The following is a 54,032-nucleotide window of genomic DNA, read 5'->3' on the forward strand; positions in this document are numbered from 1 at the left end:
GGCGGCGGGGGCGGCGGCGGCGAAGCGAAGCTGTACCGGATGCCGACCGTCACCGACTGGTCGTTGAACTTGCCCGACATCGGACCGGCGGTGCCGGCGTTGGTGAAGTCGAACTCGTCGGTCTGGAAGTAGCGGTAGGTCAGATCGACGTTGATCCGGTCGGTCGCCTTGGCGGTGACGCCGGCGATCGCCTGCCAGGCCCACACCGCGTCGCTGTCGTCGACGATGAAGCGCGGGGCGGTGGTGGTGTCGAACTGGGCGGCCGCGATACCGGCGCCGACGCCGACGAAGGGGCTGATGTCGCCGTCGGGGATGAAATCGACAATGACGTTACCCATCAGCGACCAGACTTCGAAGTTGCCGCCGGTCGGGAACTGGGCGATTTCCGGAATCTCACCCGGGCGGTAGGCGCCTTCGAGTTCGACGCGCCAGTGGGGCGACAGCCGGTAGCCGAGGCGGGCCGCGCCGATCCACTCATCGTCCGGATCGACGTTCGGCTCGGCGCCGACGGCGACCGAGTAGTTTTCGTCGTCAGACCAGTGGTAGCCGAGGTCGATAGCACCGTACCAACCGGAGTCTTGCGCCGCAGCACCAGACGCCACGAGCGTCGCGGCGATAGCCGCACCCGCCAGAAGCTTCAATTTCATCGAAAGAGCCCTCTCTTGCCCGCGATGCGACGTCTCGTCGCTTCAAACTCAGTTATAGCAATGCAGTAGGCCACGCAAAGTGCCCGCGAAGCCACACCGGAGTTCATTTTTCTGCCATCATCCTCTTTCGAGTGAATTAATCGGCTCACGGTTGCAGTTTCGGATCACCGTCTGTCGCGTAGCCGACGCCTGCCCCCAAGGGACTCGGGCCGGTTCAGCTCCTTTCGGAATTCATCGCGCCGCTCGTGAATCGAGGCGATCACCAGGCCCATCGGGATACCGATGTCGACCAGGGCGGCCTCGGACAGCTGCAGCGATGCCTCGATGGTCTCCGGCACAGCGTCGGTGGCGCCCAGGTCATAAAGCCGCTTGGCGTGGCGGGCGTCACGGGCCCGGGCGACGATGGTCAGGTCCGGCTTCAGCTCGCGGGCGGTCGCGACCACTGCCTCGGCGCCTTCCGGGCTATCCATGGTCACAATCAAGGCGCGGGCGGACTCCAGGCCACAGAGGCGCAGGAAATCGGCCCGCGAGGCATCCCCGAAGAAGATGTGGGCCCCGACCCGCCGCCCCGATTCGACCAGCCGGGGATCGCGCTCGATGCCGACCCACGGAACCTCGTGTCGGCTCAGCATGTCGCTGACCAGCTTGCCGACCCGGCCGTAGCCGATGACCAGAACGGCGCCGCTGTCGGGAACCTCACCCTCGGGTTCGGTGGCGATGCTCTCGGGCTTGGCGGCGGCCCGCCCCCCGGCCCGGGCGCCGAACAGGGCCAGCACCGGGATGCAGATCATCGAAAGGGTGGAGGCCACCAGGATGGTCTGACCGACCGCCTGGTCGACGACCCCGACATTCATGGCGCTGTCGAGGATGACGAAGGCGAACTCCCCGCCCGCCGACAGCAGCAGGGCCGCCTCCAGCGCCACCTTCGACTTCAGGCCGAACAGCCGGCCCAGGCCATAGACCACCGAGCCGGTCAGCAGCATCAGCCCCAGCGCCATGCCGAGAATCGGCAACGGGTCGGCGATCAGCCGCGACAGGTCCAGCCCGATGCCGATGGAGACGAAGAACAGGCCCAGCAACAGGCCCTTGAACGGCTCGATCGTCCGCTCGACCTCATGCCGGTACTCGGTTTCGGCCAGCAGCAGGCCGGCGACGAAGGCCCCCAGCGCCATGGACACCCCGGTGAAGGCGGCCAGCAAGCCCGCCCCGATGACCACCAGCAGGCTGGCGGCCATGAACAGCTCCTCGCTCTTGGCCTTGGCCACAGAGCGCAGCATCGGCCGAAGCGCCAGCCGCCCGACGATGAACAGGGCCAACAGGCCGAGCACCGCTGGCGCAAAGGCCAGTAGGTCCCTGGCGTCGAAATCGCTCCCATCCTGACGGCCCAGCACGGCCAGGGTGATCAGGATCGGGGCCACGGCCAGATCCTGGAACAGCAGCACGGCGAAGGTGGCCCGGCCGGCCTGGCTGTGCTGGCGCTTGCTCTCGGCCAGCAGCGGCATGACGATCGCGGTGGAGGACAGGGCCAGCGCCGCCCCGATGGCCGCCGCCGCCGGGGCCGGCTGACCCAGCATCATGGCCGCCCCGGCGATGGCCGCCGTGGACAGGGCCACCTGAAGACCCCCAAGTCCGAAGACGTATTTGCGCATCAGACGGAGCCGCTCCCAGGAGAGCTCAAGCCCGATCATGAACAGGAGGAAGACGACACCGAACTCGGCGAGCTGGGCGATGTCATCGGGGTTGTCGACCGTGACGGCGGCGAGCCATGGGAACTGACTGGTCAGGGCGCCCAGGCCGAACGGCCCCAGCACCACCCCGGCGCCGAGGAAGCCCAGGATCGGGCTGATGTTCCAGCGCCGGAACAGCGGCACAACGATCCCGGCCGTGGCCAGGAACAACACGACATCCTTGTACTCGCCTGGAGAAACTTCTCCCGCCATCCCGCCTCCTTGTTCGCAAGGTCGGCAATATGACCCGGCCCGCCACGGTTGCGGAACCCCGGCAATGGGAATAAGGCGCATTCCATGTCACTGGGCGGGCAATTTCGACAGCATCGCGGTCCCGGCGCCCTGCCGGCGATCCTGGCCGTGCTCGCCCTGCTGATGCAGACGCTGGTTCCGGCCATCGCCATGGCCAGTGGGCCCGGCGAATCACGCACGGTCGTGCTGTGCACCCCTCAGGGCGAGAAGATCGTCACGGTGCACGATGAGGCGCCGAAGGCGCCTTTCGCCGGCTACAAATGCCATGACTGCGTGATTGCGGCAGTCACGGCGGTCAACCCGCCCTCGCCTGAGGTCCTGCCGGTGCGCTACGCCGCCGTCGTGCGCCACGAGCGCTCGCGGCTCCAGACCGCGGTGCAGCCCGCTCGGCTCCCGCCGCGCCCGCCGTCACAAGGCCCCCCTCTCTCCGTCTGACCTGAGCCCCTCCCGGCGCGTCCGCGCCCTCATGTCTTCGAGAGAAACTCCATGTCTTCGACCGGCGCGCCGCTGCGCGCTCTTCTGCTGGCCGGCGCCTGCGCGCCCGCCTTTTTCGCCACCGCCGCCCTCGCCCAGGACGACGGGATGACGGTCGACAGCGTGATCGTCACGTCTCGCCCCGATCCGGAAGATCCCCCGGTGGTCGGCGACGCCCGCAAGCGGCTTTCCGAGACGCCCGGCGCGGTGTCGGTCATCTCTCAGGAGTCGTTCGCGGGCCGCCAGGCGCTGGCGCTGGACGACATGCTGCGCGACGCGCCCGGCGTCTACGCCCAGAAGAAGTGGGGCGGCGATATCCGCATCTCCATCCGGGGGTCTGGCATCGGCAACGCCAACCACAACCGCGGCCTGATGATCGCCCAGGACGGCGTGCCGCTGAACGAGGCCGACGGCTATGGCGACAGCCAGCTCGCCGACCCGCTGAACACCCGCTACGTCGAGGTCTATCGCGGCGGCAACGCCCTGCGGTTTGGCGGCTCGCTGCTGGGCGGGGCGGTCAACATGGTCACCCCCACCGGCCGCGACGCCGGATTCGACGCCCGCCTGCGCATCGACGGCGGAAGCTTCGGCCTGCTGCGCCAGAATGTGGCGGTCGCCCGGACATTCGGCGATGCCGACGTCTACGCCTCGGTGACCAACCAGACCGGCCAGGGCTGGCGCTCGCAGAGCCAGCAGAAGATCCAGTTCGTCTCCCTGAACCTGGGCTACAGCCTTGGCCAGGACCGCGAGGTGCTGCTGACCATCACCGGCTCGAACATCAACCAGGAAATCCCCGGCGCCCTGACCGAGGATCAGTTCGAGGCCAACCCGCGCCAGACTGCCGCCGGCAACTATAACCTCGACTATCAGCGCAACGCCCGCGGCCTGCGGGGCGTGCTGCGCACGACCTGGGCGTTCAACGACAATCTGTCGTTCGACGGCGCGGTCTATGGTGTCTGGAAGGACCTGGACCATCCGATTTTCCAGGTCATCGACCAGCAGAGCCGCAACTGGGGCAGCTTCGGCCGGTTGAACTGGCGGGGCCAGATCGGCGGGCTGAAGGCGGACGCCTATGCCGGCTACTGGCTGCGGACGGGTGACCTGGACAGCAACTTCTATGTCAACCTGGGCACCGCCCGGGGCGCGCCGCGCTCGCGCACCCTGCAGAACGCCGATGCGGCCGACCTCTTCGCCGAGGGCCGCCTGTTCGTCACCGACGAGCTGGCCATCGTGGCCGGCGGGACCTGGGGCTGGGCGAACCGCGACTACGAGAGCTTCGCCATCCCCGGCGTCGGCTCGACCTTCAACCTGAAAGCCAGCAAGGACTATGAGTGGTTCGCCCCGCGCATCGGCCTGCTGTGGGAAAACCAGGACGGCATCCAGCTGTTCACCAACCTGACCAAGTCGGTGGAGCCGCCGAACTCCGGCTCGATGTCGCCGACCGGCACGGGCTTCGCGCCCGTCGAGGCCCAGGAGGCCTGGACCTTGGAAGCCGGCGCGCGCGGCCGCACCGGCCCGGTGGTCTGGGACATAACCCTGTACCGCGCCGAGCTGGACGGCGAGATGCTGCAGTTCACGGTCGGCGCCGGCATCCCGGCCTCGACCTTCAACGCCGACGAGACGACCCACCAGGGCATCGAGGCGGGGATGGACTGGACCTTCGCGCCCGGCTGGCGGCTGCGCCAGAGCTACATGTACTCGGACTTCCACTTCGAGGGCGACGTCCAGTACGGCGACAACCAACTGCCGATCGTGCCCAAGCACTTTTACCGGTCCGAGCTTCGCTATGAGAACGCGGCCGGGTGGTTCATCGCGCCGTCGCTGGAATGGTCGGCCTCCGACATCTGGATCGACTACGCCAACACCCAGAAGGCGCCGTCCTACGCGGTCCTAAACCTCGGGGCCGGCTGGAAGATCAAGGACCGGGTCAGCCTGTTCCTCGATGTTCGCAACCTGACGGACGAGGCCTACGTCTCCAACGTCCAGGCGGTCACCGTCTATCCGGCGCCGGGCCTGCCGCAGCCGGCCGTCCTTTGGCCGGGCGACGGCCGGGGGATCTTCGGCGGCGTGACCGTGGCCCTTTGACCCGCTGGAGAGACGCGATGTCCGGCGACACGCCAAGACCGGCCGGCGACGGCCTCTATCAGGCCTTCTGGCGCTGGCACTTTCATGCCGGCCTGCTGGTTCTGCCGTTCCTGATGCTGCTGGCGCTGACCGGCGGCGTCTATCTGTTCCACCAGGAGATCGACAGCGCCCTGCGCCGTGACCTTGAGACGGTGGCGGCCCGGCCCATCGCCACCGCCCCGTCCGACTGGGCGGTCGCCGCCGAATCGGTGGCCTCCGGCCGGCTGGTTCAGGTCATCCCGCCCGCCGCGCCTGGCCAGTCGGCGCGCATGGTGATGGAGGATGGGGTGCGGACCACCGTCTATGTCGATCCGGCGGATGGCTCGGTGCTGGGCCTGGTGCGGGACGGCGGCTTCACCGAATGGATCAGGCGGCTGCACAGCCTCGAACACTTCGGCTCGGTGGCCAACCTGCTGGTCGAGGTCGTGGCCGGCTGGGCCATCGTGCTGGTCGCCACGGGTGTCTTTCTCTGGCGGCCGCGCGGCCGCAAGGGCGGGGTCGTCACCGTGCGCGGTCAGCCGCGCCAGCGGCTGTTCTGGCGCGACCTGCATGCGGTGACCGGGCTGTTCGCCGGGGCGGTGATCGTGTTCCTGGCGGTGACCGGCATGCCCTGGTCGGCCGTCTGGGGCGACAAGGTGCGCGAGATGACCAACGCCGCCGGGCTGGGACGTCCAAAGCCGCCCGCGGCGGCCACGAGCTGGACGGCTGGTGACGCCGGCAAGGGCCTGCCCTGGGCCCTGCAGGATGGTCAGATGGCCGCGGCCGGTGGGGGCCTGTCCCTCGACCAGGCCGTGGCGCGGGTCCAGGCCAGTGACCTCGGCCGCCCCTTCGTGCTGTCCATCCCCCGCGAGCCCGGCAAGACCTGGGCCGCCTCGCACATGCCGGGGAAGGTGGAGGGCACGCGCACCCTCTATCTGTCGCCGGCCGACGGCCGCATCCTTGCCGACATCGGTTACGACCGCTTTGGCCCGGCGGCCAAGGCCATCGAATGGGGCATCGCCGTCCACCAGGGTGAACAGTACGGCTGGATCAACCGCTACCTGATGCTGGCCGGCTGCGTGGCGGTCTGGCTGCTGGGGATTTCCGCTGTCGTCATGTGGTGGAAGCGGCGGCCGAAGGGCCGGCTGGCGGCGCCCCGCCGCCCGGCCAACGCCCGCGCCTACCTCGGGCTCGTTGCGGTGGTGGCGCCGCTGGCCCTGCTGTATCCCCTGGTCGGCGTCTCGCTGGTCCTGGCCCTCGCCCTCGATCTTGTCCTGCGCCGGTTCATCCCGGCCTTCCGCACCGCTTGAAGGAGCTCCCCATGAACCGCCTCGCCCTCATCGCCCTGCCGACCCTGATCCTTGCCGCCTGCGGCCCGTCGTCCGGCCCCTCCACGGTGACCGCCGCCGACGCCTGGTGCCGGGCCGCCCCAGCCAGCGCCCCGGCCGCCGGCTGCTACGTCACCCTGACCGCCAGCGCCAAGGACCGGCTGGTCTCGGTCGCCACCCCGGCCGCCGCCGAGGGGCAGATCCACACCATGAGCGTCGATGGCGGCGTCATGCGCATGCGCCAGCTGGAGGACGGCCTGGCCCTGCCGAAGGATACGGCGGTGGCCCTGAAGCCCGGCGGGCTGCACATCATGCTGATCGGTCCCAAGGCGGCGCTGGTCGAGGGCGCGACCCTGCCCATGACCCTGACCTTCGAGAAGGCTCCGCCGCTGACGCTCGAGGTTCCGATACGCGCCCGCGTCGCCGCGCCCAAGGCCGGCGACGCCAAGGCGTCGGACGCGGCGGCCCATGACATGGGCGACCACCATTGATGCGCCGTTGGATCCTGCTGGGCATGGTGCTGGTCGGCCTGGCGGTGGCCGTGGCGCTGGGCTGGCGGCTTCACGCCAATTCCGGACCGGCGCCGTCGAGCCTCGGCGGACCCTTCACCCTGGTCGATCTCGAAGGCCGGCCGGTGACGGAAAAGACCTTGCGCGGCAAGCCGACAGCCATCTTCTTCGGCTTCACCTTCTGCCCGGAGGTCTGCCCGACCACCCTGACCGAACTGACGGCGGCCATGAAGCCGCTGGGGCCGGACGCGGACCGGCTCAACGTGGTGTTCGTCTCGGTCGATCCGGAACGGGATGGACCTGAGCAGATGAAGACCTACCTGGCCAACTTCGACCCTCGAATCCAGGGCTTCACCGGCACGGTCGACCAGGTCGCCGCAACGGCCAAGGCCTATAAGGTCTACTACCGCAAGGTCCCCCTGGAGGGCGGCGACTACACCATCGACCATTCCTCGGCCGTCTATCTGTTCGACGCCAAGGGCCGGTTCGTGGCGCCGATCGGCTATGGCGAGGATCACGACCGAGTGGTCAGCGCCCTGCGGGCTGTGGCCCGAGGGCGCGCGCCGAGTTAGCGGACCGCGATGGCCTCGATCTCGATCAAGAGGTTGGGGGCGGCCAGGGCCTTGACCACCAGCAGGGTGGCGGCGGCCGGCGGGTTGGTCAGCAGGCTCGCGGCGCCGGGGGCGAAGGTCGCCAGCGAGGCTTCCTCGGTCAGGTAGATGGTCAGCTTGGCGATGTCCCCGGTGTCCATGCCGGCGGCGGCCAGCACGCCCTTGAGGTTGTCGGCGGCGATGGCGGCCTGTTCGGCGACGTCCGTCCCGACGCTGCCGTCGGCGCGGACGCCGACCTGGCCGGAGATGAACAGCATGCGTCCGGCGGCCGAGGCCTCTACGCCGTGGCTGTAGAAGGGCGGGGCGGCGACGCCCTCGGGGTTGAACTTGCGCAGCATGGTTGGCTCCTTTTCGATGGAGCCACCCTGCGCCGGCCCTGCTGACAGCCTGCTGTCAACATGAGGCGGCCGGGCGCCGCCACGTCATCTTCAGCGCGCGTTGACAGCGGCGGTGCGAACGCCGCCTAATCCCGCAAAACAAATGTTTGAGGGAGCGCGGTCATGAGCGGTTGGACCTTTGCCGAGGTCTGGGAGTCCATTGCCCAGGCCGTTCCCGACCGCCCCGCCCAGATCCAGGGCGACCGCGTCCACAGCTGGCGCGACTTCGACCGGCGGGCCAACGCCCTGGCGGCCCATTTCGTGGCCTCGGGCCTGGGGCATCAGGCCAAGGTGGCGGCCTTCCTCTACAACGCTCCGGAATACCTCGAGACCTACTACGCGGCGTTCAAGGCGGGCCTGGCGCCGGTCAACACCAACTACCGCTATGAGCCCGAAGAGCTCTTCTATCTGTTCGACAACGCCGACGCCGAAGCCATCGTCTTCCACGCCGGCTTCGCGGCCAAGCTGGCGCAGATCAAGGACCGGCTGCCGGGGGTGAAGGCCTGGGTGGCGGTGGCCGAGCCGGGGGCGGACATCCCCGACTGGGCGGTAGAGTACGAAAGCGTCGCGGCGGTGGGGGCGGATACCTTCGTCGCGCCGTGGGGCCGGTCGGGCGATGACCTGCTGCTGCTTTACACCGGCGGCACCACCGGCATGCCCAAGGGGGTGATGTGGCGCCAGGACGACCTGTTCCAGGTGCTGGGCGCCGGGGGCAATGTCGCGGCCATGATCCCACCGCTCGAAAATGCCGCCGAGGCCGGGGTGAGGGCGGTGACCCGCAAGGTCGGCGACATAGATTTGCCGGCGCCGACGGTGCTGATCGCCGCCTGTCCGCTGATGCACGGCACCGCACAGTTCGGCAGTTTCGGCGCCCTGACCGGCGGCGGGACTATCGTCTGCCTGCCGTCCCGGCGGTTCGACGCCATCGAGCTGTGGAACGAGGTCGAGCGCACCGGGGCCAACAGCGTGTCGATTGTCGGTATGGCTTTCGCCGCCCCGATGCTGGATGCGCTCGAGGCCAACCCCGGCCGCTGGGACCTGTCGAAGGTGGTGCGGCTGGGCTCGTCGGGCACGGTCTGGGGCTATGAGAACAAGCAGGGCCTGCTCAAGCACCTGCCGGAAGGCTGCGTGATCTTCGATTCGCTGGGGAGTTCCGAGGCGGTGGGCCTGGGCGGCTCGCAGTCGACGCGCGGGGCTGAGGCCGGGACGGCCCAGTTCCTGGTCGGGCCGAACGCGGCGGTGTTCGCCGAGGACGGCCGCCGTGTCGAGCCGGGATCGGGCGAGCGGGGCATGGTGGCGGTCGGGGGCTTTATCCCGGTGGGCTACTACAAGGATCCGGAGAAGAGCGCCAAGACCTTCAAGGAATTCGAGGGCCGCCGCTGGTCGCTGCCGGGCGACTTCGCGGAGGTGAACGCCGACGGGACGATGAAGCTGCTGGGGCGCGGATCGCAGGTGATCAACACCGGCGGCGAGAAGGTCTTCCCCGAGGAGGTGGAGGAGGCGCTGAAGCTGCATCCGGACGTGCGGGATGCGGTGGTGGTGGGCATCCCCGACGCGCGCTTCGGCGAGAAGATCTGCGCGGTGGTCGATGTGCGGGGCGGGGTTTCGCTGGAGCTGGCGGATTTTGTCGCGCACCTGAAGGGCCGGCTGGCGGACTACAAGACGCCGAGGGCGCTGGTGCTTGCCCCCCTGGTCCGGGCTCCGAACGGCAAGGTGGACTACAAGGGCGTGCGGGCCCAGGCGCTGGAGGCGCTGGGGGCGAAGGCTTAGGCGTTTGAAGGTTTCGCCTCGGGGCGTCCTTCTCCCCTTGCGGGAGAAGGTGGCGCGAAGCGCCGGATGAGGGGTCGATAGGCCTTCAAGCTGCGATGTGTCGGTGGTGACGGGCTGTGTCGGGGGCCGGTGCGACCCCTCATCCGTCGCCTACGGCGACACCTTCTCCCGCAAGGGGAGAAGGAAACCTCTAGCGGCTACTCGCCAATCGACAGAGGCTCCGCAGGGAGATCACCGTTGAGCAACCGCGCCAGATGCCCGGCCAACCCGCCCGGAAAGATCGGCTCCTCGCTGGCCGCGATTTCCTCCACCGACCACCAGCGCATGGCCTTGACCACCCGCCGTTCCTCCTCGGTCCACCCCTGGTTCGACAGATCCTCGTGCGCTGTCCTGACCAGGAAGTAGTGCTCGACCAGCCGCCGCTCCTCGCCGGCAACGATCATGTCGTGCCGCCGCCGCCAGACCACCGGGCCGATGTCGGCCTGAGCGTGGCCGGTTTCCTCCAGCAGCTCGCGCCGCGCGGCGTCGATCAGGCTCTCGCCGTCCTCGACCCCGCCGCCGACGGTACACCAGCCGCGATACCGCCCATCGTCGAAGTTCAGCAGTAACAGCCGGTCGGCCGGCGACAGCAGCACCAGCCGGACCGTCAGCCGCTCCCGGGGGGTCAGACCGTGCGCTTGGCCCGGTCCTTCTCGTTGGTCGCCCGGATGGCGGCTGTCGCCTGAGCCCATTGCTCGTCACCCCATTCGGTCATGCGGGCGAAGTTGCCGCCCGAGGCGTTGTAAGCGGCCCCGTCGATCGCGATGGTCTGGCCGTTCACATAGGTGGACAGCGGGTGCAACAGATACACGGCCAGGTTGGCCAGTTCGCGCATCTCCCCGACCCGGCCGAGCGGATTGCCCTTCATGTCGCCATAGGCGCTTTCGCCGGGGTTCAGCCGGGCGCTCATCCCCTCGGTCGGGAAGGGGCCGGGGGCAATGGCGTTGAAGCGGATGCCTTTCGGCCCCCATTCGACGGCCAGCGACTGGGTCATCACATTGAGGCCGGCCTTGGACATGGCGCTGGGCACGGTGAACGGCCCGCCGTTCCACACCCAGGTGGTCAGGATGGAGATCACCGAGGCGCTGAGGCCCTCCTTGATCCACCGCTTGCCGCAGGCCTGGGTCACGAAGAAGCTGCCCCGGAAAACGATATTGGAGATGGCGTCGAAGCCGCGCGGCGAGAGGTCCTCGGTGCGGCTGATGAAGTTGCCGGCGGCGTTGTTGACCAGCCCGGTCAGCGGCCCGTCGGCCCAGATGGTCTCGACCATCTCCTCGATGGCTTCCGGCACCCGGATGTCGCAGGCGATCCCGGTCACCTTGCCGCCGTCCGGATGGGCGGCCATCAGTTCCTTGGCGGTCTCTTCGAGGATGCCGCCGCGCCGGCCGCAGATGTAGACGTCGGCGCCCAGCATCATGCAGCCCTCGGCCATCACCTTGCCGAGGCCGGTGCCGCCCCCGGTGATCAGAATCCTCTGGCCCTTCATCAGGCCGGGGCGGAACATCAGGTCGTCTGAGGCGAAGGACATGGCGGCTCTCCCAAATTTGTTGGGGGAGAGGGGAGGGGGTGACCCAAGGTTGGTCAAGCCTTGGCGTTCACGGACTGTCGTGATTGCGAGCCCCCCCCCCTCCCTGAGGGAGGGGGTAGGGGGAGGGTTTACGGTGCTGGCCGCGTAAACCCTCTCCCTCGCACCGCTTCGCGGCGGGTCCCTCCCTCTCCCTCAGGGAGAGGGCAAGAGAGGGGTGGTCGTCCCCGCTTAGACTATCCGCCGTAGGAACGCCCGCCGCTGCTGTAGGACCGCCCGCCGCCGCCGAAGCCGCCTCGGGAGACCACGGTGCTCCGGGTCTGGACCTTGGCCGGAGCCTGGCGCACGGCGGCCGGCGGGTCGATGCCCTGGCGGCCGACCGAGGTGCGGCCGGTGGCGTAGTTGTGGTTCACCGCCCCGCCCCAGCCGGTGTAGTAGCCGCCGTCCCGGCGGTAGAGGCTGGTGCCGCGGTAATAGCCGCGACCACCGCCGTCGAGCATCTGGCCGATCACGAAGCCGGCCAGCAGGGGGGTGAAGAAGCTGCCGCCGCCCGCTTGCTGCCGGGGCACGCACTGGCCGGCGCCGTAGACTTCCTCGCAGGTGGCCTGCTGGTCGTAGCGGGGGGCGTTGGTGGCGTCGTCCTTGAGCGCCGCCTGGTAGGCGGTGTCGCACTCGGCGTCGCTGACCTTGTCGGCCGCCTTGCACTGCTCGAGGCTGGCGTAGGCGAAGGCCTCGACCGGGTCCTTGTTGGCCGCCGCTTCCTGGCTGGGAATCTGCGGAGTGTTGTCGCAGGCGCCGATGCTGAGGCTGGCGCCGCACATCAGACCGGTCAGGGTCAGGGATTTGGAACGCATCATGGCGGGGCGCTCCCTTACGAGGTCATGCAGGCGGCGTTGATCAGGCCGACGCCGATGGAGATGCTGGCCAGGTAGACGCCGGAGGCCACTTCGCCGGCCTCGATGCGCGCCTTGACGTCCTTCAGCATGATGATCCGCACCAGGGTGAAGGCGACGATCTGGATGACGCCGGCCAGCACGCCCCAGGCCAGCAGTTCCGGCAGGCTGGTTGTGTGGGCAAGAGCCGAGGCCAGGGCGAGGATGTAGCCGACCAGGGCCCCGCCGAGCGCGATGGCGGCGGCCACGTTGCCCTGCTTGATCAGGTCGGATTCCTTGTAGGGGGTCATCCACTGGTAGACGAGCTTGAAGACCAGGGCGAGCACCCCCGACGCCGCGAAGGCGACCAGGAAGTAGACCGCCTGGGTCTGGAACATGATGAAGTCGAAGCCCATTGCGGGTCCCTCCCGTTAAAGCGCGTGTGGCCGTTCAGGCCGAGAATTCGCCGACCGACAGCGGCACCCCGACCATGATCTCATGGGTCAGTTCGCCGCCCTCCGGCTCCATGGAGATGGCCAGAAGCAGTTCGCGGCCCTCGTCGCCGAGGTCGCGGTTGTAGAGCATACAGGTCTGGAAGATGCGGCTGACCGGGCGGACCGCCGCGCGGTCGTCCCAGATGTCTTCCCAGAAAGCGACAGGCGGCTGGCGGCCCTCGTCCTCGCTGAACCAGTAACGCTGGAAGGGGGGCAGGTCGTCTTCCAACCAGACAGGGTCCTGCAGGCGGTCGTTCCAGATGCGCTTGTCCTGGCCGCTGGTCGGATAGAGGCTGCGCCAGGGTACGAACAGGGTGAAGTCGTTGGCCTCGAAGCCCTCGCGGTCGTCGCTGACGGCCTGAAACATCAGGTGGTCGTCTGTATAGAAGCGGTGGACCCAGCCGCCGGCGTCGAGCTTCACCAGCCCCTGGGCGGTGATCTCCATCACGTCGCGGTCCATCTTGAAGCTGGCCTCGGTCCCCAGGCGCCGCCAGGCCAGCGGATCGAGCACGATGGATCGGCCGATGGTGATGTTGCGCACCACCGCCAGGCGGTTGGTGGGGGCCGCCTCTTCCTTGCGGCCAAACAGTTTGCCGAACATCAGCGGGACCTCGACGCGAAAACAACCGACCGCAGTCTCGCCTCCAGGGCGGCCGGACGCAATCTCGCAAGCGTGTACGGAAACCGTCGCGACGGTCTGCTAGCCAAGCGGCAGCGCCTCCTTAGCGCCGAGGTCCATACGACGATGTTCGGGACCCCTTGTCAAGCGTTCATGGTACGCATAACATGAACACATGCCCGAGACTTCCACCCGAGCGGACAAGGCGGTCAGCCGCACCCGTGAATGGCGCGAGGCCCGCAAGCGCGCGGGGTTCGTGAAACTGGAAATCTGGGCTCCGATGGCCTGCAAGGCGGATATCCTGTCCGCCGCCCGGTCCATCGTGATCGACAGCAACCGCGGCCCGGGATCAACCGGCGCCGCCCCGAAAGGCAGGCCCATGGATCAGGTGATTGACACGGCTTGGACCATCCACGCCCTGAAACGAGAGCTGGACTACAGCACCCTCGTTCGAGACGGCGAGATGAAGTTCCAGGTCATCGAGGGCGCCGATCCGGTGCTGCTGGTCACCATGTGCGAGTACGGCGACCTGCCGATCTACGTCAGCACCGGGCCCGAGCAGATCGTGGTGTCGGTGGTGCTTTGGCCGGTGGACGAGCAGGAGGACCAGGCGGAGTTCAACGTCTTCCTTCTGAAGGCCCAGAAGCTGGTGCCGCTGTCCAACTTCGGCATCACCACCGTCAACGACCGCGACTATTACGAACTGTTCGGCGAGCTGGCCAACAAGACCAGCCTGCAAACCATCCTCATCGAGCTTCGCACCCTGGCCGAGAACGCGATCGACGCGGCCAGCGACCTGCGCACCTCGTTCAAAGCCGCGAAATAGGAGAAGCGACAATGTCCATCTGGAGCAAATTCTCCGCCCTGTTCCGCGGGACCGCCCATGAGGGCGCGCAGAAGGTGATCGACGCCAACGCCCTGCGTATCCTCGACCAGGAAATCCGCGACGCCGACACCGCCCAGGCCAAGGCCCGGGACGACATGGCCGGCCTGGTCGCCCGCCGCCGCATGCTGGAAAACGAGGGAAACCAGCTGGCCCAGCAGGCTCAGAAGTACGAGGCCTCGGCCCGTGCCGCCCTGGCCAAGGGTGACGAAGCCCTGGCCCTGGAAGTGGCCCAGCGGATCGCCGACCTGGAGCGCGACTCGACCCAGAAGATCGAGCAGGTCGCCCAGCTGAAGGAAGCCGAAGCCAAGCTGCGCACCATCATCGCCCAGACCGACACCAAGATCGAGGCCCTGCGCCGCGAGATCGAGGTGGTGAAGGTCAACGACAGCGTCCAGCGCGCCCAGTCGGCCATCGTCGCCCGCAGCGGCAGCGCCAGCTCCACCGTGGGATCGGCCGCCGATAGCTTGAAGCGCATCAAGGAGCGCCAGGCGATCAACGAGGAGAAGTTCCGCGCCGCCGGCGAACTGGAAGACCGCCGCACCGGCGCCGACCTGGACGCCAAGCTGCGGGACGCCGGCATCCTGCCCGGCCACATCGGCGCCCATGAGGTGCTGGCCCGGCTGAACGCCCCCAAGGCCGAGGCCATGCCGGCCCTGGAGGCGCCGCGCCTGGCGATCGAGGGACCTGAGAAGGTCCCGGTCAAGAAGGACGAAGCTTGATCCGTCATCAGGTCCAGCCGCGCTGGAACTGGAAGGAGGAGGCCGACCGCGTCGGCTTCACCTTCCACCATATGGACGGCCAGCAGTACTGGGACGAAAGCGCCTGGTACGGCTTCACCCTCGCCCAGGCGGAGGAGATCGAGACCGCCGCCGAGGGCATCCACGCGCTCTGCCTCGACTTCGTCGCCGAGGCGGTGAAGAGCGAACGGATCATGGAGCGGCTGGCCATCCCGGTGGAGCAGCGCGACTACGTGGCCGAGACCTGGACGCGGGGCGATCCCAGTCTCTATGGCCGGTTCGACTTCGCCTATGACGGCAAGGGCCCGCCCAAGCTCTACGAGTACAACGCCGACACTCCGACCAGCATCTTCGAGACGGCGGTGTTCCAGTGGCTGTGGCTGGAGGGGCGGATCAAGGACGGGACGCTGCCGGCCAATGCCGACCAGTTCAATAGCCTGTTCGAGAAGCTGCGCGACCGGTTCAGAGCCATCTTTCCCAATGGCGGCTACGTGCATTTCTCCAGCGACCCCGACCATGTCGAGGACCGCCAGACGGTGAGGTTCCTGGAGGACCTGGCCGTTCAGGCCGGGCTGGAGCCGAAGTTCGTCTCCATCCACGACATCGGGCTGGACGGCGATGGCCGGTTCGTTGACGAGCAGAGCGACATCATCCAGGCGATCTTCAAGCTCTATCCCTGGGAGTTCATGTTCCGCGAGGACTACGCGCCGAACATCGCCGCCTCCAAGACCCAGTTCCTGGAGCCGGCCTGGAAGAGCCTGCTGTCGAACAAGGGCCTGCTGCCGATGCTTTGGGAGCGGCATGCGGGGCATCCCAACCTAGTGGAAGCCTGGTTCGAGGATGAACCGGGCGCGGCGGGGCTGGGCGACAACTACGTCCGCAAGCCGCTGTTCAGCCGCGAGGGCGCCAATATCGAGCTGGTCGAGAACGGCAAGGCCGAGCCGGTGCTGGACCAGGGCTACGGCGCCGAGGGCTGGATCCGCCAGGCGGTGTGCAAGCCGCCGAACATCGACGGCAACTACCCGATCATCGGCGCCTGGATCGTCGGCGAAGAAGCCGCCGGCATGGGCATCCGCGAGGACAACGGGCCGGTGACCAAGAACATGAGCCGGTACCTGCCCCACGCGATCGTGGACTAGGCGGTGCTTCGCTCTCCGCCCCCGCGAGGGGGCGGAGGACGGTTCGGAGCGTGAGCGACGGACCAGGAGGCGGGGCAGCGCCGGCGTTTGGAGCTTCCTCCTGAACCGGCGGTAGGGACCCCCTCGGTCTGGCTCGCTTGCAGCGCTCGCCAGAGCCACTCCCCCATCTTCGATGGGGGAGAGCGAAGTGGTCTCGGACGCCCCTATCGCGCCAGCTCTTCCTCGACCTGCCCTAGCCGTTCCTTGCCGAAGAAAATCTCGTCGCCGACGAAAAACGTCGGGATCCCGAAGGCGCCGCGATCGGCCGCCGCCTGGGTGTTGTTCATCAGGATCGACTTGACCTCATGGCTCTGGGCCCGCTCCAGCAGGGTGGCGGCGTCGAGGCCGGCTTCGGTCAGGACGGCGGCCACCACCTCGGCATCGCCCATGTTCTTGCCGTCCTCCCACATGGCCTTGAGCACCACCTCCATGTAGCGCTCGCCAACCCCTTCCAGCCCGGCGGCGACGAAGGCGCGCATGACGATCAGGGTGTTGATCGGGAAGTGCGGGTTCATCCTGAACTTCGTCAGGCCGTGTTTTGCCACGAACCGCCGGCTTTCCAGCATCTCGTAGTCCATCTTGCCCTTGATCCCACCGAAGGCGGTGAAGGGGGCCTGGTTGCCAGTGGCCTTGAACAGGCCGCCGAGAAGGCAGGGGATGACGTTCAGGGTCGCGCCGGTCCGCTCCAGGATACCGGGGATCACCATCGAGGCCATGTAGGCGTTCGGGCTGGCGAAATCGAAAATGAAGTCGAGCCTTTTGGTCATCACCAGGTCTCCGTCCAGGGCCGTAAATCCATCTCGAAGGTCCAGGCCGAGCGGCCCTGGTTGTGCAGCCACACATAGTTGCGGGCGATCTCGTCCGGATCGAGGATCTCGCCCTTGGCCAGCCGGTCATCGGCGCCGGCGTCGCCCATTCGCTCGCGGGTGAAGACGCCGTCGATGGCCCCGTCGCAGATCACATGGGCCACGTGGATGCCCTGAGGCCCGAGCTCACGGGCCATGCTCTGGGCCAGGGCGCGCAGGGCGTGCTTGGCGCCGGAAAAGGCGGAGAAGCCCTCGCGGCCGCGCACGCTGGCGGTGGCGCCGGTGAACAGGATGGTTCCCCGTCCGCGGGGCGTCATCACCCGCGCGGCCTCGCGCCCGGTCAGGAAGCCGGCCAGGGCGGCCATCTCCCACACCTTGGAATAGACCCGGGTCGTGGTCTCGCGAATGTTGAAGTGGACGTTGGCCCCGATGTTGAAGACCACCACCTCCAGCGGGCCGATCTCGCGCTCGACGCGATCGAACAGGGCGGTCATCTCCGCCTCGTCGCGGGCGTCGACCCCCAGGGCGTGGGCCTCGCCGCCGTCGGCGCGGATTTCGGCGGCCATGGCCTCCAGCTGATCCAGGTTTCGCGGTCGGCGGGTCATGACCACGGCCAACCCCTCTGCCGCGAAGGCGCGGGCGACCGCCCCGCCCACCCCCGCGCCGGCCCCGATCACCAGACAAACGCCGCGCTCGGACATGCCGATCTCCCGCTGAAACGGCGGGTAAGTTCTGATTAAAGACTTACGCTGTCAACCACCGCTGTGGGGCAGGGTTCAGGGTTCGACATAACCCTTGGCGCGGAGGGCCAGTTCACCTGCGGCCGGGTCGGCGGTGAAGAACAGCCCGCCCTCCCGGCTCGACCCCGGGGGCACATAGTCGAAGGTCGCCTCACCGGTCTCCGGCTCGGCGCCCTGCCGGGTCAGCTCGCCCTCGACCACCACCTGGGCGGCCGAACGGCCGCCGTCGTTGCGGACCTTGATCCGGACCAGATAGCCGCCGGGGACGGCTTGAGCGCCGACCTGTTCGACCAAAACCGCCGGCGGCGATCGGTCGCCGAACAGCGCCTCCCGGCCGATCACGCCGACCACCAGCAGCAGGAGCAGAAGGCCGATACCGCCGGCGATCCATTCCAGCACGGAGGTGGTGTCGGCGGTAGCCTTCGATTTCTGGGCCGGCTTGGCGGCGGGCTTGCGGGCCATCTAGATCACCAACCGCGCGGTGGCGGCTCCCAAGGCGGCCGGCAGGCCCAGCACCACCGTCATCTGCGCGATCTCGTTCAGGGACGTCCCCTGGGTCCGGCCGAAAACCCACAGGCAGAACAGGCTTACCAGCAGGGCCAGCGCGTAGGCGGGGATGGAGGACGCCACCAGGCTGTGGAGCAGGTTTCGATCCCCACGCCGCTCGTCCTGTCCCGGAAAGCCCAGGGTGTAGAGGAAACTGTGCAACAGCAGCAGGCTGACCGCCATCAGCGCCAGCCCATGCCAGGGCGTCATCATGTAGGCGATCAGCACCATCTCCTCGGTCGGGGCGACGTTGAAGGCCAGGAAGACGGCGCCAACCACGGCCACGAACATTCGTCCGGCGATGCCCATATGCGCCTTCCGATGCCGGCCCGTGTCGGCCTTCTCGCCGCCGAACTGCTTGCCGGCCACCAGGGCCCCGATGCTGGCGGGGATGGCGCAGACGGTCACCTTGCCGACGATCTCGCCCAGGGTCATGCCGGGCCCAAGCTGTCCCAGCAGACCCAGCGCCACGACCGACAGGATGATCCCCACCGCGAACGCCGCCAGGGCGTCCAGCAGCTCATCGGTCAGCCGGAAGGTCGGCTCGAACCCGGCGTAGTATGACAGGCCCAGCAACATCGGCAGCGCGGCCAGCAGGAAGACCAGCAGCCGCCAGCGCTCCATCGAATGGCCCAGCCACCACATCTCCATCGTCATGAGCAGCGGAAAAGCGAACAGCAGCGCGCCGCCGAAGGCCAGCGCCAAGCTGGCGGCGTAGCGAAGGTTGGCCTCACCGGCCAGCGATGCGTTCATGTCGGTGTTGTCCCGCTCCGGCGGATCAAAGCCGCCGGCGGTGGTTAGTTCCCTTGCGCGCCCGGCGGCGGGCCGCGCCATTCCGCGATCATCGCCTCGACCGAGCGGCGCCAGCGGGCCCGCAGGATGGGAGGGCGTTCCGGATAGCGCTCATCGAGGAACTGCGCCTCGACGATCCGGTCGGTGCGGAAATTGCGGAAATCGGCGCGCAGCTCGCACCAGGCGACGAGGTTTCGGGTGGTGTCGCGGTAGCCGATGGCGATCGGCCAGACCAGGCGGCGGGTCTGGCGGCCCTGCTCGTCGGCGTAGCTCAGCTCCACCTTGCGGCCGGCGTGGATGGCGGCGCGCAGCTGGGCCATGTCCAGGCCATCGGCGGCGTTCTGCCAGGCGCCCGGGGCGCGGCTGGCCGGGTCGAGCAGCATGGGGCGCAGGTGGTCCGGCACGGTAGCGGCGATCTTGGCCACCAGGTCGCGGGCCGCCCGCGCCAGGGCCGGATCGCCTCGGCTGGCCACCCACTGGGCGCCCAGCACCGCCGCCTCGACCTCGTCGGCGGTCAGCATCAGCGGCGGCATGTCGAGGCCGGCGTCCAGCACATAGCCGACCCCGGCCTCGCCCCGGATGGGCGTGCGCTGGCCGATCAGGGCGGCGATGTCGCGATAGACGCTGCGCTTGGAGGTCTCCAGTTCCTCCGCCATCGCCTGGGCGGTCACCGGCTGAGAAGCGCGGCGCAGAATCTGGATGATCTGGAACAGACGGTCGGCGCGGCGCATGGGGACTCTCCGTTGCTGACAGCAGGCTGTCAGCAGGGGGCGACTATCCCTGAAGCCGTCGAACAAGCCAACAGGACAGCCGCCATGATCACCCTCTTCAGCGCCGGCGAAGGCTTCGGCCTCCCCGAATACAGCCCCTACGGCATGAAGACAGAGGTCCAGCTCCAGCTGGCCGACCTGCCTTATGTCAAGGTCAGCGCCCCGCCGCAGGGCTCGCCCAAGGGCCAGCTGCCCTGGATCGAGGACGAGGGCGAACTGATCGCCGACTCGACCTTCATCCGCGCCCATATCGAGGGCAAGTACGGGGTCGATATCGACGCGGGCCTGACGCTGGAACAGCGGGCCGTCGCCTGGGCCTTCGAGCGGATGGTCGAAAACCACCTGGGCTGGGCCAGCGCCTGCGCCCGGTTCCTGATCCCCGAGAACTTCGAGAAGGGCCCCGGCCGCTGGTTTGACGCCGCGCCCGAGCCGATGCGCGAGACGATGCGGAGCGGGCTTATGCAGGCGGTCCGCACCAACCTGACCGCCGTCGGGATACTGCGGCACAGCGATGAGGAAATCCTCTGGCTGGCCGAGCGGTCGCTGACCGCCATTGCCGTGCAGCTGGGGGACAAGCCGTTCCTCTATGGCGACCGGCCGGCCGGGTCGGAGGCCGTGGTCTATTCGATGCTGGCCGGCATCCTCACCCCCTTCTTCGACTCCCCGCTGCGACGGAAGGCCGAGGCCATGCCGAGCCTGGTGGCCTACGTCGGGCGGATGAACCAGCGGTTCTACCCGGATCAGGGCGCGATGGCCGCCTGAGGCTTTGCTTGCGGAGGGGCGGCGCGCTATCAGCCGCCGATGATCACCGCCGTCTACGGATCGCCGCCGCTGGCCCTGGCCGATGTCCCGGCCGGGGCGGCGCAGGTTTCGCCCCTGGTTCCCGGTTCGACCGCGCTGGAAGCCCTCACAGACGCCTCGCTGGACGAGGCAGTTGCCCTGGCCCCGCCGGGCACGGTCGAACGGCGCGGCGTGATCGCCCAGCTGCTGCGGGCCCTCAAGCCCGAGGGGCGGCTGATCGTGATGGCCCCGAAGGACAAGGGCGGCTCGCGGCTGGCCGGGGACCTGGAGGGCTTATCCGCCCCCTTCGCCGAAAACGCCAAGCGCCACCACCGCATCTGCCACGTCCGCCGCCCGGCGGACCTGGCGGCCGTGTCGCAGGCGATCGCCGCCGCCGCGCCCCGTGAAGCCGAGGGCCTGGGCTGGACCCAACCGGGCGTGTTCAGCTGGGACCGGATCGACGCCGGCACCGCGCTGCTGATGCAGACCCTGCCGGCCCAGTCCGGCCGGGGCGCCGATCTCGGGGCCGGAACCGGCCTGCTGGCGAACAAGGTGCTGGAAAGCCCGGCGGTCGCGGCCCTGGACCTGGTCGAGCTGGACCGCCGCGCCATCGACTGCGCCCGGCGCAATGTCGCCGACCCGCGCGCCGCCTTCCACTGGGCCGACCTGCGCGGGACCGAGCCGGCGCTGGCCGACCTCGACTTCGTGGTCATGAACCCGCCCTTTCATGACGCCGGGGCCGAGGACCGGGCGCTCGGCCAGGTCTTCATCCGCCGTGCGGCCGGGGCGCTGCGCAAGAGCGGGACCTGCTGGCTGGTGGCCAACCGCCACCTTCCCTACGAGGCGGTGCTGGGCGAACATTTCGCCCGGGTGACGCCGCATGGCGAGGCCGGCGGCTACAAGGTGTTCGAGGCCCGCAAGTGACCGCGCTGCGGCTGGACCGGCTGCTCTCGAACCTGGGCTATGGCAGCCGCAAGGAGATCGCCGCCCTTGCCGCCCACGGCCAGGTGGTGCTGGACGGAGAGGCAATCCGCAAGGGCGACCAGAAGATCACCCTGACCCGCGACCTGCCCGCCCGGATGACCGTGCGCGGCGCCCCGGTCGATCCGCCGCCGGGCTTGGCGCTGATGCTGCACAAGCCGCTGGGCGTCACCTGTTCGCACAAGGAGGCGGGGGCGCTGGTCTATGAGCTGCTGCCGACCCGCTGGCGGGCTCGCGATCCGGCCATCTCCACCGTCGGCCGCCTGGACAAGGACACCAGCGGCCTGCTGCTGATGACCGATGACGGCGGCCTGCTGCACCGGATCATCTCGCCCCGCGCCAACTTGGCCAAGCGCTACCACGTCACCCTGGCCCGGCCGATGGCTGGAACCGAAGCCGCCATCTTCGCCGAAGGGACCCTGATGCTGGAGGGGGAGGAAAAGCCGCTGCTTCCCGCCGAGCTCGAGGTGCTGTCCCCGACCACCGCCCATCTGACCATCCACGAAGGACGCTACCACCAGGTCCGCCGGATGTTCGCCGCCGTGGGCAACCATGTCGCGGCCCTGCACCGCGACCAAGTCGGCGGACTGGCCCTGCCGGAGGATCTGGAACCCGGCTCCTGGCGCCTGATGGGGGAGGCGGAGATCGCGGCGGTGTTTACCCCTCGCTAACCTTCCGGAACAACGCGGGAACGAAATTCCGCCCGGTGCGCTTGACCCCTATAGCAGTCCGGGGCGTATCGCCGTGTCCAGTATCGCCAAAGCCGTCATCGCTTTCACCGCCCTCGCGGGCGCCGGCTTTTTACTCGGCCATGCCGGCGCAGCCCAGGCGGCTGAACGCGTCTGCACCGCCCAGGTCCCGGCCAGCGGCGTGCTGCACGGCCCGGTTCTGCATGTCGAGGACGCCGACACCCTCTGTGTGGCGCTCGGCGCCACCCCCGACCAGTGGGTCCGGCTGACCCTGGCCGACGCACCCTCCACCAGCATGATCCAGCGCGCCTCGCTGACCGACGCCGAGGCCAATCCGCGCGGAACCTTGATGGCCGTCGCCTTCAGCCAGAACGTCGACTGCACCATCGAGCAAGGCGACCGCGCCGTCTGCACCCTGGCCGACGGCCGCTCGGTCGGCGCCCTGCTGCGCCAGCCGGTCGCCCGCGTCGTCGGCAAGGACTGGCGCTAACCGCGTCGTTCGCAGAAGGGCCCGTGCTCGTCGAAGGCCCGCTTCCAGATGCGATCCTCATAATTCACGGGAACCGCGGGTTGAGCTGTGACGTCAAGGATCGTCGCCACGCAGGTCCGTGAAAAGGCAATCTGGTAGCGGTGGTTCTCGATGGGGGTGAAGCTGAAGGTTCCGATGCAGCCGCTGTTCAGGCTCGTATCCTGTGACAGGGTGATGGTCGCCTCGGTTCCCGCCACCATCTTCAGGTCGCGGACCTGGCCGGAGCCGACGACCGGCATCAGATTGTGTCGCTCCCTGCATTCGACCGAGTCGTCATAGAAGCTGACCGCGACGTAACGGCCGGACTGGTTGTCGATGCGGATATCGGCCATCGCTCCCGAGGTCGGCGGCTCGTAGGGCATGACCAGACAGCCCCAGAGCGGCAGCGCGAGCGCGGACATCGCCGCGATCCGGCCGAAATGCTTGATCATCGATCCCCCACCCGAGACTGCAACGCCGCCGCCCCGTGCGGCGCCCGCACCTTGCCCTCGTGGATGATGAAAGCAAAGACGTCGCGCGGCTGGGGCTCCGGCGTATGGCCGGGATCGACCAACGGCAGGTCGGCGGGGACGCCGCCTGCCGCCCAGGTCTTCAAACGGCCGGCCCAATCGTCGAGCTCTGCCGGCGGGTAGGCGGTCTCGCAGTCGTCGGAGCCGGTCTGCAGCCGGGCATAGACGAAGTCGGCCGTGACGTCGGCGATCTCCGGATACTTCTCATGCTTGGCGTAGACGCAGGCGACGCCGTGCTTGCGCAGCAAGGCGGCGAAGTCCGGACTGCAGAAGCTGTCGTGGCGCACCTCGACGGCGTGGCGCAGAGCCAGGCCGTCCAGGGACTTGGGCAGCAGCTTCAGGAAGCCCTCGAAATCCTCCGGGTCGAACTTCTTGGTGTGGGCGAACTGCCAGAAGATCGGGCCGAGCTTGGGCCCCAGTTCGGTCAGCCCCTGGTTCAGGAACCGCTCCAGCGATTCCCCGGCTTCGCTGAGCACCTTTCGGTTGGTGGTGAAGCGGCTGCCCTTGACCGTGAACACGAAGTCGTCCGGCGTCTCGTCCCGCCACTTCTTCCAGCTGTCCGGCTTGAAGGTCGAATAGTAGGTGCCGTTGATCTCGATGCTGCGCAGCTGCGAGCTCATGTAACGCAGCTCGTCCTTCTGCTTGACGGTCGGTGGGAAGAACACCCCGCGCCAGGGCTCGAAGGTCCAGCCGCCGCAGCCGGTGCGGATCGCGCCTGTCATGAGAATCTCCGTGGGGGGTCAACGCCTCCCACTATAGGCGGATCGCGGCCAATTTCCCTGCGCCGACGCAGGTGCGCCCCGGAGGCCTTTCGGCCGCCGGGGCGCTTAGGGTCAGAACTGGTACGCGACCCTAGTTGCGGCGATAGCTTGCCGGACGGCGATCGTCGTCCCGGGCGTCGAGACGGACGGTGCGGGCCAGGGTGTCCAGACGCGCGTTGATGGTTGCGGCGCCTTTCGGACCCAGGTTGCCGCGATTGCGGTTGCGCAGCTGAGTGTCGGCCAGCTTGATCTGGTTGAGTGTGCGCATGGCGGCGGTGGCCTCGCGGGGGCTCAGGTCGCCGTTTCTGCGGGCGGTCTGGATCCACTGTCCAAGCCAGGCCTCGCGTTCGCGGCTGCCGGTTCCGACGCCGCGCCACATGTCACTCCGGTCGTGCTGGGCCTGGTCGCGACGGGTCTGGTCACGGTCACGCTCGTAGCCGGCGCGATCCCGCTCATAGTCAGCCCGGTCCTGCTGGTAGGTGTTCTGGGCTTGGGCGTAGCTGGCGGTGGCGATCCAAACGCCGCGGCTGTCGTAGTAGCCGCGCGTCTCGCCGACGACCCAGCGGCCGTTGGCGTAGTGACCCGGCTGAGCATCGGCGACCCAGACGCCCCGGGCATCACGCCGGCCGGGGGCCTCGCCACGGATCCAGCGGCCGCGATTATCGTAGTAGCCCTGGGCCGAGCCGGCGACCCAGCGACCGTTCTCGTAGTGACCGCTCGACGCCCCGGCGACCCATTGGCCCCGGCTGTCATAGTAGCCATTGACGGTGGCCGGAACCCAGCGGCCGTCGCGGTCCATATATCCATCGGCCTCGCGGCTCGCGACCCAGCGGCCGTCCTGAGCGTAGTAGCCGTTCGGGCGGCCCTCGACGAAGCGGCCGTCGCGGTCGAAGTAGCCGCTGGCCCGGTCGACCCGGCGGTCGTTGGCGTGCCACTGGCCGTTGCTGTCGTAATAGCCGTAGGCGCGGTCGCAGTCGGCGGTGGAGCGGGCGATGACGTTGCCGGCGATGGCCCCGACAATGCCGCCGACGACGGCGCCCTCGGTGCGGTTCTTGCGGTCGGCGACATTGCCGCCGACCACGGCGCCGGCGATGCCGCCGATGACCGTCCCGGCCGCGGTGCGGTCGTTCGACGGCTGGGCGCAGCGGTCCTGGGCGAAGGCCATGGTGGGCAGCAGCGCCGCAACGGCGACGCCGGCGGCCCAAATCGATCTGTTCATAGGGAAACTCCTCGGGTCAGCCATGTTGGCGATCCGCATGAGACGGTAACGGTGGCTCATGTAATAAGTTCCGATTGAAGAAGTATTTTTATAATCTAGCTAAAATCTGTCAAATAATATTTTCCCTAAATATTTCGTCACGACTGAATTATCGCATCAGAATTTTTGAATTTTTGCGCGCCTATCCCTCACAACCGCCTCTGTCTGGCGTCGTCTTCGACCTGTGGTATTCAGGCTTTCCAGACGGAGACCGACATGACCGACCAGCCCAACGCCGCCCAGATCGACTACTGGAACGACAAGGCCGGCGAGACCTGGGCCGCGCTGCAGGCACTGCTCGACCGCCAGATCGCCCCGCTTGGCGAGGCGGCCATGGCGGCCCTGGCGCCGGCGAAGGGGGAGCGGATCCTTGATGTCGGCTGCGGCTGTGGCGACACCACCCTGGCTCTGGCCCGGGCGGTCGGCGGGGACGGGGCCGTGCTGGGTCTCGACATCTCCCGGCCGATGCTGGAGGTCGCCCGCGACCGGCTGGCGGAGGCGGGGCTGACACAGGCGCAAGTCGCCGAAGCCGACGCCCAGGCGGCCGATCTCGGCGGGAACTGGGATGGTGTCTATTCGCGGTTTGGGGTGATGTTCTTCGCCGATCCGGACGCCGCCTTTGCCAACCTGGCGGCGGCGCTGAAGCCCGGCGGGCGGCTGGCCTTCGTCTGCTGGCGCACGCTTGCTGAGAACCCCTGGATGGGCATCGGGTTGAAGGCCGCGCTTGAGCATGTGCCCCCGCCGCCCCCGGCCGACCCGCTGGCGCCGGGACCGTTCGGCTTTACCGACCCTGACCGGGTGAGCGGCATCCTGTCCCGCGCCGGGTTTGCCGATATCGCCATCCGGCCGCACGACGAGAAGATCGGCGGCCATAGCCTGGAGGACGCCCTGACCGTCTCGCGCCGCGTCGGCCCCGCCGCCCTGCTGATGCGGGAGAACCCGGACAAGCGTGAGGCCATAGACGCCAGCCTTCGCCGCCTGCTGGCGGCGGATGACAAGGGCGGGGTGTGGTTCGATTCGGCGACCTGGATCGTCACCGCGACCAAGCCTTAGGCGGGCCGGCGGATCTTCGTCAGCTCTCTGACGACAGCGTAGTCTGCCAGGTAGCCGCATCGGGCGAGCGGCCTGGCCGCCGCGGTATCGAAACGCCCCTCGACGATGTAGGCGGGGTCGATATGCACACCGACCACCTGGCCCAGCACCAGGTGGGAGCCGGCCGAGGCGCCGTCGAGGTCGGTCAGGGCGATGACCTGCAACACACGGCATTCCAGCGACGCTGGGCTGGCCGCCACGCGGGGTGGCGCGACCATCCGGCTGGGCGCCTTGGCGATGCCGGCCAGTTCGAACTCATCGACCTCCGGCCCGACGCTGGCCGAGGTCGCGTTCATCGCCTCGGCCAGGGCTTCGCTGACCAGGTTGAAGACGAACTCCCCGGTCTCGCGGACATTGGCCAGGCTGTCGCCCAGCTTCTCGGAGGAAAAGCCGATGATCGGCGGCCGGGAGGAGAAGGCGTTGAAGAAGCTGTAGGGCGCCAGGTTGACCACGCCCGCCGCGCTGATCGTCGAGATCCAGCCGATGGGGCGTGGCGCCACGATGGCCTTGAACGGGTCGTGGGCCAGCCCGTGCCCGGCGGCCGGCTCGTAGAAGTGGGTCATCGCCCGCCCTGGCCGTCGTCCACCTTGATGCAGGTGCCGGTCACCGCGTCCGACGCCGGGCCGCAGAGGTAGAGCAGGGTGGAATCGAGCTGGGCCGGGTCGCCCAGACGCTGGCGCGGGAAGTGGCGGGTGATGTCGCCGACACGCTCCAGCATGCCGTCCATCATCTCGCTGGCGAAGGCGCCGGGGGCGATGGCATTGACGTTGATGTGGAATTTCGACCACTCGACGGCGAGCGCCTCGGTCATCCGGACGACCGCCGCCTTGCTGACCGAATAGAGCGCCGCGCCGCCGCCCGTGTAGCTGAAGGCGGCGACCGAGGCGATGTTGACGATCCGGCCGGGGGCCTTTGCTTCCATCCGGCGCTTGGCGAACTCGCAAGCCAGGATCCAGGGGCCGCGGACGTTGGTGTCCAGCACCTTGTCGATCAACTCGACGCTCATCTTGGTGGCGCGCTGGGCGTCGGGGGTGCCGGCGTTGTTGACCAGGATGTCGACGGGCCCCAGCGCCTCTTCCGCCCGGCCCACCACGCTCAGCAGCTGTTCAGTGTCGGTGACATCCAGGGACAGGGCCACGGCCTTGCCGCCGGCGGCGTTGATTTCGGCCGCCAGGGCTTCCAGCTTGTCGGTGCGGCGGGCGGTCAGGGCCACGGCCGCGCCGCTGGCGGCCAGCACCTGGGCGAACCGGCGGCCGAGGCCCGAAGAGGCGCCGGTGACCAGGGCGACCTTGCCGGTCAGGTCGGTGGAGGCGTTGGGCAGGGGGTAGGTCATGGCGTTTCTCCCGTTTGTTGGCGCCACTATCGGGGGGTGACGGCACGGCAGGGAAGCCCTGTCGGCGGTTTGCGTCGCCTGCTATTGGCTCAGCTGTTGGACGGAGAGACTATGGCCTGGAGCCGCACCTACGACGGGGACGAGCCAGTCCGGGTCAACAAATGGCTCGGCCAGACCGGGGTCTGTTCGCGCCGCGAGGCGGAGGGGCTGATCGGCGAGGGGCTGATCAGCATCGATGGTGAGACGGTCGAGGACGCCGGCCGCAAGATCCTGCCCGGCCAGACCCTGACCATCGCCGACGCCGGCGAGGCGCCCAAGCTGACGGTGGTGATCCACAAGCCGGTCGGCATCGTGTCGGCCCAGCCGGAGGGGGACCAGGTTCCCGCCGTTCGCCTTCTGACCCGCGCCCGGCTGCACGGCGCCTCGCAGGTTCTTCCGGGCTACGAACACAGGCTGGCGCCGCTCGGCCGGCTCGACATGGACAGCCGGGGCCTGCTGATCCTCTCGGAGGATGGGGTGCTGGCCAAGGCGGTGATCGGGCCCGACTCCGAGCTGGACAAGGAATACTTCGTCCAGGTGCGCGGGGCGGTGACCCCAGAGGCCATCCGCCTGCTGCGTCACGGGCTGGAGCTGGATGGCCGCACCCTGCGGCCCGCCAAGGTGACCGAGGTCTCGCCCGGCCGCCTGCGCTTCGTGCTGACTGAGGGACGCAACCGCCAGATCCGCCGGATGTGCGAGCTGGTCGGGCTGGAGGTGGTCGACCTGATGCGCACGCGGGTCGGGCCGCTGGCCCTGGGCGAGCTGCCCGAGGGGATGTGGCGGCCGATGAGGCCGGAGGAACGAGCCGCCATCCTGGAGGCCTCGAGGCCCCGCCCGCCGGCGTCCTGACGCTTTTGACGCAGCGTCATCTGAGCGCTGTTCAAACAGCTGTTTCAGAGCTAGTGTTAACGTCGATAACATAAGCGGGAGAGACGGTTTTGACGCGGGCGACGGAAATCGAGCATTTCGACGTGGTCATCGTGGGCGCCGGCCTCAGCGGCGTCGGGGCGGCCAAGCACCTGCAGGACCGCTCGCCCGATCGCACCTACGTTATCCTCGAAGGCCGGGCTGCGATGGGCGGCACCTGGGACCTGTTCCGCTATCCCGGCATCCGGTCGGACAGCGACATGTACACCCTCGGCTACGTCTTCAAGCCGTGGAAGGAGGCCAAGGCCATCGCCGACGGCCCCTCGATCCTGCGCTACGTCAATGAAACGGCGTCCGAGAACGGCATCGACCGCCACATCCGCTATGGCCACATGGTCAAGCGCGCTGACTGGGACAGCGAGACCGCCGCCTGGACCGTCGAGGCCGAGCGGGACGGCGCGCCGGTGAAGTTCACCTGCAACTTCCTTTTCATGTGCTCGGGCTACTACTCCTACAAGTCGGGCTACAAGCCGGAGTTCGTCGGGGCCGCCGACTTCGCCGGCCGGATCGTGCACCCGCAGGAGTGGCCGGCCGACCTCGACCATTCGGGCAAGAAGGTGGTGGTGATCGGCAGCGGTGCGACCGCAGTCACCCTGGTGCCGGAAATGGCCAAGACCGCCGCGCACGTGACCATGCTGCAGCGCTCGCCGACCTATGTGGTCTCTCGCCCGGCGGAAGACCCGATCGCCGAGTGGCTGAAGAAGAAGTTCCAACCGATGACCGCCTACCGCATCACGCGGTGGAAGAATGTGCTGCTAGGCATGCTGTTCTTCCGGATGGCGCGCAAGAACCCGGAGAAGACCAAGGATCGGATCCTGGGCATGGTTCGGGAGAAGCTGGGGCCGGACTACGATGTCGCCACCCACTTCACCCCCCGCTACAACCCCTGGGACCAGCGCCTCTGCCTGGTGCCGGACGACGACCTGTTCGACGCCATCAAGCAGGACAAGGCCAGCGTGGTCACCGACCAGATCGAGCGGTTCACGGCCAACGGCATCCTGCTGAAGTCCGGCCAGACGCTGGAGGCGGACATCATCGTGACGGCCACCGGCCTGAACCTGGAAGTGCTGGGCGGGGCGGAGTTCGCGGTCGACGGCGCGCCGGTGACGTTCAGTGAGACCCTGAGCTACAAGGGTATGATGTACAGCGGGGTGCCGAACCTGGCCTCCTCGTTCGGCTACACCAACGCCAGCTGGACTCTGAAGGCGGACCTGACCTGCGCCTACGTCTGCCGCCTGCTCAACCACATGACCCGCACCGGCCTTCGCCAGTGCACTCCGGTGCGCGGGGCCGCCGATGCGGCGGGCGATGACTGGCTGGACTTCTCCTCCGGCTACGTCCAGCGCTCGGTCCACCTGTTCCCCAAGCAGGGCGCAAAGGCCCCGTGGAAACAGCACCAGAACTACGCGCTGGACCTGCTGTCCCTGAAGTTCGGCAAGGTGGATGACGGCGCGATGGTGTTTTCCAACCCCATCGGAGGGTCGCGGCGTGCGGCGGTGGCGGAAAAGGTAGCGGCTTAACCCCTAGCCGTCATCCCTCCCCCGCTTTGCTAACCACGCGATCACGGACGAGCGCGCGGCAACACCCGCATCCCCAGCAGCACGATCGCGATCAGCACCGCCTCGACCACCATCGGGGCGATCACGCCCGGGCCGCCGCCGGTCAGGGCCAGGTTTAGGAAGCGGCCGGCCAGGGCCAGGCCCAGGATGGCCAGCACCGGCCATAGCCAGCGGGACTCCCGGCGCACCGCCGTCCACAGCGACAGCCCGCCGGCCAGGGCGAAGAAGGCGGCCATGTCGGCGCGCAGGGTGCCCAGGCCTGCCGCCCCTTCCGGCGTCAGGGCGAAGGTGGGCCCGGCCGTCTGCGGCGCCAGCCAGAAGCGCGAGGCGATCAGCAGGGACAGGCCGCCGACGATCCCCAGCAGCATTCGCGCCGCCACCTGGGCCGGCCGGTCGCCGGCGCGGACGAGCCGCCAGGCGACGAAGGCCAGCAGTGCGACGACCGCCACCAGGCCCGCGATGATCCACGGGCGGTAGAGGTCGATCAGGCTGTTCAGGATGTTCTTGGCCACCTCCTTGTCGGGGGCGTAGCCGGCCGGAATCTCCGCCACCCCGACCCGGCTGGCGTAGGCCTTGTAGTCGGCCAGCAAGGCCGCTGCCTCGGCAGGTCGGGCGGCCGTCAGGTCTAGGGTCTCGCCGGGATCGGCGGCCAGGTCGTAGAGCCGCCAGGTCGGATCGCCCAGCGGCCCGGCCGCGCGGACCAGCTTGAGGTCGCCTTTCCAGAGCGCCGCGTCGCCGGCCGCCTCCATGCCCACCGGGTCGGCGGAGCCGTAGGGGCTGTCGGCCGTCCCCTCCAGCACGGCGCGCAGGCTGCGGCCGTCCATCGGCGCGGCCGACGAAGGGGCAGGTCCGGCTCCGGCCAAATCCAGCAGGGTGGGGGCCACGTCGGTGATGATCGAGAACCCCCTGGCGGTTCCGCCGGCCTTCACCCCGGGGCCGGAGATCACCAGTGGCACGCGGGTGCCGCCCTCGGACGCGTAGAACTTGAACAGGGCGTGCGGCGCGGCCGCGGCGCTGGCCCATCCGGGGCCGATCGAGGTCCAACTGGCTTTGCCGCCCAGGCCCTCGAGGCCGCTCGAATAGCCTACTGACTTCAGCCAGAAGCGGAAGACTGGCTCGACCAGCGGATCGCCGCCTTCCGGTCCGTTGTCGGACAGCACCACGAACAGGGTGTTGTCATATTCGCCCTTGGCCTTGAGGTGGGCGACGAGCCGGCCGACCTCCCCATCCATGGCCTCCAGCATCGCGGCGTTGACCGCCATCCGCTTGGCATAGAGGACCTGCTCCTCCTTCGACAGCTTGTTCCAGGCCCCGACGTTGGGCGGCGGCGGCCCCATCGGGGTTCCCGCCGCGATCAGGCCGGCGCGCACGGCGCCCTGGTAACGCTGCCGGCGCTGGGCGTCCCAACCGGCCCGATAGCGGGCCTCGTACTTGGCGGTCAGGGCCTCGGGCGCCTGGACCGGCATGTGGATGGCCAGGAAGGGCAGGTAGGCGAAGAAGGGTCGGCCGTCGTTAGGCTTGGCGTCGATATTGGCGATGATCCGGTCGACCAGCAGGGTCGAGGAGTAGAAATCCTTGGGCAGTTTGGTCTTCCGCCCATCCTCGTACCATTCGTCGCCGCGATAGATCGGGAAGTAGGGGCGCTGTTGCCAGTTGTCGCCACCGGTGGCCTCCAGCGCCAGGGAGCGGTCGAAGCCTCTGGCGTTAGGCAGGTCTTTCGGCCCAGACCCAAGGTGCCACTTGCCGGCCATCCAGGTGTGATAGCCCGACGCCTGCAACCGGCTGGCCACGGTGACCACATTGGGGGCGAGCCGGCCCTGGTAGGCAGGGTTGTCCCGATGCTGCGGCGGGGTGCTCTCGGGCAGGTTGGCCACCCCGGCGGTATGGCTGTCCACCCCGGTCAGCAGCATGGCGCGGGAGGGCGCGCACATCGGCGAAGCGTGGAAGTTGGCAAACCGGGTTCCAGATGCGGCCAGGGCGTCGATATTCGGGGTGGCGATCTCCGAGCCATAGGCGCCCAGGTCGGTGTAGCCGCCATCGTCGATCAGGATCAGGACGATGTTGGGCTGCTTCGTCGGCGGTGCGGCGGCGCTCGGGCCGACGGCCAGGAGGGCGCCCAGGCCCGCCAGGGCGACTGCGGCCTTCACCGCGCGCTTGAACCAGGGCATCACGCCTCCCGATATATTGGCACTTATAGTGCCAATATATTATAGCCCTGTCGAGACCTTTGGGTAACATCAAACTTGACGCTGGCGTCACTATTGGCGGAAGCGCCCGATAGGCGCACACTCCGCGTGAAACGGGAGAGATCGATGGACGACGCGCCGCTTCCCAGCCTGTTGCAGCTGACCCCCCTCAACGAGGTCTACAAGGCCGACCCGCATCAGGTGCTCGATGATCTTCGGGCTCGGTGTCCTGTGCATCACGATGCCATGTCGGGCAATTTTGTGCTCAGCCGCTATGCCGACGTGCGCCAGGTGGTGTCGGACCTCGACATGCTGCGCGACCCGACCAACGCCGAGGAAGGGGCCCTGCTGCAGCGGCGGTTCCTCGGCAACGTCGATCCCAACCTGCCGCGCAGCAGCGTCTCCAGCATCCTGACCCTCGATGATCCGGACCATGCCCGCATCCGCCGGCCGCTGGCCCAGGCCCTTTATGCGCGGGTGGCGAAGTTCCGCCCTGAGGTGGAACGGATCGTGGGCGAGACCCTGGACGCCCTGGAGGGTGAGGCTGAGTTCGACCTGATGGATCGGTTCTGCGTGCCGATCCCCATCGATGTGATCGCCTCCATCCTCGGTGTCGACCACGATCGGCTGGGTGAATTCCGCGAATGGTCTGAAGGCCTGATCCAGGGGCTGAACCCCTTCCGCAACGCCGACCAGACCGCGGCCATGGAGGCGGCCGGCGACAGCCTGGCCCGCTACTTCACCGAGAGCCTGGCCGACCGCCGCCGGGCGCCCAAGGATGACCTGATCACCGATATGGTCCGGCTGCAGGCCGAAGGGGCGGCGCTCAATGACGATGAGCTGCGCATCAACCTGATTGCCCTGCTGGTCGGGGGGAACCTCACGACGACCGACCTGATCGGCAACGGGGTTCGGCTGCTGCTGCTCAATCCCGCCGAACTGGCCAAGCTGAAGGCCGATCCCTCGATCATCAACGCCGTGGTCGAGGAGGTGCTGCGCTATGAGCCGCCGGTCGATATCACCGGCCGCATCGCCCACAGCGACATGGAGATCGGCGGCTGTCCGGTGAAGGCCCGCCAGGCGATGACCGTTTCCCTGCGCGCCGCCAACCGCGATCCGGAGGTCTATGACGACCCCCACGCCTTCAACGTCAGCCGGAAGCACAAACCCCATGTGGCGTTCGGCGGCGGCGCCCACATCTGCATCGGCGCGCCGCTGGCGAGGCTGGAGGCCCAGGTGGCGCTGGTGCGATTGTTCGAGCGGTTCCCGGATCTGGCGCTGGCCGATCCGGCCGCGGCCGAGTGGCGGACCCTGCCCTTCTTCCGGGGGCTGGAGCGGTTGGACGTGACGGTCTAGGAGCGCGTTCCGATAAGTGGGAGCCGGTTATCGGATCAAACGCGCGACCACCTCAGCGCGTCATCCAGGGCTTCGACCTGGACGAGCTATGAGCGGCCGCCGCCTGTTCGCGCTGGAACTTGCCGCCGCGTGGGGGTTTGGGCTTGGCCTCGATAGCCGCCTTCTTCAGGCGCAGGGCGCGCTGGATCGGGGTTTCGTCCGCAGGCGGGGTCTCGTCGGTCATGAGCCGAGACATAGGCGCTTAGGCTGGTCGCCGCCAGCTAGCGCTTGGTCTTGGGGGCGGTCGGCGCGTACCTGTCGCCGTATTCGTCGCCCTCGTACCACTGCGGCCGACCGTCGGCATTGGCCAGGTCCAGCACGATGCGATGGTTCAGGCGTACCAGCTTCACCCCGGCGTCCCAGTTGATCGGCTGGCTGAGGTCGTCGGCGACCTGGTGGTAGCCCTTGTCGAAATAGGTCTTCCACGCCGCCTTGCCCTCGCCCTCGACGCCCAGTTTGAGCATCACCGAGGGGATGCCGGCCTGGACCATGGCGTAGTGGTCGGAACGCATGAAGATCTTCTCTTCCGGCTCGGGATCGGGCGACACCTTCAGCCCCATGGCGGCCGCCGCGCGGTTGACCACCGCCTCGATGGTCGAATGGTCGGCGCCATAGGCGACCACGTCTTTGAAGTCATAGGTCAGGATCGGCATGTCGATGTTGACCACCGCCGCGATCGAGCCCTTCGGCACGGTCGGATGGGCCGCGAAGAAGTCGGCGCCCAGCAGGCCCTGTTCCTCGCCCGTGGTGGCGATCACCAGGATCGAGCGGCGCGGCCGCACCGGCCCGGTCTTCAGCATGCGGGCGACCTCCAGCACCGTGGCGATGCCGCCGGCATTGTCCAGGGCGCCGTTGTAAATGAGATCGCCCTCGCCCTCGGCCTTCATGCCCAGGTGGTCGGCATGGCCCATCAGGATGATGTACTCGCCTTTCAGCCTGGGGTCGGACCCCTCGATCAGGCCGATGACATTGGGGCTCTCATAGCGGCGGTGGGTCATGGTCTGGACCACCCGCGCCCGGGCCTCCAGGGCAAAGCCCTTGGGCCGCTCACCCTTGAACTGGGAGTCCAGCACGGCCTCGAGGCTCTGGCCCGCCCCGGCGAACAGGGGGGCTGCGGCCTTGTTATCGATGAAGGCGATCGCGTCGACCGGCGGCGCGCCGATCAGGTGGGGCTTGCCGTCCGCCAGGCGCCAGGCGGTGGTCGGCTCCTCGGCCTCCATGGCGTTCCGGAGCACCCGCGACCAGGGGACCAGCCGGGTAAGCCGGCGGCCGGGGATCATGATCACCCCAGCGGCCCCCTGCGCCTTGGCCGTTTCGATGACGTCGCTGGACTCCTCCGGCGCTTGCGGCCCGTCGATCTCTCGCACCCCGACCAGCAGGACGACGATCTTGCCCTTCGCATCCAGGCCCGCGTAGTCGTCGATCCCCGCGTCCGGGTCGCGTACGCCGTAGCCGGCGAAGACCAGGTCGCCGGCGGTCTCCGTGCGGCCCTCGGCCAGGGCCCCGACGATCAGCGCCTCGCGCCCATGAGTCAGCACCACCGGCCCACCCGGCCCTTCGATCGCCAGGGTGGGGGCCGGCTCCGCCGTATCGATCTCGACCAGGGGCACGCTGTGGCGCCAGCCGCCTTTGTCGCCGGCCGGGGTCACGCCCATCCTGGCCAGTTCGCCGGCGATATAGTCGGCGGCCATCTCATGGCCCGGCGTGCCGGTTCTGCGGCCCTGCAGCTTGTCGTCGGCCAAATAGGCGACGTGGCCCTTGAACCGCTCGGCGCTGACCGGCGGCTCCGCCGCGGTCGCCACGCAGGCAAGAAGCATGGACGCGGCCACGGCCGCGGAAACGATACGCTGGAACATCGGACTTGAAGGTTCCCCCTTGAGCGAGGCAGCCTGCCCGGAACGCTGGAGGGTGTCTAGTTCACCCGCCGCTCGCGCCCGGCCCAGTAGGGCTCGCGCAGGTCCTTGCGCAGGATCTTGCCCGAGGCGTTGCGCGGCAGGGCGTCGATGAAGTCGACGCTCTTGGGGGCCTTGAAGGCAGCGATGCGGCTGCGGGCGAAGGCGATGATCTCCTCCGGTGTCGCGGTCTGGCCGGGCTTGAGGGCCACAACGGCCTTGACCGCCTCGCCCCATTTCTCGTCGGGGATGCCGATCACAGCTACCTCGGCCACGGCGGGGTGACCATAGACGGCGCTCTCCACCTCGGCGGGATAGATGTTCTCGGCGCCGGAGATGATCATGTCCTTCACCCGGTCGTGGATGAAGAGGTATCCGTCCTCGTCCAGGTAGCCGGCGTCGCCGGTGCGCAGCCAGCCGTCCTCGCCGATGGTCGAGGCGGTGGCCTCGGGCAGCTTCCAGTAGCCGGGCATGTTAGCCACCGAGCGGGTGGCGACCTCGCCCACGGCGCCGGTCGGCACGCTGTTTCCGGCCTCGTCGACGACCTTGATCTCCACCCCCGGCATCGGCAGGCCGGCGGCCCGCATGCGCGGGCTGCCCTCCGGTGTGTGGTCCTCGGGCGGCAGGTAGACGATGGTGCCGCAGGTCTCGGTCATGCCGTACTGCTGGCAGAAGCCGCAGCCAAACACCTCCATGCACTCGCGCAGCAAGTCCAGCGGGATCGGGCTGGCCCCATAGAGGATGTACTTCATCCGGCTGTAGTCGACCTCGCGGGCGCGGGGCTGGCGCACCACGATCTGCAGGGCGGCGGGGACCATGAACATCTTGGAGATGCCGTCCCCCTCGATGAAGTCGAGCACCTTGAAGGGGTCGAACTCGCGGGCCACCACCCCCTTGGCGCCGTTGTAGAGGCCGACGATGCCCCAGCCGGTGCCGCCGATGTGGGCGACGGGCATGGCGACCAGGCTGACGTCGTCCGGACCCCACTGGTTCCAGGCCATCTGGGCCTCGGCGGCGGCGCGGCGGCCGGAGAGGATGTTGGCGTGGCTGAGCATCGCGCCCTTGGGCTTGCCCGTGGTGCCGCTGGTGTAGAGCTGAACCGCCACATCGGTCTCGGCGATCGGAGTGGCCGGATCCGTGTCCGGCGCCGCATCGCGCCAGGCCTCGTAGAGGGGGCGGCCCTCGGCGCCCTGCGCCTCCATAGCGATGACCTTCGGCCGATAGGGCAGATGGGAGGCGACCTCCTCGCTGTGGCCGATCACCTCCGGGCCGACGAAGACCAGCGGGGCCTCGGCGTCGCCGATGATGTAGGCCACCTCCGGCGGGGCCAGGCGCCAGCCGATGGGGGTCATCACCGCGCCCATCTTGGCCGCCCCGATCAGCAGCTCGAAATAGTGGTCGCTGTTCTTGCCGACGTAAGCGATCCGCTGGCCCTTGCTGACGCCCTCGGCCAGCAGGGCGTTGGCCACCCGGTTGGTGTTGCGGTCGAAGTCGCCGAAGGTGGTCGTCCGGCCCTCGAAGGTCAGGGCGACATCGGCGCCGCGCTCGCGCGCGTGGTAGCGGGCGATATCGCCCAGGGTGGGCATCTGGTCGAAGTCGACGTCGGCCATGGAAACTCTTCCCTAAAGTCGGAGCAGCAGTCGGGCCATGATGTCCCGCTGGATCTCGTTGGAGCCACCGTAGATGCTGCCCGCCCGATTGTTGAGATAGCGGGGCATGGCGGTCAGGCTGTGGTCCGGGCCTACCGGCTCCACATTGCTGCCAGGCTCCCGGGCGTCGGGCTGATTGACGGCGGCGTAGTGGTTGGCGGCCAGCACGGCCAGCTCGTCCAGCCGCTGCATGGCCTCGGTGCCTTGCGTCTTCAGCATGGAGGAGGCGGCGCCGGGGTTCTTGCCGCCGCTGAGCGCCGCCAGCACCCGGTGTTCGGTCATTTCGATGGCGTCCAGAGCAATGGCCGCTTCGGCCAGCCGGGCGCGGAAGTGAGGTTCGTCCAGCAACGATCCGCAGTCGGAGGCTTCCGCCGCCGCCATGGCGCGGATGCGGGCCAGGCTGACTTTCAGCCCCGGGGCCGAGCCGCCGCCGCGCTCGAACTCGAGCAGGTACTTGGCCACCCTCCAGCCGTCGTTCTCCTCGCCCAGGCGCCCGGCCTTGGGAACCCGGACGTTGTCGAAGAAGACCTGGTTGACCTCATGCTCCCCGGCCAGGGTGATGATCGGCTTCACTTCGATGCCGGGGCTGGTCATGTCGAGCAGGAGGAAGGTGATCCCCTTCTGCGGCTTGCCGTCGAAGTTGGTCCGCACCAGGCAGAACATCTTGTTGGCGTGGTGGGCGTGGGTGGTCCAGATCTTCGAGCCGTTGAGGACGTAGTCCTCTCCATCGCTGTCGGCCCGCATCTGCAGGGAGGCCAGGTCGGAACCGGAGCCCGGCTCCGAATACCCCTGGCACCAGTAGTCCTCGCCCGACAGGATCCGGGGCAGGTAGTAGGCCTTCTGCTCAGGCGTGCCGTAGCCCATGATGCAGGGGCCGACCATCTTCAGCCCCATCGGCGACAGGCCCGGCGCGCCGGCGCGGGCGCATTCGGCCTGGAAGATATGCCGCTGCATATCGTCCCAGCCGCAGCCGCCGTGCTCCACCGGCCAGGCGGGGGCGACCCAGCCCTTGGCATGCAGGATCTTCTGCCATTCGAGGCTGTAACGCGGCTCGACGAAGACGCTGGTCATCAGCCGGCCGGCCTCGGCCAGGCGGGGCGGGAGGTTTTCGGAAAGAAAGGCCCGGACCTCGTCCCGAAAGACGAGGTCACGGGCGCTCAAGTTCAGATCCATCGGCGTCTCAGCTCACAGGGAGGAAGGTTTGCAAGATGATACTCCGATGGCTCCCAGGACCTAGAGCCCGTCAGGCGGAAGTGTTTTCGGTTCCGCCGCCGGACGGGCTCGACAAGGTGAAGACTAGAATTTGATCCGCAGCGTCACGCCGGCGGTCATCGGCGCGCCGAGGAAGGCGGCATAGGTGCCCGACTGCAGCGGCTGGTCGACAACCACCTGGTAGTAGTTCTTGCCCGTGAGGTTCTGCGCCCAGGCTTCCAGCATCCAGCGGTCGTCCTCCGAACCGATGCCGATGCGGCCGTTCCAGAGGGTCATGCTGTCCTGGATCTTGCGCGGATCCAGGTTGGAGCCGGTGTTGTACGCGCTGGTATATTTGCCCGACAGACTGGCCCGCAGCAGCAGGCCGCCCAGCACCGTGCCCTCCCAGTTGGCCGACCAGCTGGACGACCACAGGGGGGCGTAGGACAGCCGCGCATCGGGCAGCCGCGGCGAGATGCCGGCCGGCGGGACGAAGTCGCCGAACTGGGTCTCGGCGTAGGTCACGCCCGCGGTCAGGTTCAGGCCGTCCAGCGGCGTACGCCAGATCAGGTCGACGTCGGCGCCCTTTGAGGTCACTTCCGGGATCGACGCCACCAGCCAGGAGACGCCGGTGTAGGTGTTCAGCTGGAAGTCCTCGAAGGTTTGGTGGAAGATCGCCCCGTTGAGGATAAGGCTGTTGCCGAAGAAGTTCGACTTCACCCCGATTTCGTAGGCGTCCACCGTCTCGGCTGGGAAGCTGGTGTCCGGATCGATGACCCCCAGTGTGATCCGCGAGCGGTCGAGGTTGAACCCGCCCGACTTGTGGCTCGAGGCGTAGGAGCCGTAGGTCATGACGTTGTCGTTGAAGCGGTAGGTGACCTTCAGAGTGCCGCCCAGCCGCTCTTCGCTGCTGCTCTGACGGGTGGTCACATCGTTGAACGCCGGGTCGGTGTGAGGCGCGCAGATGGCGCTTCGGGCCGCCGCCGGGATCGGGTTGACCAGCGCCGCCGAACAGGCCGCCGCCGGGACGGTGTTGGTGTAGTGCGAGACCACATCCTTTTCGTCCAGGGTGTAGCGCAGGCCGAAGGTGACGTCGAAGCTGTCGGTCACATGCCAGGTGTTGTTGGTGAATAGCGCCCAGCCGGTCGAGTTGTGGTCGTGACGGTCGTAGGGGCCCTCGCCGGCGACGAAGTTGGTCCCGAACGGGCGGCCGGTCAGCAGGCTGACGGTGGCCGGGTTGGCGCCGCCAGACAGCAGGAGGCCGAAGTAGGTCTCATAGGCCGTGCCGAAGGCGGTGAAGGCCGAGGTGTCGAGCTGTTCGTCGGAATAGTAGAGCCCGCCCAGCCAATCGACCGGACCCGTGGTCCCGGCCAGCCGCAGTTCCTGGCTGAACACCTTGATCTGGCTATAGGTGCGGCCGTCCGCCGGCCGGTACCAGATGTCGGCGCTGGAGTAGTCGATGTCCGACCCCTGCACGGCCTTCCAGTCGCGGTAGGCGGTGATCGACGTCAGGGCGATGTCGGGGGTGATGTCCCAGTCGGCCTGAAGCGACAGGCCCTTGTCGGTGATCTGCTGCACCATCTCGCGGTTGGCGTAGGCGACGCGGCGCCAGGGCCGGGCGGGGCGCAGGGTGCCCTCGTCGACCGCCAGGGCGTCGATGATGGCTCCGGTCGCGCCGACCGAGGTGGTGACGTTCACGCAGCAGTGCTCGTCCCGCTCGGTGTAGTCGATCATCGCCTTGAGGGAGAGATCGTCGTTGGGCAGGAACAGCAGCTGGCCCCGGACGGTCCAGAAATCCTGGTCCTGGTCTTCCTTCAGGGTGCGCGGGCCGGCGCCGGTGCGCACGCTGTAGAAACCGTCGCGCTGGCGCTTGGCGGCGTAGAGGCGGCCGGCCACCTTATCCCCGGCGATCGGGCCGGTGATCGAGGCGGCGACGCCCCTTGTGCCATAGTCGCCGACGGTTAGTTCGCCGTTGAAGCCGAACTCGAACTCCGGCTCCTTGGTGATCACGTTGATGACGCCGGCCGAGGTGTTCTTGCCGAACAGGGTGCCCTGCGGCCCTTTCAGCACTTCGACCCGCTCAAGTTCGCCCAGGTCGCCGAAGGCCACGCCGCTGCGGGCGCGGTGGACGCCGTCCACCGAGGTGCCGACGCTGGATTCCAGGCCCGGATTGTCGCCGATGGTGCCAACGCCGCGGATACGGATCGAGGTCTGGGCCTCGCTTGTCGAGGAGGTGACGTTCAGGCCAGGCGTGAGGATCTGCAGGTCCTTCACGTCACGCACGCCGGCGTCTTCCAGCTGCTGGCCGCTGACCACGGTGACCACGATCGGCACGTCCTGCAGGTTCTCCTCGCGCTTCTGCGCGGTGACGATCAGGACATCCACTTCGGCCGGCTCGGCCGCCGGTTCGCTCTGGGCCATCGCCGGGGCCGCCATCAGGCACGCCATCGCGATCACGGCGCCCGACGGCGCCCACTTCCACTGAGACATCTTCCCTCCCGCCGCTTGCGCGGTTGTTTTCTTTGACGCTGCCGTAAAGGTCAGGGCAGCCTGGCGAGGCATGGCCCAGGGGCGGGAGCCGGACAAGCTAGCGGAAATGATAGGGTGAGTTCGGCTTGGCTCGATTTGACGACCGTACAATCATGGCAGACAGTCAACGCGAAGGAGGCGCGGATGGCCGGAAGAATACGGTTGCTGATTGGACTGCTGGCGGCGGCGCTGGCGGGCTGCGACGGTGGATCCGATCCCGTGAAGGAGATCGTACAGGCCAAACAGGCGGAGGCGCGGCTTGAGGATCTTCTGCGGACGGTCTCCACCTACCATATGCCTGAGTTCAAGGGCGAAGGTCGGCTGCGGGATCACGGCGACACGAAATGCGTTATGCGGCGCAGCCGGACCGGCGCGGTTGAGGGCGTCGAGGTGGTGATGGTAGCCGTGTTCGCCGCACCCGATCAGGCCTGCCTGGAAAACGGCGCGGTCGAACTCAGTCTCTGGCGAAAACAGACGACCCCCGAACAGACTCCCGAACTGCTGGCTCAGGACCAAGGCCCGGCCGGCCGTTTCGGGTTTGGCCACTATCTGGGTCCGATCCGGTTGGTCGGCGGCGACATAGCCGTGGCGCGCAAGCCGAACGCCCACGACGCCGCGGCCCGCGCCAAGGTGGTCGACGACCAACTTAAATCCTTGGTGGCCAGTCCGCCGTTCGCAGCCAGGCGTCTGCCCCCTTGGCCTGAAATCGATCTACAGCCTGTGTTGGACCCGACACTGACCTTCACTCCGGCTGTTGATCGCCAGACCTACGAAGCCGTCCGCAATGGAGGCGGCATGGTGATGTGCTGGAAGGCGGAGGAGACTGAGCTGCGCTGCGTGACCGAGGCGCCACGTCGCCGCCCCTCGGTCCTGGCCTTGTTCAGCGTCCATGGATTCGACGATTTTCGCACCGCGTCTGAGCAGGCCGCTATTGATCTGCTACTGTCCCCTGAAGCGACCGGCGCTACCTCTCGAGCAATACCCTGATCCAGTCGGCCTCGGCCAGTTCGATCTCGTCGAGGTTGGCGCCCGGCCCTTGGCGGTCGACGACAAGGAAATCGCTGACCGCCTCCAGCGCCAGGGAATAGTGGTGCCAGGTCCCGGCGGCGTAGTTCACCCCCTGGTCGCCGCCGGCCAGGAACACCTCGATGCGGGCGAGATCAAGGTCGCCCGCCGGGGCGACGGCGACCAGGTAGGGGCGACCGTTCAGCGGCATGAAGGCCTGGCTGCCCAGGGGGTGGCGCTCCATGATCTTCAGGGTCAGGTCGGCCAGGGGGGTGGAGCGGAAGATGCTGAGGATCACCCCGCCGTCCTGCGCCGTGGCATGGGCCAGGGCGTGGTAGCGCGTGGTGGCGCCGTAGTTGATCGGGTAGTGCTCCGCCTCGTCCCGCACACTGATCACCTCGCCGTAGGGGGCGAAGGCTTCCGGGGTCAGGGGTTTGGGCCGGACGATCCTCATTTGGCGCCGGCCTTGATCCAGGCGCCGAGCTTGGCCCGCTCATCCTCGGTCATGCCGGTCTCGTTGCCCAGCGGCATGGAGTGGTTGGCCACCGCTCGCTCATAGATGCGCGGGGCGTACTGGCGGATCTGCGCCGGTGTGTCATAGGCCACCCCGTTCGGCGGGGCGGTGAAGCCGCGGTGGGTCGGGTTGGCCGAGTGGCAGGTCTGGCAGTGGCGGCCGATCATGGCCTGGACCTCCGGGAAGGCCGGGACGGCGATGCCCGCCTCTGCCGGCTTGGGCGTGGTGGCCAGGGCCAGGAACATCACCGCCACAAACAGGGCGATGCCGTTGACCAGGATGATCGGCGTCTTCCGCCCGGCGTTCTTCTCGTTGAAATAGTGGCGGATCACCGCCCCGCTCAGCCCGATCCCCATGGCCAGCAGCCAGTTCAGCGGATGGTCGACCACATTCGGATAGTGGTTCGACACCATCAGGAACAGGACCGCCAGGGTCATGTAGTTGTTGTGGACGCTGCGCAGCTTGCCCTTCTTGCCCAGGGCCGGGTCCACCGGCTGGCCCGCCAGCATGGCCGCCACGATCTTCCGCTGGTTGGGGATGATCACCAGGAAGACGTTGCCGACCATGGCCGTGCCGATCAGCGCGCCCAGGTGGATGAAGGCGCCCCGGTTGCTGAAGACCTGAACCAGGCCGAAGGCGGCGGCCGTCAGCACGGCGAACCAGACGATAGCGAACAGGCGCTCGCGGTGGGCCAGCCAGCGGCAGAGGAGGTCGTAGACGATCCAGCCGCCGGCCAGGAAGCCGGTCCCGATGGCGATGGCCTGCCAGGGGGCGAGGGCGATCTTGGCCGGGTCGATCAGATAGACGGATGCCCCGGCGTAGTAGATCAGCGTCAGCAGCAGGATGCCGCTGATCCAGGTGGTGTAGGCCTCCCATTTGAACCAGTGCAGCTCGGCCGGCATGTCCGGCGGGACCGAGAGGTACTTGCGCTTGTGATAGAAGCCGCCGCCGTGCACCGCCCAAAGATCGCCCTGGACGCCCTTTGGCGTCTCGGGCGTGGCCCGCAGGCTGGCGTCCAGCCACATGAAATAGAAGGACGAGCCGATCCAGGCGATCCCCGCGATGACATGCAGCCAACGGACGGCGAGGTTGGCCCAGGCGAGGAGGTCGGCGAGCATCAGGCTTCCATCCGTTGCAGCAGCTGGGCGGCGACGCTCACGGCGATCACCTCCGGCGCCTTGCTCTTCAGGCCCTCGATGCCGATCGGGCAAGTGAGGTTCGCGGCCGAAACGCCGTCCTCGTTCAGACGACGGAGAAATCGGGCCTTCTTGGTCGCCGAGCCGATCAGGCCGACGTAGGCGGGGGCCGCCGAAAGGGCCGCGCGGGTCAGCTGGTAGTCGAGGTCATGGTTGTGGGTGAGGATCAGGACGAGGTCGTCCGGTCCCGCGCCGGCGGCGGTCTCGATCAGCCGCGCCTCCTCGTGGATGGCGACACCCGGGCCGGCCGCTTCTTGGCGGCTGTCCTGCCAGTCGAGGCGGAAAGGCAAGGGGGTGAGGGCGCGGGCGATGGCCTGGCCTACGTGGCCCGCGCCGAACAGCAGGACGCGAGGGCGGGCGGCGTCGATCCGCTCGACCAGGGCGTCACCTTCGCCAAGAGTCGGGCGGCGGCCGGGCAGGGGGACGCCGTCGGGGCCGATCAGGGCCACGGCGCCGACCCACTGGGTCTCCTCGCCGAAGAAGCCCCGCTCCAGCCGGGCGCCACAGATGCGGGCCTTGAGGCCATAGGGTCGGCCGGCGGCCTCGGCGCGGGCTGCCGGTTCCAGCCAGACGCGGTCGTCCGCATCCAGCCGCTCAAGCAGCAGGCGGACGTGGCCGCCGCAGCACTGCTGCAGGAAGGGGCCGAGGGGGTAGTCCTGCACCGCCCAGTCGCGCTCCGACTGTCCGAGCAGCTGGCGGGCCTGGTCGGCGGCGCGGTATTCCAAGGCGCCGCCGCCGATGGTGCCGGTCTGGCCGTCGGCGGTGACCAGCATCCGGGTCCCGGCCTCGCGCGGGGTGCTTCCCTCCGCCGCGATGACGGTGACCAGGGCCAGCGGCTCGCCGCGCCTGATGGCGCTCAGGGCCTGGGCCGCCCAGCTCATGAGAGGCCCGCCCGACGGCGGACGTCGTCCACCGCCATCAGGATGCGCTCGGGCGTGGCCGGGGCGTCGAGGGTCGGCATGATCTTGAAATCGCCGGCCGCCGCCACCGCCTGGGTCAGGGCCGAGAAGACGCTGATCGCCAGCATCAGCGGCGGCTCGCCGACCGCCTTGGAGCGGCGGATGGTGGCGGCCGGGTTCGGCTGGTCCCAGAGGTCGATGTGGAGGATCGGCGGGCGGTCGGAACAGGCGGGAATCTTGTAGGTCGAGGGGGCGTGGGTCTTCAGCGCGCCCTGGTCGTCCCAGACCAGCTCCTCGGTGGTCAGCCAGCCCATCCCCTGGATGAAGCCGCCCTCGATCTGGCCAAGGTCGATGGCCGGGTTCAGCGAGGCGCCGCAGTCGTGCAGGATGTCGGCGCGCAGGCAGCGGTTCTCGCCGGTCAGGGTGTCGATGATCACCTCGGAACAGGCAGCGCCCCAGGCGTAGTAGAAAAACGGCCGGCCCTGGTGGGTGGCGCGGTCATAGTGGATGTCCGGCGTGCGGTAGAAGCCGGCCGCCGACAGGCCGATGCGGTTGAACCAGGCCTCGCGGACCAGGGTGGTGAAGTCCTGGGTTTCTGTCCCGCAGCGAACCATGCCGCCGGCGAAGGTGACGGCGGCCGGATCGACGCCCCATTTTTCGGCGGCGAAGGCGGTCAGCCGGGCCTTGATCTGGTTCGCCGCATCCAGGGCCGCCATGCCGTTGAGGTCGCTGCCCGAGCTGGCGGCGGTGGCGCTGGTGTTGGGCACCTTGTCGGTCGCGGTGGCGGTGATCCGTACGCGGTCGAGTCCGATGCCGAAGGCGTCGGCCACCACCTGGGCGACCTTTTGATAGAGGCCCTGGCCCATCTCCGTGCCGCCGTGGTTCAGCATCACCGAGCCGTCGGTGTAGACGTGGATCAGCGCCCCGGCCTGATTGAGGTGGGTGGCGGTGAAGCTGATGCCGAATTTGACGGGGGTGAGGGCGATGCCGCGCTTCAGCCAGCGGTTCTTGGCGTTCCAGTCGGCGATGGCGGCGCGACGCCGGCGATAGGCGCTGGTCGCCTCCAGCCGTTCGATCAGCTCCAGGATCGGGGCGTCATCCACCGTCTGGCCATAGGGTGTCTGGAGGCCGGCCACGCCATAAAGGTTGGCCTTACGCACATCGAGCGGGTCAATGCCGAGGTCCAAGGCGATGGCGTCCATCGCCCGCTCTATCCCCATCATCCCCTGCGGTCCGCCGAAGCCCCTGAAAGCGGTGTTGGAGACGGTGTGGGTGCGCCAGCGGTGCGAGCGGATCTCGGCGGCGGGCAGGGCGTAGGCGTTGTCGCTGTGGAACATGGCCCGGTCGTTGATGGCCATCGACAGGTCGGCGCTGTAGCCGCAACGGCTGCCCATCTCCACCGCATAGCCGGTCAGCCGCCCGGCCTCGTCGAAGCCGGCTTCCCAGCCGGTCTCGAAGTCATGGCGCTTGCCGGTCATGACCATGTCGTCGTCCCGGTCCAGCCGCAGCTTGGCCGGCCGGCCGGTGCGCACGGCGATGAGGGCGGCAGCGGCGGCGAACAGGGCCGGCTGGCTCTCCTTTCCCCCGAACCCGCCGCCCATCCGCCGCACCTCGACGGTGACCGCATGGTCGCGCACGCCCAGCACCTTGGCGATGTTGTGCTGGACCTCGGTCGGGTGCTGGGTGGAGCACCAGACGTGGACGTCGCCGTCCTCGCGGGGCGTGGCCAGGGCGATCTGGCCCTCGAGGTAGAAGTGGTCCTGGCCGCCGATGGCCAAGGTTCCCGACAGCCGGCGCGAAGCGGCGGCTATGGCGGCAGGCGCATCGCCCAGCCGCATTTCCTGGGCCGCCTCGATCACCGAGCCGGCGGCGCGGGCGGCGTCCTGGGTCAGGATGGCGGGCAGGTCTTCGTAGTCGATCCGGGCCAGGGCGGCGGCGGCGCGGGCCTGGGCCAGGCTTTCGGCGGCGACAGCGAACAGGGACTGGCCGACGAACTGGACCCGGTCCTCCGCGAACAGCGGATCGTCGCCCACGACTGGGCTGACGTCGTTCTTGCCGGGCACGTCGGCAGCGGAGATGACATCGACCACTCCGGGCGCAGTCCGCACCGCCGACAGGTCCATCGCCAAGATCCGGGCATGCGCCTTCGGGCTCTGGGCGATGTAGAGGTGCACCAGCCCGGCCGGCTCCGGAATGTCGTCGATATAGGTGGCGCGGCCGGCGACGTGCTTTTCGGCGCTGTCGTGCTTGATCGGCCGGCTGACGACGCCGGTGGCGGGACCTCCGGCGTCAGGCATCGATCGCCTCCGCCGCCAGCACCCCGGCCGTTTGCCCGGCGAACCAGCGGCGCAGCAGATTGCCCGCCGTGGTCAGCCGATAGGCGGCGCTGGCCCGCATGTCGTCGAGAGGGGTGAAGTCCTCGGCCAGGGCCCGGGCGGCGGCCTCGATGGTTTCCTCCGTCCACGGCCGGCCGGTCAGGGCGGCCTCGCAGGCGGCGGCGCGCTTGGGCGTGGCGGCCATGCCGCCGAAGGCGATACGGGCGTCGCTGACGATGCCGTCCTTCACCGCGACGGAGAAGCCCGCGCAGACGGCGGAGATGTCCTGGTCGAACCGCTTGGAGAGCTTGGCGACGTGGAACAGGCGGTCGCCCAGCGGCGGGATCACCAGCGCCTCGACGAACTCGCCGGGCCGCCGGTCCTGTTTGCCATAGGCGATGAAGTAGTCCTCCAGCGGCAAGCTGCGCGTGGTCGCGCCCTTGCGCAGCACCAGCTTCGCGCCGAGCGCGATCAGGGCCGGGGGCATGTCGCCGATCGGTGAGCCGTTGGCGATGTTGCCGCCGAGGGTGCCGCTCGACCGCACCTGCACAGACCCCAGGCGGCGGAGCAGCTCGCCGAGGTCGGGATGCAGGCCGCGCAGGACGTCGAGCGCATCGCCGTAGCGGATGCCGGCGCCGATGCGCAGGCCCTCCGGCGTCTGGCTGATGGTCTGCAGTTCGTGGACAGCGCCGATCCAGATGACCGTCTCCAGCCGCCGATGCTGCTTGGTCACCCACAGGCCGACATCGGTTGCCCCGGCCAGGATCACCGCTTCCGGATGCTGTTCGGCGAGGTCGGTCAGCTCAGACAGCGAGCGCGGCGAGAACCATCGGCGCCCGTCGGTCTCCACGGCCAGTGAGGGGGCGGCCGCCAGGGCCGTCAGCGCCTCGACCGGATCGTCCTCCAGCGTCGGGCCAAGGGCCTCCGCCGCCGCGACGATGGGGCCATAGCCGGTGCAGCGGCAGAGGTTCCCAGCCAGGCTGTCGTTCACCGGCAGGGGCTGTTTCTCCCGCCCGCGCACCCACAGGCTCATCACGAAGCCCGGGGTGCAGAAGCCGCACTGGCTGGCGTGGTGCTCGACCAGGGCGGTCTGCACAGGATGTTTTCCGCCCAGGCTCTCGACCGTCTTCAGCGCCTTGCCGTCCAGCATCGGCAGGAAGAGGATGCAGGCGTTGACCGCCCGCCAGCGCACCGCGCCGTCTTCAAGCTCGCCGACCGCTACGGTGCAGGCCCCGCAGTCGCCCTCGGCGCAGCCCTCCTTGGTCCCGGTGCGGCGGCGCTCGTAGCGCAGCCAGTTGAGCACCGTCATGGTCGGATCGATGCCCGAAAGCTCGACCACCTCGCCATCGAGCAGGAAGCGGACGGTGTCGCGCATCAGCTGCCCCGATAGGTCGAATAGCCGAACGGCGAGACCAGCAGCGGCACGTGATAGTGGGCGGCTGTGTCAGCGACGCCGAAGTCGATGGCCACGGTCTCGAGGAAGGCCGGCTCCGGCAACGCCACCCCCGCCTCGCGGAAATAGGCCCCGACCTCGAACTCCAGCCGATAGGCGCCGACCGCGATGGTCTCGCCCGTCAGCAGGGGCGCGTCGCAGCGGCCGTCGGTGTTGGTGCGTGTTTCGACCAGCACGGCGCCGTCCCGGATCAGGCGCAGCGCCACCCCGGCGGCCGGCCGGCCGTGGGTGGTGTCGAGGACGTGGGTCGTCAGACCGTTCATTCTTGCTCCAGCAGCCGCCGAAACGCGGCGGAGCAGTCCAGAATTCTCCCTCGCCGCGCCGAATGCAACCATTGTCGCCGCCCATCGCGCGCAAGCCTTGACCTTGAGCGTCCGGCGGGCTCCGTATGGGCGTCCGATGAGCGACTTCTATCCCCGCGACCTGATCGGCTACGGCCCCAATCCGCCGCACGCGGACTGGCCGGGTGGCGCGCGGATCGCCGTGCAGATCGTCCTGAACTACGAGGAGGGCGGCGAGCGCTCCATCCTGCATGGCGACGCCGGGGCCGAGACCTTCCTGTCGGACATGATCTTCCCCGGCCCGGTCGAGGCCGCCCAGCATATGAGCATGCAGTCGATCTATGAGTACGGCTCGCGGGCCGGGGTCTGGCGGCTGCTGCGCCTGTTCGAGCGGTACGGCGTTCCTCTGACGGTGTTCGGGGTGGCCATGGCCATGGACCGCAACCCCGCCGTGGTCGAGGCCTTCCTCAAGGCCGGGCACGAGATCGCCAGCCACGGCTGGCGCTGGATCAACTACCAGGACATCCCCGAGGCCATCGAGCGCCAGCACATGGAGCGGGCCATCGAGATCCACGCCCGGCTGACCGGTGAGCGCCCCCTCGGCTGGTACACCGGCCGCACCAGCCCGAACAGCCGCCGGCTGGCGGCGGAGGAGGGCGGCTTCCTCTATGACTCCGACGACTATTCGGACGACCTGCCGTTCTGGACGACGCCGGCCGGCAAGCCGCACCTGATCGTGCCCTACACGCTTGAGGCCAACGACATGCGGTTCTCCGGCACTGGCCTCAATACCGGCGATCAGTTCTTCCAGTACCTGCGCGATACCTTCGACGTTCTGTATGCGGAGGGCGAGGAGCGGCCGAAGATGATGTCCATCGGCCTGCACTGCCGCCTGGCGGGGCGACCGGGCAAGCTGGCGGGGCTGGAGAAATTCCTGCGTCACGCGCTCGGGCATCAGGACGTCTGGTTCGCCCGGCGTATCGAGATCGCCCGCCACTGGCGCGAGAGACACCCTCATGGCCGTTGATTTCACCACCCGGTTCGGCGGCGTCTATGAGGACTCCCCCTGGGTCGCCGACGCCGTCTGGGCCCATGCCGCCGACCTGACCACGGCCGAGAAGATGGCCAAGGCCATGGCCGAGGTGGTCGATACCGCCCCGTATGAAAAGCAGCTGGCCCTGATCAAGGCCCACCCGGAACTGGCCGGCCGTACGGCCATGGCCGACGCCTCGGTGCGCGAACAATCGGGCGCTGGTCTGGACCAGTGCAGTCCCGAGGAGTTCGCCGCCTTCCAGCGGCTAAACGCCGCCTACAACGCCCGCTTCGGCTTTCCCTTCATCGTGGCGGTCAAGGGCATGACCCGCGCCGACATCCTGGCCGCCTTCGAACAGCGCCTGGACAACGATCCGGAGACCGAGTTCGCCGAGGCCCTGCGCCAGATCCACCGCATCGCCCGCTTCCGCCTGGACGACCTCTTCAAGGACCCCGCGTGACCCATCCCTTCGCCGGCCTGATCGACCTGGCCCAGCCGCGCCTGGGCGGCGCGGTGGTCTTCGCCACCGACGACTTCTTCGCCGACAAGAGCCGGATGATCGACCCGGCCGAACCGGTCTTCATCCCCGGCAAGTACGATGAGAACGGCAAGTGGATGGACGGCTGGGAAAGCCGCCGCAAGCGCGTGCCCGGCCACGACTGGGCCATCGTCAAGCTGGGCGCGCGGGGCGAGATCGCCGGCTTCGAGATCGACACTCGAAACTTCACCGGCAACTACCCGCCGAGAGCCTCCATCGAAGCCTGCCAGAGCGACGCTGACATCCCGGCCGACAACACCGCCTGGACCACCCTGGTCCCGGTCACTGACCTAAACGGCAACGACCGCCGCTTCCTGGTGGCCCAGACCCCCGGCGTCTGGACCCACGTTCGCCTCAGCATCTACCCGGACGGCGGCGTCGCCCGCCTCCGCGTCTTCGGCACGGTGCACAAGGACTGGTCCAAGGTTAGCCCTGATGAGGTGCTCGACCTCCTGGCCATGGAAAACGGTGGCCGAGGCCTGATCGCCAACGACGAACATTTCGGCCGCGTCGAGAACCTCACCGCCCCCGGCCGGGGCAAGGACATGGGCGACGGCTGGGAAACCCGCCGCCGCCGCGAACCCGGCCACGACTGGGCCGTGCTGGCGCTCGGCCACGCCGGAACCATCGAGGAGGTCATCGTCGATACCGCCCACTTCAAAGGCAACTACCCCGACCGGTGCTCCATCCAGGCGTCGGCGGAGGCCCACGGCACGGCCGAGGAAATCGCCAAGTCGGCCGAGACCTGGCCGGTGCTCCTGGAGGAGGTGAAGCTGTCGATGAACCGCATCCACGTCTTCCGCGAGGAGCTGAAGGCGCTGGGGCCGGTGCGCTACGTACGGCTGAACATCTACCCGGACGGTGGGATCAGCCGCCTCCGGCTGAAGGGGCGAAAGGCATGAGGCTCGTCGCAGGCGCCTTGCTGTGTACGCTCGCTGTCGCCGGGCATGCCCGGGCGGGCGATCTGACGTGCGAAGAGGCTCTGCGTCGGGTCGATACCTTCGGGGAGATGCGTTGGTCCGATCCCGCGCCGGCCCTTGTTGGCCCGAAAGTGGATCTCGATTGCATGTCAGACTGCAGTTTCACCGACCTGCAGGGCGTCGAGTATGAATACCTGAACAATCTGCTCACGGATAAGCAGCTGCGAGCCGGGACGGGCACGCCCTGGCCGTGGGGTCTGGACGCCTCAGACGGACCCGCCGAGGTCAGAGCCAAGCTGGCGAAGCTGCTGCCCGACGAGGGCTCAATGAGCGTCCGCGAAGGCGGGCCGACCTATAACTTGGACGTTTCTGGCTGTGGAGCCTGGATCGAGGTGACATTCGGAGCCGAGGGGCGGGGCATCAAGGCGGTCAGCCTTAACGCTCAGCCTTGATCAGGCAGCCGACCGCGCTGTGAGCCCGCCCTGACGCTCAATGAACCTGACGATCTCATCCACCCCCTTCAGCCGGGTCAGGTCGCTCATCACGAAGGGCCGCGTCCCTCGTTGGACCCGGGCGTCGCTCTCCATCACCGAGAGATCGGCCCCGACGTACGGCGCGAGATCCGTCTTGTTGATGATCAACAGGTCGCTGCGCGTGATCGCGGGGCCACCCTTACGGGGGATTTTCTCGCCCTGGCAGACGCTGACCACATAGAGGGTCAGGTCGGCGAGATCCGGGCTGAAGGTGGCGGCCAGGTTGTCGCCGCCGCTCTCGATGAAGATGACGTCCAGGTCCGGGTGGCGGGCGACCATCTCGTCGATGGCGGCTAAGTTGATCGAGGCGTCCTCGCGGATGGCGGTATGCGGGCAGCCGCCGGTCTCGACGCCCATGATCCGATCCTCGGCCAGGGCCTGTAGCCGATTGAGGATCAGGGCGTCCTCGCGGGTGTAGATGTCGTTGGTGATCACCGCGACGGAGTATTGGTCGCGCATCGCCTTGCACAGCTTCTCGGTCAGGGTGGTCTTCCCCGAACCGACCGGGCCGCCGATGCCGACGCGCAGGGGGCCGTTGGTACTCATGAGATGAACAGCCTGACGGTGAGGGTTTCGTGTCGCATGGCGGCGATGTCGCTGTGCAGCGCGCAGGCCCCCAGGTCGTCGAGGGACGAGACGGCGGCGCGGGCGGCGGTGTCGAGGATCAGGGGCTCCAGCGCCGCCAGTACGGCGACACCGTCAGTCTGGCCTAGCGGCACGGCGCGCATGGCGATGCTGGTCAGGTTGCTGGCGAAACCGTGCAGCCAGGCGGTCAATGTGGGGGCCAGCGGCACGGCGTGGGCGGCGGCCGTGGCGCCAACCGCGACGCAGTAGGGCGTGGGGTCGCCGAACGGCGGCAGCAGGGCGTCGGTGCGCCAGGCGCGGGCGGCGGTGAGGAAGGCGGCGCCCTGGCTCAGGGATTCGCGGCGGCGTTCGAGCGAGGGCACCAGGGCGTCGGCCAGTTCGGCGATGTCGGCGATGCGGGCGGCGTCGGCGGTGGTGGAGGCGTTCCAGGCCTCGGTGAGGAGGACGGCGTCGGTCCAGCCGGAGCCATGGGCGATCAGGGCGGCGATCCAGGCTTGGAGGGATTGGCGGTCGTGAACAACGCTCTCGGCGATCACCGTCTCCAGCCCATGCGAATAGCTGAAGCCGCCGACCGGAAACGCCGGCGAGAGCCATGTCAGCAGCTTGAGAAGCGGCGCGGTCGTCAAGCGGGTGGCCGCCAGAGGTTTCCTTCTCCCCCTGCGGGAGAAGGTGTCGCCGTAGGCGACGGATGAGGGGTCACGCCGGCTTTGACGGAGCCCGGCCTGACCGTTGCACGCAGCTTGAAGAGTCTTCGACCCCTCATCCGGCCCTTCGGGCCACCTTCTCCCGCAAGGGGAGAAGGGACCACTTGCGGACTAGTGCTCATGTGCATGGTGAGCGCCCCCATAGGCCCCGCCCTCGGGATCGAACCGCTCTCTCACCCGGTGCACATGGGCTCCCAAGTGTTCCAGCATGTGCGCGATGACATGGTCGTAGCGGATCAGCAGGCGCTGGCCGTCGATCTGGGTGGCCAAGTGCCTGTTCCCCAAGTGCCAGGCCAGCCGCAGAAGGTGCTCCGGCGAATGGGCGGTGACCTCCAGCAGGTCCTCGGGCGCGGCCAGCACCTCGATGATCCGGCCATCGTCGAGCTTCAGCCCATCGCCATGCTTCAGTTGCACCGCCGCCGGCTCGTCGAGCAGGGCGTCGATCTTCATATGGTCGCTGGTCAGCACGAAGCGGCGCCGGTGGCGGCCGTCCTGGTCGAGGGTGACGTGGTCGGCGGCGGAATCCCACGTTCCGGCGGGGAGGATGGAGGCGACCTTGAGCATCAGAACAGGAAATACCGCTGGGCCATCGGCAGCACCGTGGCCGGTTCACAGGTGAGCAGCAGGCCGTCGGCCCGCACCTCATAGGTTTCCGGATCGACCTCGATGGCCGGCAGGGCGTCATTGTGGATCATGTCGGCTTTGGAGAGGCCCCCACGCACATTCTCCACCGCGACGAGCTCCTTGTCCGTCCCGATGCGCCCGCGCAAACCCCCGTCCAGCGCCGCGTGGGAGGTGAACACCACGCTCGACCGGGTCAGCGCCTTGCCCAGGGTCCCGAACATCCGCCGGTAATGCACCGGCTGCGGCGTCGGGATCGAGGCGTTGGGATCACCCATCGGGGCGGCGGCGATCGACCCGCCCAGCAGCACCAGGTCCGGCTTCACCCCGAAGA

Annotated in this window: 56 protein-coding genes (1 of these 56 running past the window's edge); 22 read left to right on the forward strand and 34 right to left on the reverse strand. The window is 68.5% G+C overall.

What is annotated here, in order from left to right:
- Together GVN21_RS02980 and GVN21_RS02985 are read right to left on the reverse strand one after the other, a co-directional pair.
- Nucleotides 1–647, reverse strand: a 647-nt coding sequence (locus GVN21_RS02980) for an outer membrane protein (protein WP_166573227.1), incomplete at its 3' end; no start/stop codon positions are given.
- A 164-nt stretch (nt 648–811) separates the two neighbouring features.
- A complete protein-coding gene (locus GVN21_RS02985) occupies nt 812–2,587 on the reverse strand; it encodes a cation:proton antiporter (RefSeq protein ID WP_166573228.1) in 1,776 nt (591 codons plus the stop codon).
- An 84-nt stretch (nt 2,588–2,671) separates the two neighbouring features.
- Between GVN21_RS02985 and GVN21_RS02990 the strand changes: the two genes are divergently transcribed.
- The 5 genes from GVN21_RS02990 to GVN21_RS03010 are packed head-to-tail and all read left to right on the forward strand — an operon-like array spanning nt 2,672 to nt 7,612.
- On the forward strand, nt 2,672–3,061 hold the full coding sequence (locus tag GVN21_RS02990) for a DUF2946 family protein (protein WP_166573229.1): 390 nt from the start codon (nt 2,672–2,674) through the stop codon (nt 3,059–3,061).
- A 51-nt stretch (nt 3,062–3,112) separates the two neighbouring features.
- Complete coding sequence (locus GVN21_RS02995; protein ID WP_166573230.1) at nt 3,113–5,185, forward strand: TonB-dependent receptor; 2,073 nt, start codon at nt 3,113–3,115, stop codon at nt 5,183–5,185.
- Between the two features lie 17 nt (nt 5,186–5,202).
- Nucleotides 5,203–6,513, forward strand: coding sequence for a PepSY domain-containing protein (locus GVN21_RS03000; RefSeq protein ID WP_166573231.1), 1,311 nt, complete (start codon nt 5,203–5,205; stop codon nt 6,511–6,513).
- 11 nt (nt 6,514–6,524) lie between these two features.
- The gene (locus GVN21_RS03005; protein WP_166573232.1) at nt 6,525–7,022 is read left to right on the forward strand and encodes a copper chaperone PCu(A)C; all 498 of its coding nucleotides are present in this window, start codon (nt 6,525–6,527) and stop codon (nt 7,020–7,022) included.
- Nucleotides 7,022–7,612 carry an SCO family protein gene (locus GVN21_RS03010; protein WP_166573233.1) on the forward strand — a complete coding sequence of 197 codons (591 nt, stop codon included), beginning with the start codon at nt 7,022–7,024 and terminating at the stop codon, nt 7,610–7,612. Before GVN21_RS03005 ends, GVN21_RS03010 begins: the two co-directional genes overlap by 1 nt.
- Here GVN21_RS03010 and GVN21_RS03015 read toward each other — a convergent pair.
- Nucleotides 7,609–7,989: a RidA family protein gene (locus tag GVN21_RS03015; protein WP_166573234.1), complete on the reverse strand. Its 381-nt coding sequence runs from the start codon at nt 7,987–7,989 to the stop codon at nt 7,609–7,611. The genes GVN21_RS03010 and GVN21_RS03015 overlap by 4 nt on opposite strands.
- Before the next feature lie 162 nt (nt 7,990–8,151).
- On the opposite strand from GVN21_RS03015, the gene GVN21_RS03020 reads away from it, so the two are divergent.
- Nucleotides 8,152–9,798 (forward strand): acyl-CoA synthetase, encoded by a 1,647-nt coding sequence (locus GVN21_RS03020; protein ID WP_166573235.1) that lies wholly within the window; start codon nt 8,152–8,154, stop codon nt 9,796–9,798.
- Between the two features lie 197 nt (nt 9,799–9,995).
- Here the strand turns inward: GVN21_RS03020 and GVN21_RS03025 are convergent, their stop codons facing one another.
- The 5 genes from GVN21_RS03025 to GVN21_RS03045 form a co-directional block, all read right to left on the reverse strand.
- Complete coding sequence (locus tag GVN21_RS03025) at nt 9,996–10,529, reverse strand: NUDIX domain-containing protein (RefSeq protein WP_205689898.1); 534 nt, start codon at nt 10,527–10,529, stop codon at nt 9,996–9,998.
- Nucleotides 10,463–11,365: an SDR family oxidoreductase gene (locus GVN21_RS03030; protein WP_205689899.1), complete on the reverse strand. Its 903-nt coding sequence runs from the start codon at nt 11,363–11,365 to the stop codon at nt 10,463–10,465. The genes GVN21_RS03025 and GVN21_RS03030 overlap by 67 nt, the downstream gene beginning before the upstream one ends.
- A gap of 233 nt (nt 11,366–11,598) precedes the next feature.
- Nucleotides 11,599–12,219, reverse strand: a complete 621-nt coding sequence (locus GVN21_RS03035) for a DUF1190 domain-containing protein (RefSeq protein ID WP_166573237.1) — start codon at nt 12,217–12,219, stop codon at nt 11,599–11,601.
- A 14-nt stretch (nt 12,220–12,233) separates the two neighbouring features.
- Complete coding sequence (locus GVN21_RS03040) at nt 12,234–12,650, reverse strand: DUF350 domain-containing protein (RefSeq protein ID WP_166573238.1); 417 nt, start codon at nt 12,648–12,650, stop codon at nt 12,234–12,236.
- A 34-nt stretch (nt 12,651–12,684) separates the two neighbouring features.
- Nucleotides 12,685–13,329 (reverse strand): YjfK family protein, encoded by a 645-nt coding sequence (locus GVN21_RS03045; RefSeq protein WP_166573239.1) that lies wholly within the window; start codon nt 13,327–13,329, stop codon nt 12,685–12,687.
- Nucleotides 13,330–13,522: 193 nt separating this feature from the next.
- On the opposite strand from GVN21_RS03045, the gene GVN21_RS03050 reads away from it, so the two are divergent.
- From GVN21_RS03050 to GVN21_RS03060, 3 genes are read left to right on the forward strand one after another with little or no spacing between them, the layout of a single operon-like run.
- On the forward strand, nt 13,523–14,173 hold the full coding sequence (locus tag GVN21_RS03050; RefSeq protein ID WP_166573240.1) for a DUF2170 family protein: 651 nt from the start codon (nt 13,523–13,525) through the stop codon (nt 14,171–14,173).
- 11 nt (nt 14,174–14,184) lie between these two features.
- Complete coding sequence (locus GVN21_RS03055; RefSeq protein WP_166573241.1) at nt 14,185–14,952, forward strand: PspA/IM30 family protein; 768 nt, start codon at nt 14,185–14,187, stop codon at nt 14,950–14,952.
- On the forward strand, nt 14,949–16,109 hold the full coding sequence (locus GVN21_RS03060) for a glutathionylspermidine synthase family protein (RefSeq protein WP_166573242.1): 1,161 nt from the start codon (nt 14,949–14,951) through the stop codon (nt 16,107–16,109). Before GVN21_RS03055 ends, GVN21_RS03060 begins: the two co-directional genes overlap by 4 nt.
- A 203-nt stretch (nt 16,110–16,312) precedes the next feature.
- Here the strand turns inward: GVN21_RS03060 and GVN21_RS03065 are convergent, their stop codons facing one another.
- The 5 genes from GVN21_RS03065 to GVN21_RS03085 form a co-directional block, all read right to left on the reverse strand.
- On the reverse strand, nt 16,313–16,915 hold the full coding sequence (locus GVN21_RS03065; RefSeq protein ID WP_166573243.1) for a 2-hydroxychromene-2-carboxylate isomerase: 603 nt from the start codon (nt 16,913–16,915) through the stop codon (nt 16,313–16,315).
- Nucleotides 16,915–17,655, reverse strand: coding sequence for an SDR family NAD(P)-dependent oxidoreductase (locus GVN21_RS03070; protein WP_166573244.1), 741 nt, complete (start codon nt 17,653–17,655; stop codon nt 16,915–16,917). Before GVN21_RS03070 ends, GVN21_RS03065 begins: the two co-directional genes overlap by 1 nt.
- Nucleotides 17,656–17,730: 75 nt before the next feature.
- Nucleotides 17,731–18,156: a TIGR02588 family protein gene (locus GVN21_RS03075; RefSeq protein WP_166573245.1), complete on the reverse strand. Its 426-nt coding sequence runs from the start codon at nt 18,154–18,156 to the stop codon at nt 17,731–17,733.
- The gene (locus GVN21_RS03080) at nt 18,157–19,074 is read right to left on the reverse strand and encodes a TIGR02587 family membrane protein (protein ID WP_205689900.1); all 918 of its coding nucleotides are present in this window, start codon (nt 19,072–19,074) and stop codon (nt 18,157–18,159) included.
- Nucleotides 19,038–19,763 (reverse strand): YafY family protein, encoded by a 726-nt coding sequence (locus GVN21_RS03085; RefSeq protein WP_166573246.1) that lies wholly within the window; start codon nt 19,761–19,763, stop codon nt 19,038–19,040. The genes GVN21_RS03080 and GVN21_RS03085 overlap by 37 nt, the downstream gene beginning before the upstream one ends.
- 84 nt (nt 19,764–19,847) lie before the next feature.
- Between GVN21_RS03085 and GVN21_RS03090 the strand changes: the two genes are divergently transcribed.
- From GVN21_RS03090 to GVN21_RS03105, 4 genes are all read left to right on the forward strand, one after another.
- Complete coding sequence (locus GVN21_RS03090) at nt 19,848–20,564, forward strand: glutathione S-transferase family protein (RefSeq protein WP_166573247.1); 717 nt, start codon at nt 19,848–19,850, stop codon at nt 20,562–20,564.
- Between the two features lie 39 nt (nt 20,565–20,603).
- Entirely contained in the window at nt 20,604–21,506 is a 903-nt protein-coding gene (locus GVN21_RS03095; RefSeq protein WP_166573248.1) for a class I SAM-dependent methyltransferase, read from the forward strand.
- Nucleotides 21,503–22,234 (forward strand): pseudouridine synthase, encoded by a 732-nt coding sequence (locus GVN21_RS03100; protein WP_166573249.1) that lies wholly within the window; start codon nt 21,503–21,505, stop codon nt 22,232–22,234. The genes GVN21_RS03095 and GVN21_RS03100 overlap by 4 nt, the downstream gene beginning before the upstream one ends.
- Before the next feature lie 73 nt (nt 22,235–22,307).
- Nucleotides 22,308–22,742, forward strand: a complete 435-nt coding sequence (locus GVN21_RS03105; protein ID WP_166573250.1) for a hypothetical protein — start codon at nt 22,308–22,310, stop codon at nt 22,740–22,742.
- On the opposite strand, the gene GVN21_RS03110 is transcribed toward GVN21_RS03105, so the two are convergent.
- From GVN21_RS03110 to GVN21_RS03120, 3 genes are all read right to left on the reverse strand, one after another.
- Nucleotides 22,739–23,212, reverse strand: a complete 474-nt coding sequence (locus GVN21_RS03110; RefSeq protein WP_166573251.1) for a hypothetical protein — start codon at nt 23,210–23,212, stop codon at nt 22,739–22,741. The genes GVN21_RS03105 and GVN21_RS03110 overlap by 4 nt on opposite strands.
- Nucleotides 23,209–24,012, reverse strand: coding sequence for a DUF72 domain-containing protein (locus GVN21_RS03115; RefSeq protein ID WP_205689901.1), 804 nt, complete (start codon nt 24,010–24,012; stop codon nt 23,209–23,211). The genes GVN21_RS03110 and GVN21_RS03115 overlap by 4 nt, the downstream gene beginning before the upstream one ends.
- A gap of 130 nt (nt 24,013–24,142) precedes the next feature.
- Nucleotides 24,143–25,270, reverse strand: a complete 1,128-nt coding sequence (locus GVN21_RS03120; protein WP_205689902.1) for a glycine zipper 2TM domain-containing protein — start codon at nt 25,268–25,270, stop codon at nt 24,143–24,145.
- Between the two features lie 255 nt (nt 25,271–25,525).
- On the opposite strand from GVN21_RS03120, the gene GVN21_RS03125 reads away from it, so the two are divergent.
- Nucleotides 25,526–26,362, forward strand: coding sequence for a class I SAM-dependent methyltransferase (locus GVN21_RS03125; protein WP_166573253.1), 837 nt, complete (start codon nt 25,526–25,528; stop codon nt 26,360–26,362).
- On the opposite strand, the gene GVN21_RS03130 is transcribed toward GVN21_RS03125, so the two are convergent.
- Both GVN21_RS03130 and GVN21_RS03135 read right to left on the reverse strand, forming a co-directional pair.
- A complete protein-coding gene (locus GVN21_RS03130; protein ID WP_166573254.1) occupies nt 26,359–26,964 on the reverse strand; it encodes a flavin reductase family protein in 606 nt (201 codons plus the stop codon). The genes GVN21_RS03125 and GVN21_RS03130 overlap by 4 nt on opposite strands.
- Nucleotides 26,961–27,734, reverse strand: a complete 774-nt coding sequence (locus GVN21_RS03135; protein ID WP_166573255.1) for an SDR family NAD(P)-dependent oxidoreductase — start codon at nt 27,732–27,734, stop codon at nt 26,961–26,963. The genes GVN21_RS03130 and GVN21_RS03135 overlap by 4 nt, the downstream gene beginning before the upstream one ends.
- 111 nt (nt 27,735–27,845) lie before the next feature.
- Between GVN21_RS03135 and GVN21_RS03140 the strand changes: the two genes are divergently transcribed.
- Nucleotides 27,846–28,622 carry a pseudouridine synthase gene (locus GVN21_RS03140; RefSeq protein WP_166573256.1) on the forward strand — a complete coding sequence of 259 codons (777 nt, stop codon included), beginning with the start codon at nt 27,846–27,848 and terminating at the stop codon, nt 28,620–28,622.
- Between the two features lie 89 nt (nt 28,623–28,711).
- The gene (locus GVN21_RS03145) at nt 28,712–30,220 is read left to right on the forward strand and encodes an NAD(P)/FAD-dependent oxidoreductase (RefSeq protein WP_205689903.1); all 1,509 of its coding nucleotides are present in this window, start codon (nt 28,712–28,714) and stop codon (nt 30,218–30,220) included.
- 41 nt (nt 30,221–30,261) lie between these two features.
- On the opposite strand, the gene GVN21_RS03150 is transcribed toward GVN21_RS03145, so the two are convergent.
- Complete coding sequence (locus GVN21_RS03150; RefSeq protein ID WP_166573257.1) at nt 30,262–32,427, reverse strand: sulfatase-like hydrolase/transferase; 2,166 nt, start codon at nt 32,425–32,427, stop codon at nt 30,262–30,264.
- 144 nt (nt 32,428–32,571) lie between these two features.
- On the opposite strand from GVN21_RS03150, the gene GVN21_RS03155 reads away from it, so the two are divergent.
- Nucleotides 32,572–33,801 carry a cytochrome P450 gene (locus tag GVN21_RS03155; RefSeq protein WP_166573258.1) on the forward strand — a complete coding sequence of 410 codons (1,230 nt, stop codon included), beginning with the start codon at nt 32,572–32,574 and terminating at the stop codon, nt 33,799–33,801.
- 52 nt (nt 33,802–33,853) lie between these two features.
- Here GVN21_RS03155 and GVN21_RS03160 read toward each other — a convergent pair whose 3' ends face one another.
- The 5 genes from GVN21_RS03160 to GVN21_RS03180 form a co-directional block, all read right to left on the reverse strand.
- Nucleotides 33,854–34,024, reverse strand: coding sequence for a hypothetical protein (locus GVN21_RS03160; protein WP_166573259.1), 171 nt, complete (start codon nt 34,022–34,024; stop codon nt 33,854–33,856).
- A 37-nt stretch (nt 34,025–34,061) separates the two neighbouring features.
- Complete coding sequence (locus tag GVN21_RS03165; protein ID WP_166573260.1) at nt 34,062–35,696, reverse strand: M20/M25/M40 family metallo-hydrolase; 1,635 nt, start codon at nt 35,694–35,696, stop codon at nt 34,062–34,064.
- A gap of 56 nt (nt 35,697–35,752) precedes the next feature.
- Nucleotides 35,753–37,342: a fatty acid--CoA ligase gene (locus tag GVN21_RS03170; RefSeq protein WP_166573261.1), complete on the reverse strand. Its 1,590-nt coding sequence runs from the start codon at nt 37,340–37,342 to the stop codon at nt 35,753–35,755.
- A 12-nt stretch (nt 37,343–37,354) separates the two neighbouring features.
- The gene (locus GVN21_RS03175) at nt 37,355–38,554 is read right to left on the reverse strand and encodes an acyl-CoA dehydrogenase family protein (RefSeq protein WP_166573262.1); all 1,200 of its coding nucleotides are present in this window, start codon (nt 38,552–38,554) and stop codon (nt 37,355–37,357) included.
- Nucleotides 38,555–38,677: 123 nt separating this feature from the next.
- Nucleotides 38,678–41,062 (reverse strand): TonB-dependent receptor, encoded by a 2,385-nt coding sequence (locus GVN21_RS03180; RefSeq protein ID WP_166573263.1) that lies wholly within the window; start codon nt 41,060–41,062, stop codon nt 38,678–38,680.
- Nucleotides 41,063–41,245: 183 nt separating this feature from the next.
- Here GVN21_RS03180 and GVN21_RS03185 point away from each other — a divergent pair, with 183 nt between their 5' ends.
- Complete coding sequence (locus GVN21_RS03185; RefSeq protein WP_166573264.1) at nt 41,246–42,088, forward strand: hypothetical protein; 843 nt, start codon at nt 41,246–41,248, stop codon at nt 42,086–42,088.
- Here the strand turns inward: GVN21_RS03185 and GVN21_RS03190 are convergent.
- Genes GVN21_RS03190 through uraH form a run of 6 tightly spaced genes read right to left on the reverse strand, consistent with a single transcriptional unit; the run spans nt 42,066 to nt 48,746 of the window.
- Nucleotides 42,066–42,560: an ureidoglycolate lyase gene (locus GVN21_RS03190; protein WP_166573265.1), complete on the reverse strand. Its 495-nt coding sequence runs from the start codon at nt 42,558–42,560 to the stop codon at nt 42,066–42,068. The two genes, GVN21_RS03185 and GVN21_RS03190, sit on opposite strands and share 23 nt — an antisense overlap.
- A complete protein-coding gene (locus GVN21_RS03195; RefSeq protein ID WP_166573266.1) occupies nt 42,557–43,738 on the reverse strand; it encodes a urate hydroxylase PuuD in 1,182 nt (393 codons plus the stop codon). The genes GVN21_RS03190 and GVN21_RS03195 overlap by 4 nt, the downstream gene beginning before the upstream one ends.
- A complete protein-coding gene (gene xdhC, locus GVN21_RS03200; protein ID WP_166573267.1) occupies nt 43,738–44,697 on the reverse strand; it encodes a xanthine dehydrogenase accessory protein XdhC in 960 nt (319 codons plus the stop codon). The genes GVN21_RS03195 and xdhC overlap by 1 nt, the downstream gene beginning before the upstream one ends.
- Nucleotides 44,694–47,012, reverse strand: a complete 2,319-nt coding sequence (xdhB, locus tag GVN21_RS03205; RefSeq protein WP_166573268.1) for a xanthine dehydrogenase molybdopterin binding subunit — start codon at nt 47,010–47,012, stop codon at nt 44,694–44,696. Before xdhB ends, xdhC begins: the two co-directional genes overlap by 4 nt.
- Nucleotides 47,005–48,405 carry a xanthine dehydrogenase small subunit gene (gene xdhA / locus GVN21_RS03210; protein WP_166573269.1) on the reverse strand — a complete coding sequence of 467 codons (1,401 nt, stop codon included), beginning with the start codon at nt 48,403–48,405 and terminating at the stop codon, nt 47,005–47,007. The genes xdhB and xdhA overlap by 8 nt, the downstream gene beginning before the upstream one ends.
- Nucleotides 48,405–48,746: a hydroxyisourate hydrolase gene (gene uraH, locus GVN21_RS03215; RefSeq protein WP_166573270.1), complete on the reverse strand. Its 342-nt coding sequence runs from the start codon at nt 48,744–48,746 to the stop codon at nt 48,405–48,407. The genes xdhA and uraH overlap by 1 nt, the downstream gene beginning before the upstream one ends.
- 136 nt (nt 48,747–48,882) lie before the next feature.
- Between uraH and puuE the strand changes: the two genes are divergently transcribed.
- Genes puuE through GVN21_RS03235 form a run of 4 tightly spaced genes read left to right on the forward strand, consistent with a single transcriptional unit; the run spans nt 48,883 to nt 51,707 of the window.
- Entirely contained in the window at nt 48,883–49,791 is a 909-nt protein-coding gene (gene puuE, locus GVN21_RS03220; RefSeq protein WP_166573271.1) for an allantoinase PuuE, read from the forward strand.
- Entirely contained in the window at nt 49,781–50,257 is a 477-nt protein-coding gene (gene uraD, locus GVN21_RS03225) for a 2-oxo-4-hydroxy-4-carboxy-5-ureidoimidazoline decarboxylase (protein WP_166573272.1), read from the forward strand. The genes puuE and uraD overlap by 11 nt, the downstream gene beginning before the upstream one ends.
- Nucleotides 50,254–51,237, forward strand: a complete 984-nt coding sequence (gene alc / locus GVN21_RS03230) for an allantoicase (protein ID WP_166573273.1) — start codon at nt 50,254–50,256, stop codon at nt 51,235–51,237. Before uraD ends, alc begins: the two co-directional genes overlap by 4 nt.
- Nucleotides 51,234–51,707 (forward strand): hypothetical protein, encoded by a 474-nt coding sequence (locus GVN21_RS03235; protein ID WP_166573274.1) that lies wholly within the window; start codon nt 51,234–51,236, stop codon nt 51,705–51,707. The genes alc and GVN21_RS03235 overlap by 4 nt, the downstream gene beginning before the upstream one ends.
- Here the strand turns inward: GVN21_RS03235 and ureG are convergent, their stop codons facing one another.
- The 4 genes from ureG to ureC form a co-directional block, all read right to left on the reverse strand.
- Nucleotides 51,708–52,334 carry an urease accessory protein UreG gene (ureG, locus tag GVN21_RS03240; protein WP_166573275.1) on the reverse strand — a complete coding sequence of 209 codons (627 nt, stop codon included), beginning with the start codon at nt 52,332–52,334 and terminating at the stop codon, nt 51,708–51,710.
- Nucleotides 52,331–52,999, reverse strand: coding sequence for an urease accessory protein UreF (locus GVN21_RS03245; protein ID WP_205689904.1), 669 nt, complete (start codon nt 52,997–52,999; stop codon nt 52,331–52,333). The genes ureG and GVN21_RS03245 overlap by 4 nt, the downstream gene beginning before the upstream one ends.
- Before the next feature lie 189 nt (nt 53,000–53,188).
- Nucleotides 53,189–53,641, reverse strand: a complete 453-nt coding sequence (locus GVN21_RS03250) for an urease accessory protein UreE (protein ID WP_166573276.1) — start codon at nt 53,639–53,641, stop codon at nt 53,189–53,191.
- Nucleotides 53,641–54,032: the end of an urease subunit alpha gene (ureC, locus tag GVN21_RS03255; protein ID WP_166573277.1), read on the reverse strand. Its footprint extends 1,315 nt past the window's final position; only the last 392 of its 1,707 coding nucleotides appear in the window; its start codon lies off the right edge, out of view; it ends in the stop codon at nt 53,641–53,643. Before ureC ends, GVN21_RS03250 begins: the two co-directional genes overlap by 1 nt.

Source organism: Caulobacter sp. SLTY, from assembly GCF_009905535.1.
In the GTDB taxonomy this organism is placed as follows: domain Bacteria; phylum Pseudomonadota; class Alphaproteobacteria; order Caulobacterales; family Caulobacteraceae; genus Caulobacter.

Coding starts and splice junctions, on each gene's coding strand:
- GVN21_RS02985 (WP_166573228.1), bottom strand. CDS start 2,587: ATGGCGGGAGAAGTTTCTCCAGGCGAGTACAAGGATGTCGTGTTGTTC.
- GVN21_RS02990 (WP_166573229.1), top strand. CDS start 2,672: ATGTCACTGGGCGGGCAATTTCGACAGCATCGCGGTCCCGGCGCCCTG.
- GVN21_RS02995 (WP_166573230.1), top strand. CDS start 3,113: ATGTCTTCGACCGGCGCGCCGCTGCGCGCTCTTCTGCTGGCCGGCGCC.
- GVN21_RS03000 (WP_166573231.1), top strand. CDS start 5,203: ATGTCCGGCGACACGCCAAGACCGGCCGGCGACGGCCTCTATCAGGCC.
- GVN21_RS03005 (WP_166573232.1), top strand. CDS start 6,525: ATGAACCGCCTCGCCCTCATCGCCCTGCCGACCCTGATCCTTGCCGCC.
- GVN21_RS03010 (WP_166573233.1), top strand. CDS start 7,022: ATGCGCCGTTGGATCCTGCTGGGCATGGTGCTGGTCGGCCTGGCGGTG.
- GVN21_RS03015 (WP_166573234.1), bottom strand. CDS start 7,989: ATGCTGCGCAAGTTCAACCCCGAGGGCGTCGCCGCCCCGCCCTTCTAC.
- GVN21_RS03020 (WP_166573235.1), top strand. CDS start 8,152: ATGAGCGGTTGGACCTTTGCCGAGGTCTGGGAGTCCATTGCCCAGGCC.
- GVN21_RS03025 (WP_205689898.1), bottom strand. CDS start 10,529: ATGGGCTCAGGCGACAGCCGCCATCCGGGCGACCAACGAGAAGGACCG.
- GVN21_RS03030 (WP_205689899.1), bottom strand. CDS start 11,365: ATGTCCTTCGCCTCAGACGACCTGATGTTCCGCCCCGGCCTGATGAAG.
- GVN21_RS03035 (WP_166573237.1), bottom strand. CDS start 12,219: ATGATGCGTTCCAAATCCCTGACCCTGACCGGTCTGATGTGCGGCGCC.
- GVN21_RS03040 (WP_166573238.1), bottom strand. CDS start 12,650: ATGGGCTTCGACTTCATCATGTTCCAGACCCAGGCGGTCTACTTCCTG.
- GVN21_RS03045 (WP_166573239.1), bottom strand. CDS start 13,329: ATGTTCGGCAAACTGTTTGGCCGCAAGGAAGAGGCGGCCCCCACCAAC.
- GVN21_RS03050 (WP_166573240.1), top strand. CDS start 13,523: ATGCCCGAGACTTCCACCCGAGCGGACAAGGCGGTCAGCCGCACCCGT.
- GVN21_RS03055 (WP_166573241.1), top strand. CDS start 14,185: ATGTCCATCTGGAGCAAATTCTCCGCCCTGTTCCGCGGGACCGCCCAT.
- GVN21_RS03065 (WP_166573243.1), bottom strand. CDS start 16,915: ATGACCAAAAGGCTCGACTTCATTTTCGATTTCGCCAGCCCGAACGCC.
- GVN21_RS03070 (WP_166573244.1), bottom strand. CDS start 17,655: ATGTCCGAGCGCGGCGTTTGTCTGGTGATCGGGGCCGGCGCGGGGGTG.
- GVN21_RS03075 (WP_166573245.1), bottom strand. CDS start 18,156: ATGGCCCGCAAGCCCGCCGCCAAGCCGGCCCAGAAATCGAAGGCTACC.
- GVN21_RS03080 (WP_205689900.1), bottom strand. CDS start 19,074: ATGGCGCGGCCCGCCGCCGGGCGCGCAAGGGAACTAACCACCGCCGGC.
- GVN21_RS03085 (WP_166573246.1), bottom strand. CDS start 19,763: ATGCGCCGCGCCGACCGTCTGTTCCAGATCATCCAGATTCTGCGCCGC.
- GVN21_RS03090 (WP_166573247.1), top strand. CDS start 19,848: ATGATCACCCTCTTCAGCGCCGGCGAAGGCTTCGGCCTCCCCGAATAC.
- GVN21_RS03095 (WP_166573248.1), top strand. CDS start 20,604: ATGATCACCGCCGTCTACGGATCGCCGCCGCTGGCCCTGGCCGATGTC.
- GVN21_RS03110 (WP_166573251.1), bottom strand. CDS start 23,212: ATGATCAAGCATTTCGGCCGGATCGCGGCGATGTCCGCGCTCGCGCTG.
- GVN21_RS03115 (WP_205689901.1), bottom strand. CDS start 24,012: ATGACAGGCGCGATCCGCACCGGCTGCGGCGGCTGGACCTTCGAGCCC.
- GVN21_RS03120 (WP_205689902.1), bottom strand. CDS start 25,270: ATGAACAGATCGATTTGGGCCGCCGGCGTCGCCGTTGCGGCGCTGCTG.
- GVN21_RS03125 (WP_166573253.1), top strand. CDS start 25,526: ATGACCGACCAGCCCAACGCCGCCCAGATCGACTACTGGAACGACAAG.
- GVN21_RS03130 (WP_166573254.1), bottom strand. CDS start 26,964: ATGACCCACTTCTACGAGCCGGCCGCCGGGCACGGGCTGGCCCACGAC.
- GVN21_RS03135 (WP_166573255.1), bottom strand. CDS start 27,734: ATGACCTACCCCCTGCCCAACGCCTCCACCGACCTGACCGGCAAGGTC.
- GVN21_RS03140 (WP_166573256.1), top strand. CDS start 27,846: ATGGCCTGGAGCCGCACCTACGACGGGGACGAGCCAGTCCGGGTCAAC.
- GVN21_RS03150 (WP_166573257.1), bottom strand. CDS start 32,427: ATGCCCTGGTTCAAGCGCGCGGTGAAGGCCGCAGTCGCCCTGGCGGGC.
- GVN21_RS03155 (WP_166573258.1), top strand. CDS start 32,572: ATGGACGACGCGCCGCTTCCCAGCCTGTTGCAGCTGACCCCCCTCAAC.
- GVN21_RS03160 (WP_166573259.1), bottom strand. CDS start 34,024: ATGACCGACGAGACCCCGCCTGCGGACGAAACCCCGATCCAGCGCGCC.
- GVN21_RS03165 (WP_166573260.1), bottom strand. CDS start 35,696: ATGTTCCAGCGTATCGTTTCCGCGGCCGTGGCCGCGTCCATGCTTCTT.
- GVN21_RS03170 (WP_166573261.1), bottom strand. CDS start 37,342: ATGGCCGACGTCGACTTCGACCAGATGCCCACCCTGGGCGATATCGCC.
- GVN21_RS03175 (WP_166573262.1), bottom strand. CDS start 38,554: ATGGATCTGAACTTGAGCGCCCGTGACCTCGTCTTTCGGGACGAGGTC.
- GVN21_RS03180 (WP_166573263.1), bottom strand. CDS start 41,062: ATGTCTCAGTGGAAGTGGGCGCCGTCGGGCGCCGTGATCGCGATGGCG.
- GVN21_RS03185 (WP_166573264.1), top strand. CDS start 41,246: ATGGCCGGAAGAATACGGTTGCTGATTGGACTGCTGGCGGCGGCGCTG.
- GVN21_RS03190 (WP_166573265.1), bottom strand. CDS start 42,560: ATGAGGATCGTCCGGCCCAAACCCCTGACCCCGGAAGCCTTCGCCCCC.
- GVN21_RS03195 (WP_166573266.1), bottom strand. CDS start 43,738: ATGCTCGCCGACCTCCTCGCCTGGGCCAACCTCGCCGTCCGTTGGCTG.
- xdhC (WP_166573267.1), bottom strand. CDS start 44,697: ATGAGCTGGGCGGCCCAGGCCCTGAGCGCCATCAGGCGCGGCGAGCCG.
- xdhB (WP_166573268.1), bottom strand. CDS start 47,012: ATGCCTGACGCCGGAGGTCCCGCCACCGGCGTCGTCAGCCGGCCGATC.
- xdhA (WP_166573269.1), bottom strand. CDS start 48,405: ATGCGCGACACCGTCCGCTTCCTGCTCGATGGCGAGGTGGTCGAGCTT.
- uraH (WP_166573270.1), bottom strand. CDS start 48,746: ATGAACGGTCTGACGACCCACGTCCTCGACACCACCCACGGCCGGCCG.
- puuE (WP_166573271.1), top strand. CDS start 48,883: ATGAGCGACTTCTATCCCCGCGACCTGATCGGCTACGGCCCCAATCCG.
- uraD (WP_166573272.1), top strand. CDS start 49,781: ATGGCCGTTGATTTCACCACCCGGTTCGGCGGCGTCTATGAGGACTCC.
- GVN21_RS03235 (WP_166573274.1), top strand. CDS start 51,234: ATGAGGCTCGTCGCAGGCGCCTTGCTGTGTACGCTCGCTGTCGCCGGG.
- ureG (WP_166573275.1), bottom strand. CDS start 52,334: ATGAGTACCAACGGCCCCCTGCGCGTCGGCATCGGCGGCCCGGTCGGT.
- GVN21_RS03250 (WP_166573276.1), bottom strand. CDS start 53,641: ATGCTCAAGGTCGCCTCCATCCTCCCCGCCGGAACGTGGGATTCCGCC.